The organism is Alloalcanivorax gelatiniphagus, assembly GCF_005938655.1.
In the GTDB taxonomy this organism is placed as follows: domain Bacteria; phylum Pseudomonadota; class Gammaproteobacteria; order Pseudomonadales; family Alcanivoracaceae; genus Alloalcanivorax; species Alloalcanivorax gelatiniphagus.
Window position 1 is genome coordinate 1 of record NZ_VCQT01000016.1, and the last position, 48747, is coordinate 48747.

Genomic DNA, 48747 nt, shown 5'->3' on the forward strand with positions numbered 1-48747 from the left:
GCAGGGATGCCAAAAACGGGAGCGCCCAGGGACGGCTTGAGCGATCCCGGAAGGCACCCACACAGATCCGCGTCCCGGATAGAGACCCCTCGCATCGATTTCCCGCCAAAGTGCGATGAACCAAAAAAAAGGCCACCCGGGGGGAGGTGGCCTTGGGGGTTCCTTCATTGCCTGAAGGAAGGGGGATATGCGTCGCTTAACGCCCTGGGGGAGGCGGTGACCATCCGTGGCCGGCGACGCAGATTTACTGTCTCATGATTTTTCGCCGCCGTGTGTAAAACAGATTTAAATGTGTTCGGGGGCGAAATCAGGCCGCTTGGCTTCACGGTGTTTTCATCATGGCGGCCTGAAACTTGTACAAGAACGACCACTTGTACAGGTACCACGCCATGGATCGCGAGCACCACGCCAAACCTCAGGACGACCGTATTCCGGTGGGCATCAGCGCCTGCCTTCAGGGCCAGGAGGTGCGCCACGACGGTGGCCACAAGCACTCCCGCTACTGCACCGAGGTGCTGTCCCGCTATTTCGATTTCCATTCCCTGTGCCCGGAGATGGGCGCCGGCCTGGGCGCGCCCCGCCAGGCTATGCATCTGGTGGATACCGACCAGGGCGTGCGCCTGAAGGCCACCCGTGGGGAGCAGGATTTCACCGACCTGATGAACGGCTTCGTGGACCGCACCCTGGAGGGGCTGGCCGGGCTGCGCGGTTTCGTGCTGATGGCCAAGTCGCCCAGCTGTGGCATGGCGCGTATCCGCGTGTACCGGGAGGACGGCGAAGTGGGGCGACGGGATGCCAGCGGCCTGTTCGCCGCCGCCCTGATGGCGCGCTATCCGCTGTTGCCGGTGGAGGAGGAGGGCCGCCTCAACGACGACCGTCTGCGTGAGAACTTCGTGGAGCGGGTGTTCGTTTACGACGACTGGCGCCGCCTGCGCGAGGCCGGGCTCACCGCCAAGGGGCTGATCGGTTTTCACAGCCGCCACAAATTCCAGTTGCTGGCCCACAGCGAGGTCACCTACCGGCGCCTGGGCCCGCTGCTGGCGGACCTCAAGAGCCGGCCGCTGGAGGAGATCGCCGACGACTATATCGGCGCCTTCATGCCGGCCATGGCCAGGCAGGTTTCCCCGGGCGCCCACGTCAACGCCATGCTCCACCTGGCCGGGTTCCTGCGCGACCACCTGGACGACGCGGACCGGCACCTGCTGCATGAGCAGATCGACGCCTATCACCGTGGCGACGTGCCCCTGGTGGTGCCCATGACCCTGCTGCGCGGCGCCCAACGCAAGGTGGCGCAGCCCTATCTGGCGCTGCAGGACTACCTGAACCCCTATCCGGACGCCCTCGGCCTCCGCAACCGGGTATGACCCCCATGGCGAGCAACGACTACAGCATCCAGGCGATCAGCGAGCGTACCGGCGTGCTGCCGGTGACCCTGCGCGCCTGGGAGCGGCGCTACGGGCTGATTCGCCCGGCGCGCACCGCCCGTGGCCATCGCCGCTACAGCGATGAGGATCTGGACCGTATCCGCCGGGTGTTGGGCTGGCTGGAGCGGGGCCTGCCGATCAGTCAGGTGCGGGCGGTGCTGGACGGGGAGGGCGGCCCGGTGCTGGCCGGTGATCCCTGGCGGTCCGCCGTGGAGGAGGCCTTGGCGGCCCTGGAGGCGCGCAATCTGCCGCGCCTGGAGCAGTGGTTCCAGCGCCAGGTGGCCGACTACGCGCTGGACAAGGTCCTCACGCACTGCTGCGACCCGTTGCGCGAGCATCTGCGGGCCCGGCCGGACGGCACCGCCGCCCGCTCGTTGCTGGACAGTTTTTTGCGCCAGAAGCTGGGTGGCCGGGCGCTGGCGCTGGCCCCCGGCCGTGCCGACCCGGCCTGGCTGGTGCTGGCGGTGGGTAATCCGCTGCCGGCGCTGAGCCGGGCGGTGCCGCGCGGCGTGCCGGTCTGGTGCCTGGAGGAGGCGCCGGCCTGGGGCGCCCTGGCGCCGTGGCTGGCGGACCCGCGCACCCGCGGGGTGCTGTGGGTGCTCGGCGAACATCCGGGCCGGCGCCGGGCGGAGCAGCTGTGGCCCGCCGACGCCGCCCCCGGCCTGCCGGTCTGGTGCACCGGCCCGGCGCTCACCGACGAATTGATCACCCCGCCCTGGTTGCGGCGGGTGCCCGGTGACCGGGCCGCGCTGTACGCCGCCTGGGACGCCCTGGGCGCCGGGCTCGACCAGAGCGGGCTTCAAGATACCCCTGCAAGAGGAGACGCCGGTGCGACTGGTGTGGTTTCGTAACGACTTGCGCTGTCACGGGCACACGCCCCTGACCCAGGCGCTGGCCGGCGGCGATCCGGTGATCGCCCTGTATCTGTTGTGCCCGCGGCAGTGGGACCAGCACGAGGTGGCGCCGCTGCGCCGCTGGTATGTGCTGGAAAGCCTGCTGGAACTGGGTGACAACCTGGCCGCCAAGGGCATCGATCTGCATGTGCTGGACGCCGGTGACTTCGACGGCGCCGCGGACACCCTGGCCGGCTTCGTGGCCGAGCACGGCGTTCGGGAAATTTTCTGCAACCGGGAGTACCCGCTCAACGAGCTGAACCGGGACCGGGCGGTGGCCCGGCGGCTGGAGCAGGACGGGGTGCGGCTGCACGGTTTCGACGACGGCGTGCTGGTGCCGCCGCGCACCCTGAGCACCGGCAAGGGCACGCCCTATACCGTGTTCACCGCCTACAAGAAACGCTGGGACCAGTGGATGGACGACGCCGACCGGTGCGCGGTGCCGGAGCCCGCCTGGCCGCAGCCGTCCGGCTCCTCGAACCAGGGCCGTTTCCATGGCCGTGACCGGGTGGCGGCGCTGCGCGACGGGTTGGACCTGCCGGAGAGCCTGACCCGGCCCTGGCGGCCCGGGGAAGCCGCCGCCTACCGGCAGCTCTACGACTTCGTGGAGCATCAGTTGGGCGACTACAAACGCTACCGGGACTTTCCCGCCGAGCCGGGCACCAGCGGCCTGTCCACGGCCCTGTCCGCCGGCACCCTGGCGCCCCTGGACGCCTACCTGGCGGCGCGCCGGGCGCTGGCCGACAGCGGCGCCCGGGAAGGCGCCGCCACCTGGATCGGCGAACTGGCCTGGCGCGACTTTTACCGCCAGATCATGCACCGCTTTCCGGCGCTGGCCACCGGCGCGCCGTTCCGACCGGAAACCCGGCTGTTGCAATGGAACGACAACGACGGGCATTTTCAAGCCTGGTGCGAGGGCCGCACCGGTTACCCGCTGGTGGACGCCGCCATGCGGCAACTGGTGCGTACCGGTTGGATGCACAACCGGCTGCGCATGTTGACCGCCATGTTTCTCAGCAAGCATCTGTTTATCGACTGGCACAGGGGCGAACGCTTTTTCATGCAGCATCTTATCGATGGCGATTTCGCCAGCAACAACGGCGGCTGGCAATGGAGTGCCTCCACCGGCACCGATGCCGCCCCATACTTCCGGGTGTTCAGCCCGATCCGCCAGAGCCAGCGTTTCGATCCGGACGGCCGCTTTATCGCCCGCTATGTGCCGGAGCTGGCCGAACTGGACAATGACAGCATCCACGAACCCTGGACCCAGCCGCTGCTGTGCCCGGACTACCCGGCGCCCATCGTCGCCCACAAGGGCGTCAAGGAACACGTTCAGCAAGCGTTCCGCCAGGCCGGTGACGCCTGGCGCCAGCAGGAGGGCGGCCAATGAGCCAGCGTATCGCGGTGATCGGCGCCGGCATCAGTGGTCTGACCGCCGCCTGGTATCTGGGCGAGCGGCACCAGGTCACGGTGTTCGAGGCGGAACCGGAGCCCGGCGGCCACACCTACACCCTGGACGTGCACCGGGACCACGGCGACTATGCGGTGGACATGGGCTTTATTGTCTTCAATGACCGCACCTACCCGAACTTCGAAGCGCTGCTGTCGGAACTGGGCATCGGCCGCCAGCCCACCGCCATGGGCTTCGCGGTGAGCGACGCGGCCAGCGGGGTGGAATACTGCGGCGACGGCCTGGCGGGCTTTTTCGGCCAGCGCCGCAACTGGCTGCGCCCCGGCCACTGGCGTCTGCTCGCCGACATTCTGCGCTTCAACCGGGAAGCGCCGGCACTGCTGGAGCAGAGCCAGGGCGAGCTGCCCCTGGGCGAGTACCTGCGCGCCCGGGGCTACGGCGAAGCGTTCCGGCGCCACTACATCCTGCCCATGGGCGGCGCCATCTGGTCCTGTTCCCTGGCGCAGATGGAGGCGTTTCCGGCCCGTTTTTTCGTGCGCTTCTTTATCAATCACGGCCTGCTGGCCCTGCGCAATCGCCCGCAGTGGTACGTGGTGCCCGGCGGATCGCGCAGCTATGTGACCGCCCTCCGGCAGCGCTGCCAGGCGCAGATCCGCACCGCCACGCCGGTGCGTCAGGTACGCCGCGATGAACAGGGCGTGACCCTGACCCTGGACGGCGCCAGCGAGCGCTTCGACCAGGTGATCCTGGCCTGCCACAGCGACCAGGCCCGGGCTCTGCTGGCCGACCCGGACCCGCGCGAGCGGGACTGCCTGGCGCGGCTGCCGTACCAAAGCAACGACGTGGTGCTGCACACCGACACCCGGCTGCTGCCCCGCCAGCGGCGGGTCTGGTCAAGCTGGAACGCGCTGCTCGGCGAGGCCGGCGACGACCAGCCGGTGCAGGTCACCTACAACATGAACATCCTGCAGGGCCTGGAGGCGCCGGAAACCTTCTGTGTAACGCTCAACGCCGGCGACCGCATCGATCCGCAACGGGTGCTGCACCGGGTGCGTTTCGACCATCCGCTGTTCACCCTGGACGGGCTGGCGGCCCGCGACACCCTGCTGGCGGACAACGGTGCCCGCCGCACCTGGTTCTGCGGGGCCTGGTGCCGCAACGGTTTCCACGAGGACGGGGTGGCCTCGGCGCTGGCGGTGGTCAAGGGTCTGGAGGGCGCGCCGTGATTCCCCGTTTCGCGCTGGCCCGGGGCCATGTCTGGCACCGCCGCTTCACCCCGGTGGACCACCGCTTCCGCTATCCGCTGTGGCTGGTGTGGTGTGACCTGGATGCCACCGATGAACTGGTTCGGCGCCACCCCGGCTGGGGGCGCCGCTGGCGGCCGGTGACCTTCCGGGATCGGGATTTCGTCGATCCGCAGGACCTCCCCCTGGACCACAAAGTGCGCGCCAAGGCCGCCGAGCTGGGCCTGGACTGGAGCGCCGGCCGGGTCTGCATGCTTGGCCAGTGGCGCACCTTCGGCGTGTTGTTCAATCCGCTGGTGCTGTATTTCCATTTCGCCGATGGCGAGGACAAGCCGGATGCGGCGCTGGCGGAGGTGCGTAACACCCCCTGGCGGGAGCGGCATTTCTACCCGCTGCGGTTCCGTCAGGAGAACGGGGATCAGGTGGTCGAACACGACAAAACCTTCCACGTGTCGCCGTTTTTACCCCTGGCGTTGCGCTACCACTGGACCCTTCACGCCCTATTTCCCGCCTTCCGCCTAACGTTGCGGGACCAGGACGGTGAGCAGACGGTGTTCGCCGCCGGCCTGGATCTGGCCATGCTCGAGGCCCGCCCGCCGGCGATGACGGCGGTGATCGCCCGCTTCGGGGCCCAGGGGGTTCGCACCCTGGCGGGGATTTACTGGCAGGCTTGGAAACTCTGGCGCAAGGGCGTGCGGGTGTACGCGCACCCTGGCGCCGGGGACGGGGACGGTGAGAATGGAGACAAAACACATGATGGACGGTGAAAAAGCCCTGGCGACTCAGCGCCCGTCCTGGATGCAGGGTGTGGCGAGAAAGCAGGTGCAGGCGCACCTGGCGAAGCTGCCCCACGGCGGCGTGACGCTGCGCGAGCCGGACGGGGAAGTGGTGGTGATCGGCGACGCGGCATATTTCGGCGCGGAGATCGAAATCCACCACTGGGACACCTACCGGGCAATGATGACCGGCGGCTCCCTGGGCGCGGCGGAAGCCTATATGGCCGGCGCCTGGGACAGCCCGGATTTGCTGGCGGTGATCCGCTATTTCGCCGCCAACGTGGAGGCCATGCAAGCCATGGAAGCCGGCGCCGCGCTGCTGGCCCGGCCGGCCCTGAAGCTGCTGCACACCCTCAATCGCAACTCGCCGGCGGGCTCGCGCCGCAACATCGCCGCCCATTACGACCTGGGCAACGACTTCTTCGCCCTGTTCCTGGACCGCAGCATGATGTACTCCAGCGCGGTCTACCCGGAGGTGGACGCGGACCTGGAAACCGCCTCCGAGTACAAGCTGGAACGGATCTGCCAGCGCCTGGAGCTGGCCCCCGGCCAGCACCTGCTGGAGATCGGCACCGGCTGGGGCGGGCTGGCCCTGTACGCCGCCCGCCACCATGGCGTGCGGGTGACCACCACCACCATTTCCCGGGAACAGGCCCGCTACGCCCGCGAGCAGGTGCGCGCCGCCGGCCTGGAAGACCGTATCGAGGTGCTGGAAAAGGACTACCGCGACCTGGACGGCAAGTACGACCGGGTGGTGTCCGTGGAGATGATCGAGGCGGTGGGGCACCAGTATCTGGACGGCTATTTCCGGGTGCTGGGCGAGCGGCTCAAGCCCGACGGGCTGCTGCTTTTGCAGGCCATCACCGTGCCCGACCAGCGCTACCGTTATGCCCGTGACCGGGTGGATTTCATCAAGCGCTATATTTTCCCGGGCGGCTTCCTGCCGTCGGTGTCGGTGATGTGTCAGGGGCTGCGCGACAACACCGCGCTGATGCCGCTGGCCCTGGACGATATCGGTGAACACTACGGCCGCACCCTGGCGGACTGGCGCGAGCGCTTCCTGCGCGCGCTGCCCCGCATCCGCGAGCTGGGCTTCGACGATCGCTTCTGCCGGATGTGGGATTACTATCTGTGCTACTGCCAGGGGGCCTTCATGGAGCGCGCCATCAGCACCGTGCATCTGCTGGCGGCGGGGCCCGGTTACCGCCCCCGGCAACGGCTGAACTGAGCGGCCTGCGTCGCTTTTGACCATGGCCGGGGTGCGGCCCTGATCAATATGGTATAGTTTGCCGTCCGCGCCCCGGTGGCCACCCCGCCGGCGGTGTCCCAAGACCCAGAACAAAGCCCCCTATCCGGGGCGGTATTGCCGTATGACTGCACAGGCTCAAGAGATCGTGCGCGCCCATCTGGCGGGCACCGGGGATCAGCCCGAACTCACCGACGATCAACGCGCACTGTACCGGCGCCGCATTAAGGAACGGTTACAGCAGCGCGACGCCGTGATGGTGGCGCACTATTACACCGACCCGGAAATCCAGGCCCTGGCCGAGGAAACCGGCGGCTGCGTGGCCGACTCCCTGGAGATGGCCCGCTTCGGCCGCGACCACCCGGCCAGCACGCTGATCGTGGAAGGCGTGCGCTTCATGGGCGAGACCGCCAAGATTCTCAGCCCCGAGAAGCGGGTGTTCATGCCCACCCTGGAAGCCACCTGCTCCCTGGACATCGGCTGCCCGGAGGATGAGTTCGCCGCCTTCTGCGACCAGCACCCGGACCGCACCGTGGTGGTCTACGCCAATACCTCGGCGGCGGTGAAAGCCCGCGCCGACTGGGTGGTGACCTCGTCCATCGCGGTGGAACTGATCGAATACCTGGACCAGCGCGGCGAAAAAATCCTGTGGGCCCCGGACAAACACCTGGGCAGATATGTGCGCGCCAAGACCGGCGCCGACGTGCTGTGCTGGGACGGCGCCTGCATCGTCCATGAGGAATTCAAGGCCCAGGGGCTGCTCGACCTGAAGGCCGCCCACCCGGGCGCGGCGGTGCTGGTGCACCCGGAATCGCCGGCGGCGGTGGTGGAGATCGCCGACGTGGTGGGCTCCACCTCGCAGCTGATCAAGGCCGCCACCGAGATGGCCAACGACCGCTTTATCGTCGCCACCGACAAGGGCATCTTCTACAAGATGCAGCAACTGGCGCCGCACAAGACCTTCGTGGAAGCGCCCACCGGCGGCAGCGGCGCCCAATGCCGCAGCTGCGCCCACTGCCCATGGATGGCCATGAACGGCCTGGAAAACACCCTGGCGGTGCTGGAAGACGACAACGGCTGCGGCCAGGAAATTTTCGTCGACCCGGCCCTGGCGGCAAAAGCCATGAAGCCCCTGGACCGCATGCTCGATTTCGGCGCCAGCCTGAAAAAATAGCCAACCCGACATCGCGGCTGAAGCCGCTCCTACAGTGTCAGTGTGTTGTAGGAGCGGCTTCAGCCGCGATAGCCCCCGCCTAGAACTCCTCCGTCGACAGCCGCTCCATCTCATCCCCTCGGGCGGTCAGCTTGCTGCGCAGGGAGAACTGATCGCCGGCTTCCTTGAGCGCGAACTCCATTTGCCGCAACGCCTGGTCGTCCCGGCCGCGCAGGAACAGCACCTCGGCCCGGGCCCGGTGGGCCCGGGCCTGGTCGCCGGTGTTGCCCCAGGCATCGGCGGCCATGGACCAGACACCCGGGTCGCCGGGGCGGGACAGCACCAGCGGCTCCAGCAGCGGCAACGCCTGCTCCGGTTGCTTGGAGAGCAGATAGGCGCGGGCCATCACCAGGGAGGTGGCGTAGTCTCGCGGATTCACGTCCAGCAGCCGGCGGCCGCGCTCGATCACCGCCGGGTAGCGGCCCTGGTCCAGATCCACTTCCATAAGGCCGAGCTGATACCAGGGCTGGAAACCGTCCTCATCGGCGATCAGGTCGTTGAACGCCTTGCGGGCCGCGTCATAGCGGTCGGCGCGCAGTTCCGTCAGCGCCAGGCCGTAGCGGGCCGCCTGGGCCTCCAGGCCGCTGACCTTCTTGAGGCGCTCCTGAAAATACTGGCGGGCCCGTTCCGGGGTTTCGAAATAGCGGGCCTGGACGCGGGCGCGCACCAGCTCGAAGGGCAGGCTGGGGGCGGTCTCCGGGTGCGGCAGGTTGCGCGCCCGGGCGCGGGAATCCGCCACCCGTTCCTCGGTGAGTGGGTGAGTAAGCAGAAACTCCGGCGGATCGCCGGCGTAGCGCTGCTGTTCCAGCATGCGCTCGAAGAAGCGCGGCATGGCGGAGGGGTCCATGCCGGCGTTGGCCAGGGTCTGCATGCCCACCCGGTCGGCTTCGTATTCGTTCTGCCGGGAGTAGGCCAGCTGCGACTGGATCGAGGCCGCCTGGGTGGCGGCCATGCCGGCCATGCCGGCGTCGGCGGCGCCGGCCACCGCCAGGGCGATACTGGCCAGCATGGCGGCCAGCACCGCCGGGCCACGACGTTTGGAATCCAGATAGCGGCGTGCAAAATGACGCTGGCTGACGTGGGCGATTTCGTGGGCCACCACGCCGGCCACCTCGTCCTCGGATTCGGCATTGAGGAACAGCCCCGCGTTCAGGCCGATCACCCCGCCGGGCACCGCGAAGGCATTGATGGCGCTGCTGTTGATCACCACTATGGCCAGATCCGGTTCGTTCAGATCACTGTAGGAGGCCAGCCGGTAGACCAGGCTTTCCACATACTCCTGAACCAGGGCATCATCCATGATCGGTGTCTGGCCGCGCAGTTGGCGCAGCCAGGCGCGGCCCAGGCGATGTTCCTGGTCCGGGGACATCACCGCCACGGTGGGGTCGCCCAGTTCCGGCAGATCGTTGGCGGACTGCGCCTGGCCCGCCGCCGACAGCAGGCACAGCAGGAAAAGCAGGCTCAGACGGGTGACGGCGATCAAAGTGAACTCCTCTGAACTATATTGATCAGTACCTTATAATGACGGCCCCGGCGCAAGGATCACACCATGGAAACAACATTTTTGGATGCCCGAGGGCTGAACTGCCCGCTGCCGTTGCTGAAGACCCGCCAGGCTCTGCGTGGCCTGCCGGTCGGGTCTCTGCTTGAGGTGGCGGCCAGCGATGCCGGCTCGGCACGGGACATTCCCGCCTACCTTCGACAATCTCCCCATGAGCTGGTTCGCCACGACGACCACCAGGGCGAGTTTCGCTTTGTGATTCGCCGTGGCGAGGAAGACGCCGCGCGACAAGGGGCGCGCTGATGCTGGACGTGCTCAAGGGTTGGTTCAATACCTGGTTCTCCGACGACGAGGCGGTCTACCTGCTGGTGGTGCTGGTGGTGGGCTTCGCCGTGGTGGTGCTGTTCGGCGGCATGCTGGCGCCGGTGCTCACCGCGCTGGTGCTGGCCTACCTGATGCAGGGGCTGGTCACCCAACTCACCCGCCTGGGGCTGCCCACCAGGCTGTCCGTGAATCTGGTGTTCCTGCTGTTTCTGGCGGCGCTGACCATGGTGCTGGTGGTGGTGATGCCGATGGTGTGGCGGCAGACCGTGTTGCTGGTGCGCGACCAGTTGCCCTACATCGTGCACAACGCGGAGACCTGGCTGCGGGCGCTGCCGGACCGCTACCCGGAAATGGTGTCCATGGAGCAGGTCAACACCCTGGTCAACGTGACCCAGCGGGAGATGGCCCAGTTCGGCCAGTCGGTGCTGACCCTGTCGCTGTCGTCGATCCCCAACGTGCTGGATATCCTGGTGTTCCTGGTGCTGGTGCCGGTGCTGGTGTTCTTCTTTCTCAAGGACCGGCAACTGCTGGTGGGCTGGCTGCTGGGCTTTCTGCCGCAGCGTCGGCGCATTCTGTCCCATGTCTGGGACGAGATGGACCAGCAGATCGCCAACTATGTGCGTGGCAAGGCGGTGGAGATCCTGCTGGTGGGGGCCACCACCTTCCTGGCGTTCCTGTTCCTGGGGCTCAATTACACCGTGCTGCTGGCGGTACTGGTGGGCTTCTCGGTGCTGATTCCCTATATCGGCGCCACCATCGTCACCCTGCCGGTGGCGGCGGTGGGCTACCTGCAGTTCGGCTGGAGCGGTGATTTTGCCCTGGTGATGGTGGTGTACGGGGTGATTCAGTTTATCGACGGCAATATTCTGGTGCCGTTGCTGTTCTCCGAGGCGGTCAATCTGCACCCGGTGGCGATCATTACCGCCATTCTGTTCTTCGGTGGCATCTGGGGGCTGTGGGGAGTGTTCTTCGCCATTCCGCTGGCCACGCTGCTCAAGGCGGTGATCAACGCCTGGCCGCGCCGGCCGTTGCCGGCGGAACCGGAGGGGTAGGGGGGATCGCGGCTGAAGCGGTACGCCGCCCGGCCGCTCCTACAGCGTGGTCGTTGTAGGAGCGGCTTTAGCCGCGATAAAAGGCGTCAGAATCGGTACTGACCGCCGTCGATGCCTTGCTGGATTTCCGGGGTAAGCGGCTGGTAGGCGCTTTCGCCGGGCAGCAGCACGTAGACTGGATCGTCCACCTGGTTCAGGTCGTACTTCTCTTCCTTGAGTTTGTTTTTCTGGTGCTTGAAGGTGCCGGTGGTTTCCACGCCGTGGTCGGTGATACGCAGGAACACCGGGATCGCGTAGGGGGGCAGATCCCGTTGCAGGCCGGCGGTGAATGCGGCCCAGTCCACCTCGCCATGGGCCCGGTCCAGGCGCAGTTCCGCCATGCCGGCGCGGCCGTTGGTGCCGGGGATTTCCACCCCGTAAACCACGGACTCCACCACTTCGTCGGCGCCGTCGAGAATCTGCTCCACCTCGGTGGTGGACACGTTCTCGCCCTTCCAGCGGAAGGTGTCACCCAGGCGGTCCACGAACTGGGCATGGCGGAAGCCGATGTCGCGCATCATGTCGCCGGTGTTGAACCAGGCGTCGCCCTTCTTGAACACATCCCGGAAGATCGCCTTCTCGGTTTTTTCCTGGTCGGTGTAGCCGTCGAACGGGGTCTTGTCGGTGATCTCGCCGAGCATCAGGCCGGATTCGCCCTTGCTCACCTTGATCATGTGGCCTTTCTTATCCAGCACCGGCTTGTCCGCTTCCTTGTCGTATTTGACGATGGCGTAGCTGACCGGCGAGAAGCCCACGGTGTTGTCGAAGTTGAACACATTGGTGAACGCCACGTTGCCCTCGGAGGAGGCGTACAGCTCCACCACGCGCTCGATGTCGAAGCGGTTCTTGAACTGCTTCCAGATGCTCGGGCGCAGGCCGTTGCCGACGATCACCCGCACCGGGTTGTTGGCGTCGTCCGGCTTCTCCGGCTGCTCGTGCAGGTAGCGGCACAGCTCGCCCACATAGCCGAAGGCGGTGCAGTTGTGCTTACGCACGTCGTCCCAGAAACGGCTGGCGGAGAACTTGCGGGCCACCGCCAGGCCGCCGTGGCCGGCGATCACCGAGGCCCAGCAGATCACCATGCCGGTGGCATGGTAGAAGGGCAGGGTGCAGTACAACCGGTCGTCCTTGCCGAGACGCACGGCGGAGAAACCGAAGGCGCCGTAGGCTTTTTCCCAGCGGCCGTGTTTGAACACCACCGCCTTGGGCAGGCCGGTGGTGCCGGAGGTGTAGATGTAGAACAGCGGATCGTTCAGGAAGGTCTGGTGGGTGCTGGCCGGATTCTCGCTGGAGCAATCCTTGATCTCGGTGGCCAGGTTGGTGAACCCCTCCGGCGCGGTGCCCGGGTTGGCCAGGGTGTCCTGGTCGGCGAGGAAGAAGAAGTTTTTCTTCAGGTCCAGTTCGTCACGGATTTCCTGGATGGTCTCCACCAGTTCCTCGCCGACGATCACCGCCTTGGGCTCCACCAGGTTGACGCTGTGCACCAGCACCTTGCCTTTCTGGGAAGTATTGAGCAGCGCCGCGCACACGCCCAGCTTGGCGCAGCCCAGCACGGTGGCCAGCAGCTCCGGGCGGTTCTCGATGTCCACCGCCACGGTGTCGCCTTTCTTCAGACCAATGGAGGCCAGGTAATCGGCGATGCGGTTGGCCCAGGCGTTGAACTGCTTGTAGGTGAGCTCCCGGTCCTCGTAGAGAATGGCGATACCATTGGGGTTTTGCTCGGTGGCATGCTCGAAGGCCACGCCCAGCCCCAGCGGGGTGGTGGCGTCGGTGTTCTTGCTCATTTTCGAGCCCTTGATCAGACCGGGCAGATTGCCGATCACTTCGGGCACCTTGGACAGCAGCTTGGGCAACGTAATTACGTCGGCGTTGCTCATGGGGTCTCCATTAATCCGTGTTCTTGGAATGCCCGGATCGTGCCGGGAGCTCGGGTTGGCGGCCACTCGCTTACCGGGGGCCACCGTAACAAAGCCTGTACCTCTTGTGTGAACAGGCTCTGAAAGCGTTGCAAAGGGCGCCCGCTGGGCCGTGAAAGCGGGGATACCTTAACCCCCGCTTCGTATACCAGCAAGCAAACCCGGGCCCTGAACGCGACCCGTGAGTCGCGCCGAAGCCGGGGTTATTGAAGCACATTTTGGCACTATGGTCCCGCCACGGGAGCTTCGCCCACTTGTCATCCGGTGACAATTCCTCCGGTCCCGAGGAGGTTACGGCTGGTCGGGGGTCACGGTGACCAACAGTTGCTGGCGGCGAACCTGGGCACCGGCGGTGGCGTCCACCGCCGCCACCACGCCATCGCAATCCGCCGTCAAAGAGTGCTCCATTTTCATCGCTTCCAGTACCGCGATAACTTGGCCGCGGGTGACCCGATCGCCCGTCGCCACGGCCACCTCGGTGAGCGCGCCGTCCATCGGCGCCTGAATCCGGCCGGACCCGGGGCCGTCCACACCGGCCCCGGCGCGGTGGGTATGGTCCTCGAACCGCACCCGCAGGGTGCCGTCCTGCAGCCACAGCCGGGCGCCGTCCCGCCACCAGCGATAGTGCCGGCGCACGCCGTCCAGGGTGGCCACCAGGCCGCCGTCCGGGTCCACCCGCTCCAGGGTCAGGTCCGGGCCGTCGCGCAGCCCGTCCGGGGTCAGATAGAGGGTGCGTTCCTCGCCGGCGGCGGCCAGCACCAGCGGCTGGGCGCCCAGGCCGCTGGAATGCCAGCCGGCGTAGCCCGGGCCGCCCGGCGCCGAGCGGGACGGGCCCTGCCGGCCCAGCAGCAGCGCCGCCAGCCCCCACAGCGCCGCCGGTGGCGCCAGCGGACTGAGCGCCGGGTCGTCGGCGAAATCACCGCCGATAAAGGCGGTGGTGGCGTCGCCGGCGGCGAAGCTTGGATGGCGCAGAATCGCCGCCAGGAAACGGCGGTTGTCGTCCAGCCCCATCAATTCGGTCTCTTCCACGGCGCGCAGCAGCCGCCGGCGGGCCTCGTCCCGGCTGGCGCCCACCGCGATGATCTTGGCCAGCATCGGGTCGTAGTGGCTGCCCACCCGGGCGCCGTCCACCAGGCCGTGGTCCACCCGCACCCCTTCGCCCCGGCCCGGGCGCCAGCGCCCCACGGTGCCGGTTTGCGGCAGGTAGTTGCGCGCCGGGTCCTCGGCGTACAGGCGCACCTCCATGGCATGGCCGGTGATGGTCACCTGCTCCTGGCTGAGCGGCAGCGGTTCGCCGGCGGCCACCCGCAGCTGCCAGGCCACCAGATCCTGGCCGGTGACCAGCTCGGTGACCGGGTGTTCCACCTGCAGCCGGGTGTTCATTTCCAGAAAGTAGAAGTCACCGTTGTCCGCCAGCAGAAACTCCACCGTGCCGGCGCCCACGTAATCGCAGGCCCGGGCGGCGTTCACCGCCGCCTCGCCCATGCGCGCGCGCAACGCCGGGTCCACCGCCGGGGAGGGCGCTTCCTCCACCACCTTCTGGTGGCGGCGCTGCACCGAGCAGTCCCGCTCGCCCAGATGGATCACATTGCCCTGGCGGTCGCCGAACACCTGGATTTCCACATGGCGGGGATTGACCACCGCCCGCTCCAGGATCAGTTCGTCGTTGCCGAAACTGTTGGTCGCCTCCTGGCGGGCGCTTTTCAGCTGGGCGGCGATGTCGGCGGCGTCGGTGACCACGCGCATGCCGCGTCCGCCGCCGCCGGCGCTGGCCTTGATCATCAGCGGCAGGCCCACCCGCTGCGCTTCGCGGATCAGGGTGTCGTCGTCCTGGGCCTCGCCCTGGTAGCCGGGCACGCAGGGCACGCCGGCTTCCTGCATGGCGATCTTGGACAGGCGCTTGGAGCCCATCAGCCGGATCGCCGCCGGCGGCGGCCCGATAAAGGCGATGCCGGCGCCCTCGCAGGCCTCGGCGAAGTCCGCGTTTTCCGACAGGAAACCGTAGCCGGGATGGACCGCGTCGGCGCCGGTGCGCCGGCAGGCGTCCAGCAACGCGGCCACGTTCAGATAGGATTGGGTGGCCGCCGCCGGGCCGATGCACACCGCCTCATCGGCCAGCGCCACATGGCGGGCGTCGGCGTCCGCCTCGGAGAACACCGCCACCGTGCGGTAGCCCAGGGATTGCGCCGAGGCGATCACCCGGCAGGCGATTTCGCCCCGGTTGGCGATCAGTACTTTCTCAAAGCTCATCGGTGGTTCCTTGTCGTTTGTTCGCGGCCGGGTGGTTGTTGTGGTGGGTTGGGTTTGATCGCGGCTGAAGCCGCTCCTACAGCAGTTCCCATCATGGTAGGAGCGACTTCAGTCGCGATCCTGAGCCCAAGCCGGCGCCCGTTTCTGCACGAAGGCCAGTGTGCCTTCCTGACCTTCATCACCGTTCACCGCGTCGGCGAATTCCCGGGCGGCCCGGTCCAGCAGTTCGTCCATGGGCATCTGGTCCACGTCCAGCACCAGGGCCTTGGTGGCGCGGTTGGCGCCGGGGGCGCAGCGGCGCACCTGGGTGAGTTGCTCGGCCAGCTTGCGGTCCAGTTCCTCGGCGGAGTCCGCCACTTCGTGCACCAGCCCCAGGGCCAGCGCCCGGTGGCCGTCGAAGCGGGCGCCGGTGAGCGCCAGCCGGCGGGCCTGGGTGAGGCCCACCCGGCGCACCACGAACGGCGCGATCTGGGCGGGAATCACACCGAGCCCGGTTTCCGGCAGGGCGAAGCGGGCGTCACCGGCGGCCAGGGCCAGGTCGGACACGCAGGCCAGGCCGAAGCCGCCGCCCATCACCGCCCCTTCCAGCACCGCCACCAGCACCGCCGGCAACCGGTTGGCCCGGGTGATCATTTCCCCGAACCGGCGGTTGAGCCGGAAGAACGCCTCCGGGTCGCCCCCGGCGGCTTTCTGGCGGGCGCCGGCCATGTCCTTGATATCGCCGCCGGCGCAGAAATGCCCCCCGGCGCCACGCAGCACCAGGGCCCGCACCCCGGCGTCCGCCTCCACCAGGTCGAACACCGCCAGCAACTCCTCCACCATGGCCAGACTCATGGCGTTGCGCGCCTCCGGCCGGTTCAGGGTGACGTGCAGAACGCCTTTGTCACGGGTCAGGAGTAGGGTTTTGGTTTCAGGTAGCTTCATGGTCTCTTCCATCGTGCTGGTTCCCCCGTAGGAGCGGCTTTAGCCGCGATCCGCGCCACGGCTTGACCAAATCGCGGCTAAAGCAGCTCCTACGGCGTGTTGTTCCCGGCGGTTACTTCTTTTTACCCGGCAGAATGTTCATGGTCTTGCAGATAATCCCCAGCATCACCTCGTCGGCGCCGCCGCCGATGGAGGCCAGGCGGCCGTCGCGGTACATCTGGCTGGCCGGGTTGTCCCACATGAAACCGTTGCCGCCCCAGTACTGCATGCAGCCGTCGGCCACTTCGCGCAGCAGGCGGCCGGCCTTGAGCTTGGCCATGGACGCCAGGCGCAGCACGTCGCCGCCGTTCACGTAGGTCTCGCAGGCCTGCCACACCAGGGCGCGCAGCAGCTCCACCTCGGTTTGCAGTTCCGCCAGCTTGAAATGCACCGACTGGTTGTCCAGCAACGACATGCCGAACACCTGGCGCCCGCGGGCGTACTCGATGGTGTCGTGGATCAGGTTGTCACAGCCCTTGAGCGCGTTGGCGGCGCCCCACAGCCGTTCCTCCTGGAACTGCATCATCTGCATCATGAAGCCCATGCCTTCCTGGCCGATCAGATTGCTTTGCGGCACGCGCACGTCATCGAAAAACACCTGGGCGGTTTCCGAGCTGCGCATGCCCAATTTATCCAGGGGCTTGTCCACGGTGATGCCGGCGGCGTCCTTGGGCACGATGATCAGCGACTTGTTGATGTGCGGCTTGTCGTCGGAGGTGTTGGCCAGCAGGCAAAAGAAGTCGGCGCTGGGCGAGTTGGTGATCCACATCTTGGTGCCGTTGATCACGTAGTCGTCGCCGTCTTTCTTGGCGCTGGTCTTGATGTTGGCCACATCGGAGCCGGCATGGGGCTCGGACACGGCGATGGACGCCACCATGTCACCGGCGATGGCCGGCGCCAGATAATCCCGCTTGAGCTGGTCGGAACCGAACCGGGCCAGGGCCGGGGTGGCCATGTCGGTCTGCACGCCGATGGACAGCGGCACGCCACCACAGGCGGCGCCGCCGATCTCCTCGGCCACGATCAGGCCGTAGGAATAATCCAGACCCATGCCGCCGTATTCCTCCGGCTTGGTGACGCCCAGCAGCCCCAGGTCGCCCATTTTCTTGAACACCTCATGGATCGGAAAACGACCGGCGTCCTCCCACTCCCGCACATGGGGATTGATGTCCTTCTCGACAAAATTACGCACCGTGCGGCGCAGTTCCTCGTGTTCCTGGGTAAACAGCATGGGATTGCTCCTGGGTTTTCGCGTTCGTTAAAAGCGTTTCGTTTTTGTCTGGGCAGTTGAAAGTTACAAGTTAAAAGTTGAAAGGGCGGCTCCGCTAAAAGGGGCTGACGCTGACGGCTACGAAGCCGCCCTTTTAACTTTCAACTTTCAACTGCTTTTACAGCCTCGCCACGCCAAACGTATTGGCGCGGAGATCCCGTTCCTCCGCCTGCCGGAAAATATCCAACACATACGCCAGTACCTTGCGGGTGTCGCGGGGGTCGATGATGCCGTCGTCCCAGAGGCGCGCGGTGGCGTAGAGGGCGGTGGATTGGGCGTCCAGTTTCTGGGCGGTGCTTTGCTGCAGCATATCGAGCACCTTTTCGTCCGGTTCCAGGCCGTTGGCTTTTTGTTTGGCCTCGGCGACGATGCGCAGCACCATGCCGGCCTGCTGGCCGCCCATCACCGCCACCCGGCTGTTCGGCCAGGAGAAGATGAAGCGCGGGTCCAGGCCACGGCCGCACATGGCGTAGTTGCCGGCGCCGTAGGAGCCGCCCACCAGGATCGACACTTTGGGCACCCGGGCGTTGGCCACCGCCTGGATCATTTTCGAGCCGTGTTTGATAACCCCGTTCTGTTCCGCGTCGGTGCCCACCATGAAGCCGGTGGTGTTGTGCAGGAACAGCAGCGGGCGGTTGGTCTGGTCGCAGAGCTGGATGAACTGGGCGGCCTTGGCGGCGCCCCGGGGGGTGATCGGGCCGTTGTTGCCGAGCACGCCCAGGGTGCGGCCTTTGATGTCGATCCAGCCGCACACGGTGGCCGCGTCCCAGTCGTTCTTGAAATCCAGAAAGTCGGAATCGTCGGCGATGCGGGCGATGATCTCGCGCACGTCATAGGGCTTCTTGGGATCGGCGGGCACCACCCCCAGCAGTTGCTCGGCGTCGTAACGGGGCGGGGCCCAGTCGCCGGCGGCACGGGGGTGATCCTTGAGGCCCAGCTTGTTCATGATGTCGCGGGCGTGGCGGATGCCGTCGGCATCGTTTTCCGCCAGGTATTCGGCGGTGCCGGCCACGCCGGTGTGCATCTCCGCGCCGCCCAGTTCCTCGTCGCTGGCGATCTCGCCGGTGGCGGCCTTGAGCAGCGGCGGGCCGGCCAGAAACATCTTGGCCCGGTCGCGCACCAGCACCACGTAATCGGACAGGCCCGGCTGGTAGGCGCCACCGGCGGTGGCGTTGCCATGCACCACGGTGATCTGCGGTATGCCGGCGGCGGACAGCCGCGCCTGGTTGGCGAAGGTGCGCGCGCCTTCCACGAACACTTCCGAGGCGTAGTTCAGATTGGCGCCGCCGGATTCCACCAGGCTCACCATGGGCAGCCGGTTTTCCAGGGCGATTTTCTGCAGGCGCAGGGTTTTGTGCAGGCCCGACGGCGTCACCGTGCCGCCCTTGATGGCCGAGTTGGAGGCGGTGACCAGGCAGCGCACGCCGCTTACATAGCCGATGCCGGCGATGGTGCCGCCGCCGGCCTCGGTGCCGTCCCGGTCATCGTGCATCTTGTAGCCGGCCAGGTTCATCAGGCTCAGAAACGGGGAGCCGGCGTCCAGCAGCCGGGCCACCCGTTCGTGGGGCAGCAACTGGCCGCGTTTTTCGAACTTTTCCCGTTTGCTTTCGGCAGTGTCCACCACCGCCTGTTCAATGGCGCGGAACTCGTCCACGGCTTCCAGCAGGGCCGCGCGGTTCTGTTGGTAGACCTGGCTGTCGGGATCGAGAACGGAGTCGAGCACGGTCATGGGGTGTCCTTGTGGTTCAGTCTTTCAACACGGCGGGCGTCACGGCCCGGTGGAAGCCGTCGTAGGGCCGCGAGTTGCGATGATCGGGCAGCGGGAACATGGCCACGTTGCCCTGGCTGGCGGCGCCGTCGATGCGCAGGGTGTCGCCGCTGATAAAGGCGGCGCCCTCGCACAGCAAAAAGCAGATCGCCGAGGACACTTCCGCCTCCAGGCCAAGCCGTTTGAGCGGCACCGCGTCGCGCAGGGTCTTGATGGTGCGCTGCATGCTTTCCGGGTAGGTGTCCATGCCCGAGGAGGCGATCCAGCCCGGCGCCACCGCGTTCACGCGCACGCCGCAGCAGGCCCACTCCAGGGCGGCGGTCTTGGTGAAGTTGTCCATGCCGGCGCGGGCGGCGCCGGAATGGGCCATGCCGGGCATGCCGCCCCACATGTCGGCGACGATGTTGACGATGCTGCCGCCGTTTTGATTCATGCCCTGGGTGAACACCTCCCGGGCCATCAGAAAACCGCCGGTCAGGTTGGTGCGGATCACCGTTTCCCAGCCTTTCTGGCTGATCAGCGCCACCGGCGAGGGGAACTGACCGCCGGCGTTGTTGACCAGGCCGTCCACCCGGCCCACCGCCTTATAGATGGCGGCCACGGTGTCACGGACCTTGTCCTCGTCGCGGATGTCGCAGGCAAAGCGCAGGGCTTCCTGGCCGGTGTCCTCCAGAATTTCCCCGGCCACCGTGCGCAGCTTGTCTTCCTTACGGCCGATCAGCACCACCCGGGCGCCCAGCGCCGCCAGTTCATGGGCGGTACAACGGCCGATGCCCGAGCCACCGCCGGTGACGATGATGGTTTTGTCCGCGAACAGGTCGTCGCGGAAAACGGAACGGTAGGGCATTCGGAATATCCTCACTGCAAAAAAATTAATTTGGGCCGGTGGCACGGCCAGCTTGCGGCTTGTAGGAGCGGCTTCAGCCGCGATCCGGCGGTTGGCGGGACCATTAACGCCGGATCGCGGCTGAAGCCGCTCCTACGGGGTGGTTTTTACCTGGTGGGCGATCTCTTCGCTCACCGCGATCGGCATATCCAACAACTGCTGGGCGAACGCCTTGCCCTGGGGGTCGATGCGCAGGCTGGCGATGCCGCCGCCGCCCAGGGCGTGGCGCAGCAGGAAGTTGAAGGCGTCGAAGCCGGGCAGTTCCCAACCGCTCACGGAGCCCCGTTCCGGGTCCAGCACATGCTGCATATAGTCGGCCACCGCCTGCTCGGTGAGCGCCGCGCGCAGGTAGGGCAGGTATTCCGGCCGGCGCGCCATCACGCCGATGTTGGCGTGGTCGCCCTTGTCGCCGGAGCGCGCCCAGGCCAGTTTCACCAGCGGCACGCTGGCCGGCCCGTCGGCGGTGTCGGTGCCGCGGGTGGCGGGCAGGGTGGCCGGGTCCAGCGGTTCGCCCACCGGCACGCCCACCTCCACCGGTTGCCCTTCCAGGTCCACGGTGGCGGTCACGTCCACCTTCGGCACCAGGGTGGAGAACAGGCGAATGCGCGGCACCGGCTTGGGCCGGCCACCCACCAGCCCGGACAGGCCCGGCGCCATGCCGGTGGCGGCCTGGGCGATTTCCCGGGCAAACAGGCCCAGTGCCTTGCGGTCGTCGTGGAGGGCGGCGATTTTCACCACCACCTCGCGGGTGTCGCCGCGCCGGCCGTGGGCGCCGTAGGTGGCCTCGCTGCCGAGAATCTCCACGCTGGTGTCACGGAACGGCGCCAGCCCCAGCTGCTCGAACAGATGGCCGGTTTTGGTGAGGATGGCGTCGGCCACCACCTGCCCCTTGGCGGGGGCGTCCAGGCCGGCCATCAGAAACGACACGGTGATGCGCTGGCCGTCCGGCCAGGTGGCGGACACCTTATAGGTGTCGGTGGGCGGCCGGCCCCGGGCGCCGCTGACCCGCACCCGGTGGTCGCCGTCCTGCTCCAGGGTCACGCCGGTGAAGTCACAGACCACGTCGGGAAGAATGTAGGCACGCGGATCGCCGATTTCATACAGCACCTGCTCGCCCACCGTGGCCCGGGTCACCAGGCCGCCGGTGCCCGGCGGTTTGGTGACCACGAAATGGCCGTCGGGGTAACACTCGGCCACCGGGAACCCCATATTGTGGAAGTCCGGCACCTGCCGCCAATCGGTGAAGTTGCCGCCGGTGCACTGGGCGCCGCACTCGATCACATGGCCGCACAGGGAACCCTGGGCGAGCTTGTCGTAGTCGTCGTCCGCCCATTGGAATTCGTGCATCAGCGGCCCCAGCGCCAGGGCGGAGTCGGCGATGCGGCCGGTCAGCACCAGGTCGGCGCCGGCGTCCAGGGCGGCCTTGATCGGCAGGGCGCCCAGGTAGGCGTTCATGGTCACGGTCATCGGCGGCAGTGGCGCGCCGCCGTCCAGCTCCCGGCAATCGGCGAAATCGCCGCGCCGGCCGTTCAGGTCGTCGCCTTCCACCAGGGCGATTTTCAGATCCACCCCGGCGGCCTCGAACACCTTGCGCAGGGCATCCCGGCAGGCCCGGGGATTGACCCCGCCGGCGTTGCTGATCACCTTGATTTTCTTGTCGCGGATCTCCCTGGCCAGCGGCGCCATCACTTGATCCACGAAATCGTGGGCGTAGCCGGCGGCGGGATCTTTCATGCGCGCCCCGGCCATGATCGACAGCGTCACTTCGGCCAGGTAGTCGAACACCAGGTAGTCGATGTCGCCCTGACGCACCAGTTGGAAGGCGGCACTGTTGGTGTCGCCCCAGAAGCCGGCGGCGCAGCCGATGCGAACAGATTCGGTCATGGAAACGGGTCCTGATTGCCGTGGTTCGAAGGTTTTTGTACACTACCAAGCAAGCGCTTGGTTTGGCAAGGGGCGGCTTCAAGGTTCAAGCTGCAAGCTTCAAGCTACGGGTTGCAAGCTTGAGTCGGGCGGTGCTGGAAGGTGGGCCGTGCGGGTAGTAGCCGGTTGAAAGTTGAAAGTTGAAAGTTAAAAGGGTGGGGGCGGTGGGGCTTGCCGGGCCTGTGGCTTGTAGCTTGCGGCTTGCAGCCGCCCTGGGCGCGGGCAGGGCCTTGCGGCTCGCGGGGGCCTTCCCCGCGTTGCAACTTTGAACTTTGAACTTTCAACTGGCCGTGGCCGACACATTGCCCTCCAGCCAGACACGGCTCGCGGTCGCGGCTTGCAGCCTGCGGCTGGCCGCCTTTTAATGCGCCCCTGAATGAAAGGAGCCCCCACATGCCCGACAATCCGTCCGTCCACGGTATCGACGATTCCCCCCGGGGGCGTTTGCTGAGCGCCGCCGCCCGGTTGTTCCGGGAGAAGGGGTTCGATCGGACCACGGTGCGTGATATCGCCGCCGCGGTGGGGATTCAGAGCGGTTCCATCTTCCACCATTTCAAGACCAAGGAAGACATCCTCTTCGCGGTGATGGAGGAGGTGATCCGCTTCAACACCGAGCGGTTGCGCCAGGCGGTGGCCGGCGCGGACTGCCCCCGGGACCAGTTGCGCAATCTGATCCGCGCGGAGCTTACCGCCACGGTGGGCGATACCCGCGAGGCAATGACGGTGATGGTCCAGGAGTGGCGTTGCCTCGGCGAGGACAATCAGCGCCGCGCCCTGGCCCTGCGCGATGTCTATGAGCGCCTGTGGCTGGATGTGCTGGATCGGCTCCATGCCGAGGGCGCGTTCCGGGCCGATCCGTTCATTATGCGGCGGTTGCTCACCGGCATGATCGGCTGGTCGCCCAACTGGTTCAGCACCAACCGCCGCCTGTCGGTGGACGATCTGGCGGAGATCATCGTCGAACGGGTGGTGGGGGAGTCATGATCGGCAACGGCTTCGCCTGGGGGCGCTACACCATCATGGAGGAGGGCGAGCTGGACCGGGCCACCTGGCAGCTGCGGGTGGACCACTATCTGGTGGCGGGCCCGGACGGTCTGCCCCTGCCGGGCCAGTTCCCCAGCCTGGAGGCCGCCAAGGCCTTTATCGACCAGCGTGAAGAGCGCGCCTGAGGGCCGGCGTCCCGCGCCTGTATACTGCATCCCGGGCCCTGTATCGGCGCCAGGGGCGCCCTGTTCGGGCAATTTATGAACGAACGGTGTCCGTGGGGTAAAAAAGCCGTTGACACCCGGGGCCCAATCCCTAAAATGGCGCCCACTTCGCAACGCGAAGCCCAGAGGGTGGTTAGCTCAGCTGGGAGAGCGTCTGCCTTACAAGCAGAGGGTCGGCGGTTCGATCCCGTCACCACCCACCAGTTTCCCATAGGGCCCAGGCCCGCAGGGAGAGTCGGAGCGGTAGTTCAGTTGGTTAGAATACCGGCCTGTCACGCCGGGGGTCGCGGGTTCGAGTCCCGTCCGCTCCGCCAACTCTTCATGATCTTTTCTCCTTAAGTGGATATTTGCAGTTTGATTTGGCGCCGGCTGTTTCAGCCGGCGCTTTTTGTTTGTGCCGGCTTCACGGCGCCCCTCCCCGCGTAGGCACGGCCCTGGCCGCCCTCTCCGGGAACTCCGCCCCCGAATTACCCTCTAACCCCAAGCGGCCATTGCCAAGGGGCTATTCCCCAAACGGCTATTCCCCAAAAGAACATGGAAACGGCCGTGTTCATGAATTCGTCACGAAAAAGCCGCTAGACTTTTACCGCGTGATGAGTAAATAAAGAAAGAGCGAAAGCAATAACGAAAGAAAGGAGTCCCCACATGGACGAATACCTGGAAGACCAACTGGAAGAAAAACTGTGGCTGGAAAGCCTGGACGAACTGGACGATGACCTGTGCGACGACGGTGTGGAGCTCTAGCTCCGGCCCCCGTCGCCTGCCTGATTTGCCTCTCCCGCCTCTCCATCCCGACACCCACACCCTTCTGACCTGATCCGGCCCGCGCCCGGCGCGTTGGCCTCGCTTTGCGTTTGGTGACCGGCTTCCTTGTTTTGCCGGTATGGCGCTGCCTATGCTGCGGCCATCCGGGGGAACATTGAGCACCTGGCCGGCGGCATCGGGCACTCCACCATGGACACCCTTCGTCCTGCCACCGGCACTGACCGAATGGGGCAGGGAGTGACGCCGCGCGTCACCGCTGGGGAACCGACAACAACGATAGGGAAGGCGTCATGGCGGGCTCGTCCGTAACTTCCGAAGCGATTTTGTTCTTCGATCAGGAAGGCATTGGCAAAAGCATGCTGTTCTCCGATTTCGAGGCCATTCTGGACGGCATGGTGGGGATGCCCGAGTACGCCGGCCAGGAGCGCCGCGGCGCCTACTGCCTGGTCAATGGCCGCCTCAAGGTCAAGGCGATGGTGCTGTTTCTGATCGACTTCGACGAGGACGGCATGGCCGACCACACCTGGAACGTGCCGCTGCGGCACCTGGCCGAGCACGGCGGCCCGGGCCCGGACATGGGCGCCGGCCCGATCCGGCTGGCCTGCCGCAGCCAGTGCCCGGTGGCCTGGCACCAGGACCAGCTCTGGGACCCGTCCATGAAGCCCGGCGCCAACGATTTCGTGGCGGCCCGGGACCTGCTGCGCCGGCGCGGCGCCAAGATGGGCCTGGAAGTGGATGAGGATCTGCCGCCGGCCGGCGAGGTGCCGACCCTGGAAGCGGTGGCCACGGTGAAGCCGCCCCGGGAGGAGGGCGATCCGGAGCGGGTGCGTCTGGCCCGCACCATCAAGGAATTGCGGCTGCGCATCCATACCCTGGAGACCAGCCAGCGGGAGGAGATGGCCCAGCTGCGCTACGCCCGCCAGCAGAAGGAAGAAATCCTCAGCGCCCAGTTGGATAAGGTGCTGATGCAGTTCAAGACCCTCAAGTCCCAGAACGCGGCGCTGCGCGAGCAGAACGGCTCGCTCAAGGCCCAGGTGGAGGCGCTCAACCTCAGCCTGGAGGAACGGGCCGGCCGCGACGCGGAGCAGGGCAGCGAGCTGGAACGGCTCACCGAGCAGTACCGGCTCAGCCTGGAGCAGCGCCTGGAAGAGGAACGGGCGCGGCTGGCCGATGAAATCCACAGCCGCGAGATGGACGTACTCAACCGGGACGACGTGATCAACCAACTTCGCGCGGAGATCTCGGAACTGAAGCGGGACCACCTCAAGGAGGCCCACTCCGGCGCCCGCAAGATGCTGGAAAAGCTGGAGGATCTGGGGCTCAGCTTTATCGCCTTCCACCCCGGCGCCGGCCATCTGTCGGTGGGCGCCGGGCAAATCGCCGACTACATGAACAACCCCCAGGCGTTCGCCGCGCGCAAATGCCTGGTCACCGAGGACCACTACCGGGCCTGGCTGGCGCACTACGAAAACCCGGTGTGTCAGGTGTCGGTGGGGCCGGACCAGAAGCCCTGTGGCAAGCGCGTGATCCGCGTGGATGTGCCCAACCAGTTCAAGCCCGGCGTGTCCGATTGCAACTCCAACCGGTGCCCGCATTGCCGCTCGGATTCCTCCATCGACAATGTTTTGAGATTCCGTTGAGGGGACTCGGGATGCCGGCGAGAGGGGGCCGAGAGTCCGCCGTGAGGGATTGGTAAGTTTTTTGCAGGGTACCGGGTGAAGCGTACCGAAAAAGAATCCGAAACCGAATTTGAAACAGAGGGGAAGGGGTGGTCATGGCCCAATCCATCGACAAACGCCTGCTGCAGACCTTCGTGCCGGTGAATGCCCTGTCCGGGGACCAGCTCGACTGGTTGCTCGACCAGCAGGAAGTACGCCGCTACGAGGCCGGCGACGTCCTGTTCCGCCAGGGGGACCGGGACAACACCACCATTTACCTGCTCAGCGGCCAGGTGGAACTGTTCAGTGAACGGGGCGAACGCAGCGTGGTCAGCGCCGGCGACGGCGCCTCCTGGCACCCGCTCGGCCACTTTCAGCCGCGCCGGGACGACTGCCGGGCGCTCACCGAGGTGAGCGTGGTGCGGTTCGACAGCTTCCGGCTGGACACCATCCTGTCCTGGGACCAGTCCGCCGGCTACGTGATTCTGGACATCAACGCCAACGCCGCCTACCAGCACGACCGGGAATGGATGATCCGGCTGCTCAAGTCCAATCTGTTCCACCGGGTGCCTCCCTCCAACATTCTGGAAATCTTCCGCCGGCTGCACGCCCGCCGCTGCAAGGAAGGCGAGGCCATCGTGTGCCAGGGCGATGAGGCGGACTGCTGCTACATCATCAAGGAAGGCGTGTGCGAGGTGGCCATCGCCCTGGGCGGCCAGAGCGAGGCCACGCCGGTGGCGATGCTGGAAGAGGGCCAATGGTTCGGTGAGGAGGCGCTGCTGTCCGGCAAACCCCGCAACGCCACCGTGACCATGGCCACCGACGGCGTGCTGATGCGCCTGGACCGCCAGGACTTCGACGCCCTGCTGCGCGAACCGGTGGTGCACACCGTCAATGCCCGGGATGCCCGGGCCCGCATCGCCGCCGGCGGCCGCTGGCTGGACGTGCGCACCGGTGACGAATTCGACCAGCAGCACCTGGCGGCGGCCACCAATATGCCGCTCAGCGCCCTGCGTCTGAAGTCCCGGTTGCTGGACCCGGCGCGCCCCTATGTGGCCTATTGCGACACTGGCCGGCGTAGCGCCACGGCGGCATTTTTGTTAAAAAACGCCGGTCTGGACGTGTTCGTACTGGATGGCGGCCTCAACGCCAATACTGATACGCTGCACGAATACCTCACCGAATAGCCGCCCCCGCACCGCCGGGGCCGGCCCTGGCAACGGGCCCCGGAACGTGACGCAAGACAAATTCCGCCTGATCGGGCTGATCGCCCGCTCGGAAAGTGAACAGGCGCTGTACTCCATGCGTCAGCTGATCCATTTCCTGCACGGCCGCGACTGCACCGTGATCCTGGAAAGGAGCATCGCCGACAGTCTGCCGGAAATGGGGCTGCAAGCCGCCAGCGCCGCCCAGATGGGCGACAGCTGTGACCTGGTGATCGTGATCGGCGGCGACGGCAGCCTGCTGGGCGCCGCCCGCGCCCTGGCCCGCTACGACATCCCGGTGCTGGGCATCAACCGTGGCCACCTGGGCTTTCTCACCGACATCCTGCCCTCGGAAATCGAATCCCGGGTGGGCCAGGTGCTGGACGGCGACTACACCACCGAGCGCCGCTTTCTGCTCGACATGGAAGTGCGCCGGGGCAAGACCGTGATGGGCGAGGGCAGCGCCCTCAACGACGTGGTGCTGCTGTCCGGTGACAGCGTGCACATGATCGACTTTGAACTGACCATCGACGGCCACTTCGTCTACGCCCAGCGCTCCGACGGCCTGATCGTCTCCACCCCCACCGGCTCCACCGCCTACGCCCTGTCCGGCGGCGGCCCCATCATGCACCCGCGCCTCAACGCCATGGTGATGGTGCCGCTCAACCCCCACACCCTGACCAGCCGGCCCCTGGTGGTGGACGGCGACAGCGAAATCAAGATCAAGATCACCACCGAAAAGGTGAACCCCCTGGTCAGCTGCGACGGCACCGCCGGCATCCGCCTGAAAGTGGACGACGTCATCGCCATCCGCAAAAAACCCCACCGCCTCCAGCTCATCCACCCCCCGGGCCACGACTTCTACCAGGCCTGCAGATCCAAGCTCGGCTGGAGCACCCGCCCCGGCGACGGGAATTAGGCGGCTGCAAGCCTCAAGCTTCAAGCCGCAGGCAGGCCGTGGAGGGCGGAGGGGCCGTGCCAGCAAGCGCCAGTTGAAAGTTAAAAGTTCAAAGTTAAAACGCGGGTTGGGCGCGTGGGGCGGCGAGGCCGTGCCCACGTTCAGGGTGGCCACAATCTCCAAGCTCCAAGCCACAAGCCACCCCATACCGGCCGCAGGCCGCGGCAGCCCCTCTCAGCCAGGCCCTTTCAACTTTTAACTTTAAACTTTGAACTGGCCCGTTCCCGGCACGGCCTGCCCGCAGCTTGTAGCTTGTAGCTTGCCCCTTGAAGCTTGCCGCCCTTGCATCCTGTATCCTACCCCCCATTCTCTAAGCACAACCTGGACAGGTACCCGCGATGTCTTCCGCTCCATCTTTTGACCAGATGATCGATGCCATGACCATGGAGGTCTGGCACAACATGCGCACCGCCGTGGAGACCGGCCGTTGGCCGGATGGGCGGGCGGTGAGTGATGAGCAGCGTCAGCTGTGTCTGCAGGCGGTGATCGCCTGGGAGGCGCGCAATCTGCCCGAGGAAGAGCGTACCGGTTACGTGCCCAGCCACTGCAAGAGCCAGGACAGCGACCAAGCGGCGGAGCAGCCGGTGTCACTGCGTCCGGCCGGCGGCAAAGGAGAACACTGATGAGAGACGGCAATCCCAATCCGGTCACCCGGCTGAGCGACTATCGGCCGCCGGCGTTCCTGGTGTCCGACACCCGCCTGGACGTGGACCTGCGCGACGGCCACGCCCTGGTCACCGCCGATCTGACCCTGGCCCGCAACCCGGCCCGGGACGACCGGCCCACGGAGCTGGTGCTGGACGGCGAACACCTGGACCTGCGTTCGGTGGTGCTGGACGGCCGCGAACTGGCCCCCGGGGATGACTACCGCCTGGACGGCCCCCGGCTGATCGTGCCGAACGCGCCGCAGGCCTTCACCCTGACCACCGTGGTACGCATCGAGCCGGAGAAGAACACCGCCCTGGAAGGCCTGTACCGCTCCAACGGCATGTACTGCACCCAGTGCGAGGCGGAGGGCTTCCGCCGCATCACTTTCTTCCCGGACCGGCCGGACGTGCTCAGCCGCTTCACCACCACCATCCACGCCGACAAGAGCGCCTACCCGCTGCTGCTTTCCAATGGCAACCCGGTGGACGCCGGCGACGAGGAGGGCGGCCGCCATTTCGCCACCTGGGAAGACCCCTTCCCCAAACCCTGTTACCTGTTCGCCCTGGTGGCCGGCGACCTGGCCTGCCTGTCGGACACCTTCACCACCGCCTCCGGCCGTGAAGTGGCCCTGCGCCTGTACGCCGAGCACCGCGACCTGGACAAGCTCGACCACGCCATGGACTCCCTGAAGCGCTCCATGGCCTGGGACGAAAAGGTGTTCGGCCGCGAGTACGACCTGGACATCTTCCAGATCGTGGCGGTGAGCCATTTCAATATGGGCGCCATGGAGAACAAGGGCCTCAATATCTTCAACACCTCCTGCGTGCTGGCCCATCCGGCCACCACCACCGACGCCGGCTTCGAGCGGGTGGAATCGGTGGTCGCCCACGAATACTTCCACAACTGGAGCGGCAACCGGGTGACCTGCCGGGACTGGTTCCAGCTCAGCCTCAAGGAAGGCTTCACCGTGTTCCGTGACCAGGAATTTTCCTCGGACATGAACTCCCGGGCGGTGGTGCGCGTGGAGAACGTGGACTTCCTGATCAACAACCAGTTTCCCGAGGACCAGGGCCCCATGGCCCACCCGGTGCGGCCCGCCGAATACCAGAAGATCGACAACTTCTACACCCTGACGGTGTACGAGAAGGGCGCCGAGATCGTGCGCATGCAGAGCGAACTGCTGGGCGCCGAGGATTTCCGCCGCGCCACCGATCTGTACTTCGAGCGGTTCGACGGCCAGGCGGTCACCTGCGACGATTTCGTGGCTTGCATGGAGCAGGTCTCCGGCCTGGACCTGAGCCAGTTCAAACGCTGGTATGCTCAGGCCGGCACCCCGGTGCTCACCGTCACCGACGACTACGCGGACGGCGAATACCGCCTGACCCTCGAACAGCACACCCCGGCCACCCCCGGCCAGCCGGATAAGCAGCCGCTGATGATTCCGGTGAAGCTGGCGCTGCTGGACGGGCAGGGCGCCGCCCTGCCGCTGGACCGGGACGGCCGCACCGAGACCGTGTTGATTCTGCGCCAGGCCCGGGAAACCCTGACCTTCCCGGCGCCCGCCCGGCCCACGCCGTCGCTGCTGCGCGGCTTCTCGGCGCCGGTGTCGCTGCGCTATGACTTCGACGAAACCCAGCTCAACACCCTGCTGGCCCACGACAGTGACGGCTTCTGCCGCTGGGACGCCGCCCAGCGCCTGTACTTCGCCGCCCTGGCGCGCATCGTCGACGGCGGCGAAACGCCGGCGCAGCAGATCCAGCGCCTGATGCCGGTGATCGAGCAGGTCATCGCCCGTGCCGACGAGGACCCGGCCCAGGCCGCCCTGCTGCTGACCCTGCCCGCCGAGAACGCGGTGGGCGACCGGCACACGCCGCTGCACCCGCAGCGGGTGCACGCCGCCGTCAGCGGCCTGCGCGCCGCGCTCGGCGAGGCGCTGGCCGACGCCTGGTGGCGCCTGGCCGAGGGCCTGCGCGAAAGCGACTACCAGGGCGACGGCGCCGCCATGGGCCGGCGCCGGCTGCGCCAGGTGGCGCTGGGCTATCTGGCCGCCGCCGCCGGCGCCGGCCAGGTGGACCCGGAGCCCCTGGTGGCCCACCTGGGCGACACCCTGGCGGCGCCCACCTGCATGACCGAGGAACTGGGCGCCCTGCGCGCCCTGGTGCACCACCGGCTGCCCGGCCACCAGGCGGCGCTGGAGGCCTTCGGCGAGCGCTGGCGGGACGAGGCCTTGGTCATGGATCAGTGGTTCGGCATCCAGGCCACGGTCCCGGGCCCGGACACCGTGGCCCGGGCGGAGGCGCTGCTGGCCCACCCGGCCTTCGAATGGACCCTGCCCAACCGGGTGCGGGCGGTGATCGCCACCCTGGTCAACGCCAACCCCTCCGCCTTCCACGCGCCGGATGGCAGCGGTTACCGGCTGTTCACCCGGGCCCTGAAAAAGCTCGACGGCATCAACCCGCAGATCGCCGCCCGGCTGGCCAACGGCGCCGCCCGCCTCAAGCGCCTGGAACCGGGGCTCGCCGCCCAGCTCGGCGACGCCCTGCGCGAACTGCGCCCCGGCGCCTCCGCCAACCTGGCCGAAGTGCTGGACCGCATCCTCGACGCCTGAACCCATCGCGGCTAAAGCCGCTCCTACACCAAGCTCTCATTGTAGGAGCGGCTTCACCCGCGCCCCCCAAAGCCCTGTAGGAGCGGCTTCAGCCGCGATCCCCCAAGCCCCCGTAGGAGCGGCTTTAGCCGCGATACAGGCTTCAGGATGCAGGATACAGCCGCGAGAAAGCCCTTACCGACGGCAGGGGCCGGCACCCGCGCGGAAGCCCCCGCCCCGGTTTCAGCGCGGAGCACACCCCCGCGCGGCCCCGCCCAAACGATCCCCGCGCCTGCACCCTGTATCCTTCATCCTGCATCCAGCCCCTCGCATCACCCGGCCTGTATCGCGGGCGCCGGTGCCCGTATAATCGCCGCGCCGATCGTTCTGGAGCCGCCCCGTGCTGTATCGCCTTGCCCGCCCGCTGCTGTTTTCCCTGTCCGCCGAACAGGCCCATGACCTGACCCTGGACCTGTTGCGCCGGGGCGCCGGCCGGTTGCTGCCCGGCGCGCCGCCGGCGAAGCCGGTGGCGGTGATGGGGCTGTCGTTTCCCAATCCGGTGGGGTTGGCCGCCGGGCTCGACAAGAACGGCGACTGCATCGACGGCCTGGCGGAGCTGGGCTTCGGTTTCCTGGAGGTGGGCACGGTGACCCCCCGGCCCCAGCCGGGCAACCCGAAACCGCGCCTGTTCCGCCTGCCCGAGGCCGACGCCATCATCAACCGCATGGGCTTCAACAACCACGGCGTGGACGCCCTGGTGGCCAATGTGCGCGCCAGCCGCTATCAGGGCGTGCTGGGTATCAATATCGGCAAGAACAAGGACACCCCGGTGGAGCGGGCGGTGGACGATTATCTGCTCTGCCAGGAAAAGGTCCACGCCCTGGCCAGTTACCTGGTGGTCAATGTGTCGTCCCCCAACACCCCGGGCCTGCGCAGCCTGCAGCACGGCGAAGCCCTGGATGGCCTGCTTGGCACCCTGCGCGAGGCGCAGACCCGGCTGGACCAGCAAAACGGCAAACGGGTGCCCCTGGTGATCAAGATCGCCCCGGACAACAGCGAACAGGAGCTGGCCGCCATGGCGGAGGCGTTCGTGCGCCACGGCATCGATGGTGTCTGCGTGGGCAACACCACCCTGGAACGGCCCGGCGTGGAACGCCTGACCCACGGCGGCGAGCAGGGCGGCCTCAGCGGCGCCCCCCTCAAACCCATCGCCGACCGGGCCCTGGAGACCATGGCCCGCGCCCTGGACGGCCGCCTGCCGATCATCGGCGTCGGCGGCATCCAGAGCGACGCCGACGCCCTCGACAAACAACGCCTCGGCGCGGACCTGGTGCAGGTTTATTCGGGTTTGATTTATCGGGGTCCCGGGTTGGTTCGGGAGATTGTTCGGGGTTGGTAAGGGCAGTTCAAAGTTGAAAGTTCAAAGTTGAAAGCGCGGACTTGGCCTGAGGTACTCGCAGGCCGTGCCCGCGCCCATTTCGCGGGCACGGCGTCAACCGTCAGGATGAACCCGGCTCGCGCTTTCAACTTTGAACTTTCAACTTTCAACCGCAATTAAAAAGGGCCCGGGAGGGGCCCTGTGGGGTCGACGCGCGAGGCGCCGGCGCTGATCGTTGATCGGGTTGTCAGGTCAGTTCCTTTTGTTGCCGAAATAGGGTCGCTATGGAGCGTTCAAACCCTGAGAGTGTGTATGCCGGCTACGCCGACCATGCCCTGAATCTGGTCGGTGCGGCCTTCACGCCATCCGCGCATCCAGTTACCGCGAGCCTCCAGTGCGCCGAAAGGGCAGAATTCCCTGGGTCTTCCTCTGAAGCCCGCTTGATAGCCCCGGCTGTAGGCCCGCTCGTCACGGTTGCGTTTTTGTCGCTTCATAGACACTGTCCTCTTTTTCGTCGATCGCAGTGAAAGAACCTGCGCTTGCCGGGACAAAAATCGCCGCCCCGACCGGCACGTTCTCGAAAGCCTCACCTTGAGTATCCGAGAGCCGAGGGCGCCTGTCGAATAACAACTGGCCATAATGAAAGCGCGTGTTAAGCACATGACGCATAATGGACACTTTGATGAAATGGGCTGAAAAATCAGCGCCATCAAGTACTTAAAAGGCAAAATCGATGGATTTCGTGATCACCTGTCTGCCTGGACTCGCTCCGCTGCTCGCCGATGAGCTGGCGGAACTGGGGATGACGGTAACGGATCAGGGCCAGGCCCATGTGGGCATCACCGGTCGCCAGCAGGACGCCCTGCGGGTGTGCCTGTGGTCGCGGCTGGCGGAACGGGTGCTGTTGCCCCTGGCGGAACTGACCGTGGCGCCAGAGGAGGCCCCGGAAAAGCTGGCGGCGGCGGTGGACTGGCGCGCTTTGGTGGCTCCCGGCGGGGCGGTGCATCTGAGCCTGGACCACGCCAAGGGCGTGCGCGGCGACAGCCGGGTCAGTGGCAAGCGCCTGCTGCGGGCGCTGCCGCCGGACATTACCGTGAGCCCCCGGGAGAGCGGCGCCAGCGCGCTGCGGGCGCGGCTGGACAGCGACACCGCGCGGCTGTGGCTGGACCTGGCCGGCACGCCCCTGCACCGGCGCGGTTACCGGCTGGCCGGCGGCCGCGCGCCGCTGCGGGAGAACCTGGCGGCGGCCCTGTTGCGGGCCGGCGGCTGGCACCTGGAGGCGCGCCCGGAACTGCTGATGGACCCGTTCTGCGGCAGCGGCACGGTGCTGGTGGAAGCGGCCTGGATGGCCGCCGGGGTGGCGCCGGGGGCGCTGCGCAAGGACTACGGTTTCCTCAATTGGCGCGGCTGCCGCCAGGCGCTGGCCGAGGAGGCCCTGCGTGAGGCCGCCGCCAGCCTGGAGAACAGGTCGCCGCTGCCGGCCCTGAAAGGTTTCGACGCGGACCCGGACGCCCTCAAATACGCCCGCCATAACGCGGAGCGCGCCGGCGTGGAGGGTGCCATCCACCTGGAACGCCGGGAGCTGGGCGCTCTGCGGGCCCGGGATTTCGCCAGCCGCGAAGGGCTGGTGGTGACCAACCCGCCCTGGGGCGAACGGCTGGACCAGCAGGAACAGGCCGGCTGGCTGTACGCCGGCCTGGGCCGGCTGCTCGGCGAGAAGGCCCCGGCCTGGCGGGCGGTGCTGCTGGGCGCCGAGGTCACCGCCCTGGACCGCTCCGGCATGGACCTGGAAGCGCAATGGAAGGTGCGCAACGGCGCCCTCACCAACTTTATCCGCGTCAGCCGGCCCCGGGCGCCGCTGCCCCTGGACCCGCTGCAGGTGGGCGAGACCCCGGGCTTCGAACTGCCGGAGCCGGCCATGCCGCTGTTCAACCGGCTGCGCAAGAACGGCAAGCACCTGCGCCGCTGGATCGACCGGGAAGATATTCAGGCCTACCGCCTCTATGACCGGGACCTGCCGGAATTCAACGTGGCGGTGGACATCTACGGCGACCAGGTGCTGGTGCAGGAGTTCAAGGCGCCGTCCACGGTGGACCCGGAGAAGGCCGCCCAGCGCCGCCAGTGGGCGGTGAGCGCCACCCGCGCCGCCCTGGGCGTGCACCGGGAGCAGGTGCATCTGCGCACCCGGGAGCGCCAGAAAGGCCGTAACCAGTACCAGAAGCAGGCCACCCAGGGGCGCTTCCGGGTGGTCCGCGAGGGCCAGGCCCGGTTGCTGGTGAACCTGGAAGAGTACCTGGACACCGGCCTGTTCCTTGACCACCGGCCCATGCGCCTGCGCATCGCCGAGGAAAGCGCTGGCAAGCGCTTCCTGAACCTGTTCGCCTACACCGGCGCCGCCACCGTGCAGGCCCTGGTGGGCGGCGCCCGCCGGGCGGTGACCGTGGACACCTCCCGGCGCTACCTGGACTGGGCCGGCTGCAACCTGGCCCTGAACGGCTTCGCCACCGACCGCCATCCCACGGTGCGCGCGGACGCCATGAGCTGGCTGGAGGAATGCCGCGAGCAGTTCGACATCGTGTTCTGCGACCCGCCCACCTTCTCCAATAACAAGGACCGGGACGACTTCGTGGTCCAGGACCAGCACGGCGAGCTGATCCGCCGCATCATGAAACGGCTGGAGCCCGGCGGCGTGCTGTATTTTTCCTGCAACTACCGCCGCTTCGAACTGGAGGAAAGCCTGCGCCGCTGGTACGCGGTGGAGGACCTGACCGCCTGGAGCCTGCCGGAGGACTTCCGGCGCGGCGGTGCCATTCACCACTGCTTCGCGATCCGCCATGCCCAGGACTGACGCCCCGGAACTGACCCTCTACACCACCCTGGGCTGCCACCTGTGCGAACAGGCGGAGGAACTGGTGCGCACGGTGCGGCCGGACGCCCGGCTTCACGCGGTGGACATCGCCGAGGACGATATGCTGATCGCCGAATACGGCGAACGCATCCCGGTGCTGCGCCGGGGCGACCGGGAACTGGGCTGGCCGTTCGGCTTGCTGGACGTGAGCGCGCTGCTCGCCGATCCCTGACCGCCGGGCCGCCGGTGCGGCCGCACCCCCGTTGAGGAGTAAATATGGAGAAAATCACGGTCAAGAAGCTCACCAACCGCCACGTGGACAAGGTGATCCTGCGGTCGGTGGTGATCTCCATCTGCATCGTGCAGGTGGAAATGGACGGCGTGCTCTACCAGGTGGTGGACGAGAAAGGACGGATCGTGCGCTTCAATGGTCCGGAACACGCCAATAACGTGCTCAGCCGCACGACCACCGACAAGGCGGTGCTGCTGCACCAATCCCCTTATGCGGAAATGGCCGGCCAACCGGAAGGCGAGCCGACGCCGCCGCTGGAAGTGGACTTCAACTGGCGCGCCGACCGCGCCTGAAGGATCGCGGACCGCCGTCCAATCGCGACTGAAGTCGCTCCTACAACAACCGCTCCGCTTAGCCGCGATGCCGGCACCGCCCCCCCCCCCGCTGTAGGAGCGGCTTCAGCCGCGATCCGGGCGCCGCCGCCCGCCGGAACGCCCGGGCAACGCCCCACTTCAGCCGCGATGCCGGCACCGCCACCCCTCTGTAGGAGCGGCTTCAGCCGCGACCCGGGCGCCGCCGCCCGGCAGGAACGCCCGAGCAACGCTCCACTTCAGCCGCGATGCCGGCACCACCGCCCCTCTGTAGGAGCGGCTTCAGCCGCGATCCGGACACCGCCGCCCGCCGGAACGCCCGGGCAAAGCTCCGCTTCAGCCGCGATGGCGGCACCGCCACCCCGCCGTAGGAGCGGCTTCAGCCGCGATCCGGACACCGCCGACCCGCCGGAACGCCCGGGCAACGCTCCACTTCCGCGATGCGGCGTTTATCGGTTCAGAAAACGGCGGGTATTGGCCAGGGTACGGGCCGCCAGGTCCGCCTCGTCCTCGCCGCGCAGGGTCGCCAGGCGGCGGCCGATCCAGGGCAGAAAACAGGGCTCGTTGCGGCGTTTCACCGGCGGTGGCTCCGGCAGGTCCCGGGGCAGCAGGTAGGGCGCGTCGGTTTCCACCAGCAGCCGGTCGCCGGGAATGTCCGGCACCAGCTCCGCCAGGCCCCGGCCGCGCCGTTCATCGCACACCCAGCCAGTGATGCCGATGTGGCAGTCCAGATCCAGATAGTCGTACAGCGCCCGCCGTTCATCGGTGAAGCAGTGCACCACGGCGGCGGGGAGCCGGTCGCGCCAGGCCCGCAGGATGGGAAGAAAACGGGCGTGGGCGTCGCGCTGGTGCAGAAAGACCGGCAGCCCCTTTTCCGCCGCCAGGGCCAGCTGGCTCTCGAACGCCTTTTCCTGATCCGGCCGGGGAGAAAAGTCCCGGTTGAAGTCCAGGCCCATTTCACCGGCGGCGGCCACTTCCGGCTGGTCCAGCAGCTCCGCCAACTCGGCGCGGGCGTCGTTATCGAACTGGCGGGCGTTGTGCGGATGCACCCCGGCGGTGGCGAGCAGGCCCCGATCCGGGAAATCGCGGCACAGGGTCAGCGCCTGCCGGGATTCCGCCACACTGGTGCCGGTCAGCAGCATCAGTACCACGCCGGCGTCCCGGGCCCGGTCCAGCACCGCTTCGCCGTCGTCGCGGAACTGCCGGTCGCCCAGATTCACGCCGATGTCCGCCCAGCCGGCGGCGGTTCCGTCCCGGTCGCTCATGAGGCCGGGCGGGGGCTGGGCTGCAAACGCTCTTCAAGGGCCTGGCGCAGGTCTTCCACCCGGCGCCGGTTGGCGCCCAGATCCCAATAGCCCAGCCGCGAGGCGGAGCGCACTTCGATCACCCCGTCCTCGTGCACGTAAAAGGTCACGTCGTCCACGAACCGCAACACGCGGGTGGTGAAGCGGGCTTCCACCCGGGCGGGTCCCACCGCCCGGTGGCTGACCCGGGGCCAGTCTTCCAGCACCGCGTCGAGCAGCGCCAGGCTATCGGCGCGATTGCCGGCGCCGGGCAGCGGCGCCACCCGGTGGCGGTCATCGTCCGCCAGACTGGACACGCAATTCGGTGACGAAGGACAAGGGGCAAGCAAACGGGTGTCCGTCATATTCGGTCTCTCCACTGACCTGACAGTCTTCTCTGAGGAAGGTGATCCTGACAGGGAATGTACCATGGCCGTGCCGTCGCCGCGCCCGTCGTTGCGGCAGCCGGCCAGCAGCAGCACGCCGGGCAGCAACAGGCCCAGCAGAACGGCGGTCAGTGCTTTTCTAGTGTCTGTTCGGGTCACGGATAAGGCCCACGAAAATACCCTCGATCATCAGCTCGTCCGCCGGCACCCGGATCGGCTCATAGGCCTCGTTGGCCGGCAGCAGCGTGGCGTTGGAACGGTTCAGTCTAAGCGTTTTCACCGTGACTTCGTCGTCAATGCGCGCCACCACGATCTCGCCGGAGCGCGCGGTCTGGCTTTTGCGCACCGCGATCAGGTCGCCGTCGAAGATGCCGGCGTCGATCATACTGTCGCCCTGCACCTTGAGCAGGTAGGTGGGTCGCTGGCGGAACAGGCCCTGGGGCACCGGCACGGTGCGCTCCACGTTCTCGATGGCCTCGATGGGCGTGCCGGCGGCCACCTTGCCCACCACCGGCAGTTCGTCCTCGTGTTCCAGCGCCGCCTCCAGCAGCTGGATGCCCCGGGAGCGGTCGCTGTGCAGCCGGATGTAGCCCTTGCGTTCCAGCGCCCGCAGGTGGTCCGAGGCGGCGTTCTTGGACTGGAAGCCCATGCGCTCGGCGATTTCCGCCCGGGTGGGGGCCATGCCGGTTTCCATCTGCGAATCGCGGATGCAGTCCAGCACCTGCTGCTGACGTGCGGTTAGCGTGCTGCTCATAACGTTCTCCTGGAGTGTCTTGGACACTGATAATATGAACAGTATTATATGTCCAGTGTTTTTGGAAGTACCATGAGGAGGATTGAGGGGGAGAAAGGGATCAATGCAACACGCGAACTGGCAGAAAACCGACCCCGGGCGGGTGGAAACACTGCTCGCCGGGGTGCCGTTTTTCAACGAGGTGGGCCGCGACGACCTGGCCCAGAGAGAGCGGCTTCTGGCGCGCACGGAAATCATCGAGGCGGCCTCCGGCGACACCGTGATCCGCGCCGGCGAGGTGGAATCCAGCCTCTACTTTCTGTTGCGCGGGCAACTGGTGGTGCTGGACGACGAAGACCCGGCCAAAGTGCTCTATTACGTGTCGCCGGGGGAGATGTTCGGCACCCTGTCCATGCTGCTGGGGCAGGCCCGCAGCGCCACTATCCAGGTGGCGGACGCGGCCCGGGAAGCGGTGCTGGCCCGGCTGGATTTCAACGATTTCGACGACGATCGCGGCACGCCCTACACCCTGGCCACCCGCCTGGCGTTCTTTCATATGCTGGTGCATCAGATTCGCTGGGCGGTGGAGGTGCGGCGCATGCACCGCCCGGACCCGGCCATGGCCGCGGCCCTGCGCAAGGTGCCGGTGTTCGCTGGCGAACGGGACAGCGAAGCGGAACTGGCCTCCCTCCGCGACCAGGCCCGCGCCCTGGCGGATTTGCTTTATCGGTGGAATCATCCGCCGCCGGGGTCCACGGGGAATGCGCAGCTGACTTGAGGGGGGAGTTACAAGTTGAAAGTTGAAAGTTGAAAGGGCGGGCATTGAGAAGCCTCGCCGCGGCCTCCGGCCGTTGGGGCGCGGGCTGTAACGTGCCGCCGCCGTTACTCGCGGGCACGGCCTTGCTGGCTTCGCGGCTTCTCTCGCGTTGTAACTTTTAACTTTGAACTTTCAACTTCCCAACGGGCCGGCCTTATCGCGGCTGAAGCCGCTCCTACCGGGAATTGGTGGTTGTAGGAGCGGCTTCAGCCGCGATGCCCGGCCGGTTGGGGCGAGCTATTCCTTCTTCTTCCTCTCCATCTTCACCGCCAGCACATCACAATGGGCGCCGGGGACCAGTCCCCGGGCGGTGGAGCCGAGCAGCAGGGCCAGGCCGCTGCGGGTGTGGCTGCCCACCACGATCAGGTCGGCGTCCAGGTCGTCGGCCTTGTCGAGGATGGTTTTCTCGATGGAGCCCAGTTCCACATGCACCCGTTCCTTGGGGATCTGGTACTGGCGGGCGTAGTTGCAGGCGGTTTCCCGGGCCTGCTTGACCAGGCCGCTTTGCAGGTCGGTCACGTCCATGGGCACATCGGCGCCGTAGGCCAGGGCCAGCGGCTCGATCACGTGGATCAGGTGCAGTTCGCCCTCGGTGCCGGCGATGACCCCGGCGGCGCGGGCCAGTACCTCGGCGGATTCGTCGCTGCAGTCGATGGCCACCAGGACCTTGCGATAGGGTGCGGACACGATTTTTCTCCAGTGGCTCGGTGTCGCTACCGAGTATAACTTGCCGGACGCCCGCCGCCAGCCCGCCGTTAAAGGGCCACCGGCGAGGGCGGCAAAGCCTTGCGGGGCGCGGCTTTGGCGGCCTTCGCGGGGGGCGCCGGCGGGCATCGGGGCGGTGCTCACCGGGCGGTCGGCGCTTGACCGGACAATACCGGCGCTGTCTAAATAGGCGCCCGCCGGGGCCCTGAAGGCCGCCCGGCGGTACCTCCGGACACTTGGACCGGCACGGCGATCCCGTGCGGCCCACGGGTTTTACGGAGGTTTCTTTTGGATATCCGCATCATGATCGGGTGAGCAACGAATGGGTAAGTCCCTTGTAATCGTGGAGTCGCCGGCCAAGGCCAAGACCATCAACCGCTATCTGGGCGACGACTTCGTGGTCAAGTCCAGTGTCGGCCATGTGCGCGACCTGCCGGTGAGCGGTGGCGCGAAAAAGACCACGCCCAAGGAGCGTGCCAAGGAGGCCGCCTACACCCGGTCCCTGCCCAAGGAAGAACGGGAAGCCTATAAAAAGAAGAAGTCCCAGGCTCAGCTGATCAATCGCATGGGGGTGGACCCGGAGCACGACTGGAACGCCCACTACGAGATCCTGCCCGGCAAGGAAAAGGTCATCGACGAGCTCAAGCGTCTGGCCGCCAATGCCGACCGCATCTATCTGGCCACTGACTTGGACCGCGAAGGGGAAGCCATTGCCTGGCACCTGCGGGAAGTGATCGGTGGTGACGACCAGCGCTTCGACCGGGTGGTGTTCAACGAGATCACCAAGAAAGCCATCCAGGCCGCGTTCCAGAAACCCGGCAAGCTGGACATGAGCCGCGTGGAAGCCCAGCAGGCGCGCCGTTTCCTGGACCGGGTGGTGGGCTTCATGATCTCGCCGCTGCTGTGGGAAAAGATCGCCCGGGGCCTGTCCGCCGGCCGCGTGCAGTCGGTGGCGGTGGAGCTGGTGGTGGAACGCGAGCGCGAGATCCGCGCCTTTACCCCGGAGGAATTCTGGGAGCTGCACGCGGACACCCACAGCCAGGCCAAAGCCAGCGACGAGATCCGCCTGCAGGTGACCCGCCATAACGGCGAGAACTTCCGCCCCAACAATGGCACGGACGCGGAAAAGCACCGCGCCGCCCTGATGGCCGCCGGCCAGCTGACCATTACCCAGCGCGAGGAACGGCCCACCCGTTCCAAGCCGCCGGCGCCGTTCATCACCTCCACCCTGCAGCAGGCGGCCAGCACCCGCCTGGGCTTCGGCGTGAAGAAAACCATGATGATGGCCCAGCGCCTCTATGAGGCCGGCCACATCACCTATATGCGGACCGACTCCACCAACCTGAGCGCCGACGCGGTCAACGAGTGCCGTGCCTGGATCGACGACCAGCTGGGCGGCAAGTACCTGCCGGAAAAGCCGATCAGCTATTCCAGCCGGGACGGCGCCCAGGAAGCCCACGAGGCGATCCGCCCGTCCGACGTGAAGCGCGAAGCCAGCGGCCTGAAGGACATGGAGCGCGACGCCCAGCGTCTCTACGAACTGATCCGCCGCCAGTTCATCGCCTGCCAGATGCCGCCGGCGCAGTACCTGAGCACCACCATCACCGCTGAGGCGGACGGCTACGAGCTGAAAGCCCGCGGTCGCATTCTCAAATTCGACGGCTGGACCCGTATCCAGCCCCAGGCCTCCCGCAAGGGCCAGGAAGACACCGTGCTGCCGGACCTCAAGCAGGGCGACGTGCTGGCGGTGGACGACATCGACGCCACCCAGCACTTCACCAAGCCGCCGGCGCGCTACACCGAGGCCAGCCTGGTCAAGGAACTGGAAAAACGCGGCATCGGCCGCCCGTCCACCTACGCGGCGATCATTTCCACGATCCAGGACCGGGGCTATGTGCGGCAGGACAACCGCCGCTTCTACGCCGAGAAAATGGGCGACATCGTCACCGACCGTTTGGTGGAGAACTTCCCCCACCTGATGGATTACAACTTCACCGCCGAGATGGAAGAAACCCTGGACGAAGTGGCCGAGGGCAAGCGCCACTGGCGTGACGTGCTCGACGAGTTCTACCGGGATTTCCTGGCCAAGCTGGAAGCCGCCCAGGGCGAGGGCAGCGGCAAGCAGGCCAAGGGAGGCATGCGCGCCAACCTGCCCACGGACACCGACATCGAGTGCCCGAAATGCGGCCGGCCCATGCAGATCCGCACCGGTTCCACCGGCGTGTTCCTCGGTTGCTCGGGCTACAGCCTGCCGCCCAAGGAACGCTGCACCGCCACGCTCAACCTGCTGCCCGGCGAAGAGGCGGTGCGCGCCGACGACGACGAGGAAGCGGAAACCAACGAGCTGCGTCGCAAGAAGCGTTGCCCCAAATGCGGCACCGCCATGGAATCCTACCTGATCGACGAAAAGCGCAAGCTGCACATCTGCGGGAACAACCCGGACTGTGACGGCTACGTGGTGGAGAAGGGCGAGTTCCGCATCAAGGGCTACGACGGTCCGACCCTGGAGTGCGAAAAGTGCGGCAACGAAATGCAGCTGCGCACCGGCCGCTTCGGCAAGTTCTTCAAGTGCACCAACGACGACTGCGGCAACACCCGCAAGCTGCTCAAGAACGGTGAACCGGCGCCGCCCCGGGCCGACCCCATCGACATGCCGCACCTGCAATGCGAGAAAGTGGACGACCACTACCTGCTGCGCGACGGCGCCTCCGGCCTGTTCCTGGCCGCCAGCCAGTTTCCCAAGAACCGGGAAACCCGCGCCCCGCTGGTCGAGGAGATCCAGACCGTCGCCGACAAGCTGGACCCCAAGCACAAGTACCTGGCGGACGCCCCGGCGCAGGACTCCAAGGGTCGCAAGGCGGTACTGCGCTACAGCCGCAAGGCCAAGGAGCAGTACGTGATGACCGAGGAAGACGGCAAGCCCACCGGTTGGTACGCCTTCTACCGCGACGGCCACTGGGACGTGGAAGAGAAGAAAACCGCGCCCAAGAAAAAAGCCGCCGCCAAGAAGAAAAAGGCCCCGGCGAAGAAGAAAGCCGCCAAGAAATAGCTACAAGCGACAGGCTGCAAGCAGCAAGCTAAAAGAGGTGCCGGTGCGATAGCCGGCTTGCAGCTTGTCGCTTGAGGCTTGTACCTGATAACCACCGGAGGTGGTGTCGATGTCCCGAATGGTGCGAGAAAGCGAAATCAGCGGTTTGCGTGAGCGGCTGTTCTTCGCCCGCAGCCTGCTGAAAACCCTGAACCTGGACGAGGATGGCCCGGTGGGGCCGCGTCTGGCGTTGCGGGGCGGGGTGGTGTTCCATCTTTATTCGGTGCTGGTGGGCATCGCCCGACAGGCGGCGCGAAGCTATCAGGTGTCCGGTTACGAAGACCTGATCAGCCTGGCCGCCCTGGAGCAGGCGTTCGCCGCCGCCGGCGTCCAGGCCCCGGAGATGAACCTGCTGGCCCAGGCCCGCGCCAACCGCTCCGACCCGGTGTTCTGGCTGGATCAGGAAATGCGCGCCGCCGTGGGCGCCGCCGGCCTGGCCCGCCGCCCGGCGGCGCCGGAGGAGCGCGACGCCCTGGCGATCCGCGCCGAGGACCCCTACGTGCCCCTGGCCAGCGGCGACCGGCAACGGCTGGAGCAGGCCGCCACCCGGGTGGAGGAGTTGGTCACCCTGTGCAGCGGTTATATGGAGGAGTGGTAGTTCGCCACCCGTTTGATCGCGACTGAAGTCGCTCCTACAGCGTGGGCGTGGTACCTCCATGTAGGAGCGACTTCAGTCGCGATACCCCCCCCCCAGCTTGACGCCCGTATCGGCCAAACGTATGTTTGAAACGTTTGTTCACCGGCGCGAGGCCCCATGTCCCAGTCCGATACCGTTGAGCGCATCCTTGATGCGGCGGAAGTGCTGTTCGCCCAGAAAGGGTTCGCCGAGACCAGCCTGCGCGCCATCACCAGCCGGGCCGGCGTCAATCTGGCGGCGGTGAATTACCACTTCGGTTCCAAGGAAGCCCTGATCCAGGCGGTGTTCGAACGCTACCTGACGCCGTTCTGCCTGGCCCTGGACGCCAAGCTCCAGGAACTGGAAGGGCAGGGCGCCGTGGATCTGGAGAAGCTGTTCGGCGTGGCCTCCAGGCTGGCGCTGGGCTCCCACGGCGACGAACCGCGCCGGGCGATGATCTTCTTCCGCTTGTCCGGGCAGGCCTACAGCCAGCCCCAGGACCATCTGCGCGCCTACCTGCGCGAGCACTACGGCGCCGTGTTCCGCCGCTTTCTGGCGTTGCTGCGCACGGCGGTGCCGGAGGTGCCGCCCATGGAGCTGTTCCTGCGCGTGCATTTCAGCCTGGGCGCGGTGATCTTCACCCTGTCCGGCATGGAGTCCCTGCAGACCATCAGCAAAAAGGACTTCAACACCGACGTCACCGCCGCCCGCATCACCCAGCAGTTGCTGCCGTTCGTGGTTGGTGGCATTCGCGGCTGAAGCGGCTGCCCCTCCATCCTCTGTAGGAGCGACTTCAGTCGCGATCCGGCGCTGAATCGCGGCTGAAGCCGCTCCTACAGGATTCCTTCCCCGTTCCCGCCGTGCGCACGATTGCTGTATCGTTGCGCCATGCACATTATCGTCTCGCTTTCCGATCAGACTCTGACGCTCCAGGACGGCGCCGACCGGCGGGTATTCCAGGTGTCCACCGCCGCCGCCGGCGCCAGCTGCCAGCAGGGCAGCAACGGCACGCCCCTGGGCCGGCATCTGGTCCGCGCCCGCATCGGTGACGGGCTGCCGCCGGGGGCGGTGTTCCGGGGCCGCCGCTTCCTCGGTGAGCGCTACGATCCGGCGCGGGCCGCCGCCGACCCGGGACGGGATTGGATCCTGAGTCGCATTTTGTGGCTTGGCGGCCTGGAACCGAGCCGTAATCAGGGCGCGGACGTGGATAGTTTCCGGCGCTTTATTTATATTCACGGCACGCCGGACAGCGAGCCCATGGGTGAGCCGGCGTCCCACGGTTGCATCCGCATGCGCAACACGGATGTGATCGCACTCTTTGCCCGGGTGCCGGTGGCCACGCCGGTGACCCTCGTCGAATAAAGACCCAACTGCATGCAACGAGACAACGAGACCCAGCCTCTGCTGATGCTGGACCTGGAAGGCCTTACCGTAAGTTCGGAGGAGCGCGAACTGCTGCGCCATCCGGCGGTGGGCGGCCTGATCCTGTTCAGCCGCAATTATCAGGCGCCGGACCAGCTTCAGCAGCTGGTGCGCGCGGTACGCGCCGAGCGGCCGGACATCCTCATCGCCGTGGACCAGGAAGGCGGCCGGGTGCAGCGCTTCAAGACGGAATTCACCCGCCTGCCGCCGATGGCCTCCCTGGGGCGCTATCACGACCGCGACCCGCAAGCGGCTCTGGTGGCGGCGGATCTGCTCGGTGAGTTGATGGCCGACGAACTGCGCGGCTTCGACATCGACATCAGTTTCGCGCCGGTGCTGGATCTGGACCACGGCCAGTCGGCGGTGATCGGCGACCGCAGTTTCCACGCCGACCCGCGCCGCGCGGTGGCGGTGGCCGGCGCCTTCCTGGACGGCATGGCCCGCGCCGGCATGGCCGCCACCGGCAAGCACTTTCCCGGCCACGGCCATGTGGCCGCCGATTCCCATCTGGAACTGCCCGAGGACCCCCGCGACTGGGCGGCGTTGCAGGACGACCTGTGGCCGTTCCGCGCCCTGGCTGGCCGGCTGGACGGCATCATGCCCGCCCATGTGCGCTACCCGGCGGTGGCGCCGGAACCCGCCGGCTTCTCGCCCCACTGGCTGGGCCAGGTGCTGCGCGGCGAGTGCGGCTACCGGGGCGTGATCTTCTCCGACGACCTGGCCATGGCCGGCGCCGCCGGGGCCGGCGACTACACCCAGCGCGCCGCGGCGGCCCTGGAGGCCGGCTGCGACATGGTGCTGGTGTGCAACGACCGGGCCGGCGCCGTGCAGGTGCTGCAATGGCTGGAAGGCCGTGCCTTCCCGGGCCGGGTGCCCGCCGCCGCCCTGCGCGGCCGGCCCCGGGCGCCGATGACCCTGAGCCGCCGGCACCAGGCCGGTGATGTGGCTGACCTGCTGATGAAGGACGTGCAATGAACTGGCAAAACCTCTCCGACTGGCGCCAGTTGCTGGAATGGCCCGGTCCGGACACGGACACCGTGGTCTGGTTGACCCAGGTATTCGTGGTGGTGTTTCTCACCGTGGCCACCAATTTCCTGCTGATGCGGGTGATCGACCTGATCGACCACTTCAGCCGCAAGACCACCACCCTGTGGGACGACGCCCTGCTGGAGGCGGCCCGGGTACCGGTGCGTCTGCTGCTGTGGGTGGTGGGCCTGTCGGTGGCCGCCGAGATGCTGCAGGCGGTGTCGGAAAGCGCCATCTTCGAATACGTGGCGGAAGTCCGGCGGGTGGCGTTCATCGCCATCGTCGCCTTCTTCCTGACCCGGCTGATCAGCAATGTGGAAACCAACCTGGTCAACCCGGACCGGGTCAAAAAGCCCATGGACAAGACCACCGCCAACGCGGTGGGCAAGCTGCTGCGCATCTCGGTGCTGATCACCGCGCTGCTGATCATCCTGCAGGCGCTGGGCTACAGCATCTCCGGGGTGCTCGCCTTCGGCGGCGTGGGTGGCATCGCGGTGGCCTACGCGGCCAAGGATCTGCTCGCCAACTTCTTCGGCGGCATGATGGTGTACCTGGACAAGCCGTTCAAAGTAGGGGAGTGGGTGCGCTCCCCGGACCGCGCCATCGAGGGCACCGTGGAGCACATCGGCTGGAGGCTGACGCGCATCCGCACCTTCGACCAGCGTCCCATCTACGTGCCCAACTCCCTGTTCACCACGGTGGTGCTGGAGAACCCGTCGCGGATGCTCAATCGCCGCATCAATGAGAAAATCGGCATTCGCTACGACGACTGGCGGGTAATGCCGGACATCGTCGCCGCCGTGCGGCGGATGCTGATCGACCACGAGGACATGGAAACCGATTACCGGACCCTGATCGTCAATTTCGATCACTACGGGGATTCCTACATCGAGTTCTTTATCTACACCTTCACCAAGACCACCGACTGGGTGCGTTATCACGAGATCAAGCAGGATGTGCTTATGCGCATCATGCACATCGTGGACGAGCACGGCGCGGAATTCGCGTTCCCCACCCGTACCCTGCACATGCACGCCGAGTCCGCCCCACGCAACTACGCGGAAGACGACCACGGCGACGACCAGCGGGCCGAGCACGACCACGGCGACGACGGCGACCCGCCGCCGCCGCGGCGCCGGCCCGCGTCCCAGGGCGCGCCCCGTAACCGCCGCGACCGCAGCCAGGGCTGGAAAGGCGAACAGGATCAGGAGACAGGCAATGACGACGGCGAATGAGCTGAAGGACGAACTGATGCGGGTGCGCCGTGATGCCCGCGAACTGCATTCCCACGACGACGTGCAGGCGGCCATCGGCCGGGTGGCGGTGCAACTGACCGCCGACTATTCCGAGCGCTTCCCGGTGTTCGTGACGATCATGAACGGCGGCATGGTGTTCGCCGGGCAACTGCTTACCCGGCTGGATTTTCCGCTGGAAGTGGACTACCTGCACGCCAGCCGCTACCTGGGCGACACCAGCGGCGGCGACGTGCAATGGATCGTCACCCCCACCGCCAGCCTGGCCGGCCGTGACGTGGTGATCCTCGACGACATTCTCGACGTGGGCAACACCCTGCTGGCGATCATCGAGGCCTGCAAGGCCCAGGGCGCCGCCACCGTCAGCACCTGCGTGCTGGTGGACAAGGTCCACGACCGCAAGGCGCAACCCGGCCTGAAAGCCGACTACACCGCTCTGGAGGCGGAAGACCATTACCTGTTCGGCATGGGCATGGACTACAAGGGCTACTGGCGCAACGCGCCGGGCATTTTCGCCCTGGACGAGGAAGGCTGAGATGCTGGCGTTTATCGGCGGCACCGGCCTGACCCGCATCGACGGCCTGACCCTGCGCAAGCACCACGCCATCGGCACCCGCTTCGGTGACGCCTCGGCGCCGGTGGTGGAAGGGGAGCTGAACGGCGCCCCGGTGCTGTTTCTGGCCCGCCACGGCGACCCCCATGTGCGGCTGCCGCACCAGGTCAACTACCGGGCCAACATGCTCGCCCTCAAGGAAGCCGGCGCCAGCGAGATCGTGGCGGTGAACGCGGTGGGCGGCATCACCGCCGACACCGGCGCCCTGGTGGTGCCCGAGCAGATCATCGATTACACCTGGGGCCGCGAGGCCACCTTCTTCGACGACCCGGACGAGCCGCTGGTGCATGTGGATTTCAGCTGGCCCTTCGACGCCGCCCTGCGGGGCCGCCTGAAAGCGGCCCTGGCCGCCAGCGACGCCCCCTGGGTGGACGGCGGCTGCTACGCCGCCACCCAGGGCCCGCGCCTGGAAACCGCCGCCGAAATCCGGCGCCTGGAACAGGACGGCAACACCATCGTCGGCATGACCGGCATGCCCGAGGCGGTGCTGGCCCGGGAGCTGGGCCTGCCCTACGCCATGCTGTCGCTGGTGGTGAACCCGGCCGCCGGCAAGGCCGACCGGGAGATTACCATGGCGGAAATCGAAGCGGTGCTGCACGGCGGCATGGACCGGGTACGCAAGGTCCTCGCCACCCTCGCCGCCAGCAGCCCGACCCAATAACCGGCACAACCCGGACGGCCCGAACCGGACGGCCCGAACCGGACGGCCCAAACCGGACGGCCCAAACCGGACGGCCCAAACCGGACGGAACAAACCGGACGGAACAAACCGGACGGAACAAACCGGACGGAACAAACCGGACGGAACAAACCGGACGGAACAAACCGGACGGAACAAACCGGGCGGA

43 protein-coding genes and 2 tRNA genes are annotated in these 48747 nt (G+C 67.0%); 31 read left to right on the forward strand and 14 right to left on the reverse strand.

Annotated elements, in window-relative coordinates:
- The first annotated feature begins 389 nt into the window (after positions 1-389).
- The 7 genes from FGS76_RS03310 (at position 390) to nadA (ending at position 8168) form a co-directional block, all read left to right on the forward strand.
- Positions 390-1364, forward strand: a complete 975-nt coding sequence (locus tag FGS76_RS03310; protein WP_138771209.1) for a YbgA family protein — start codon at positions 390-392, stop codon at positions 1362-1364.
- Between the two features lie 5 nt (positions 1365-1369).
- Positions 1370-2275: a MerR family transcriptional regulator gene (locus tag FGS76_RS19520; RefSeq protein ID WP_240692395.1), complete on the forward strand. Its 906-nt coding sequence runs from the start codon at positions 1370-1372 to the stop codon at positions 2273-2275.
- Positions 2253-3707: a cryptochrome/photolyase family protein gene (locus FGS76_RS03320; RefSeq protein ID WP_138771210.1), complete on the forward strand. Its 1455-nt coding sequence runs from the start codon at positions 2253-2255 to the stop codon at positions 3705-3707. Before FGS76_RS19520 ends, FGS76_RS03320 begins: the two co-directional genes overlap by 23 nt.
- Positions 3704-4954, forward strand: a complete 1251-nt coding sequence (locus FGS76_RS03325) for an NAD(P)/FAD-dependent oxidoreductase (protein WP_138771211.1) — start codon at positions 3704-3706, stop codon at positions 4952-4954. The genes FGS76_RS03320 and FGS76_RS03325 overlap by 4 nt, the downstream gene beginning before the upstream one ends.
- Positions 4951-5739, forward strand: coding sequence for a DUF1365 domain-containing protein (locus FGS76_RS03330; protein ID WP_138771212.1), 789 nt, complete (start codon positions 4951-4953; stop codon positions 5737-5739). Before FGS76_RS03325 ends, FGS76_RS03330 begins: the two co-directional genes overlap by 4 nt.
- Complete coding sequence (locus FGS76_RS03335) at positions 5711-6976, forward strand: SAM-dependent methyltransferase (protein ID WP_240692396.1); 1266 nt, start codon at positions 5711-5713, stop codon at positions 6974-6976. The genes FGS76_RS03330 and FGS76_RS03335 overlap by 29 nt, the downstream gene beginning before the upstream one ends.
- 142 nt (positions 6977-7118) lie before the next feature.
- On the forward strand, positions 7119-8168 hold the full coding sequence (gene nadA / locus FGS76_RS03340) for a quinolinate synthase NadA (protein ID WP_138771213.1): 1050 nt from the start codon (positions 7119-7121) through the stop codon (positions 8166-8168).
- Between the two features lie 79 nt (positions 8169-8247).
- Here nadA and FGS76_RS03345 read toward each other — a convergent pair whose 3' ends face one another.
- Positions 8248-9690: a M48 family metalloprotease gene (locus FGS76_RS03345; protein ID WP_240692397.1), complete on the reverse strand. Its 1443-nt coding sequence runs from the start codon at positions 9688-9690 to the stop codon at positions 8248-8250.
- 66 nt (positions 9691-9756) lie between these two features.
- Here FGS76_RS03345 and FGS76_RS03350 point away from each other — a divergent pair, with 66 nt between their 5' ends.
- Both FGS76_RS03350 and FGS76_RS03355 read left to right on the forward strand, forming a co-directional pair.
- Entirely contained in the window at positions 9757-10011 is a 255-nt protein-coding gene (locus FGS76_RS03350) for a sulfurtransferase TusA family protein (protein ID WP_138771214.1), read from the forward strand.
- On the forward strand, positions 10011-11084 hold the full coding sequence (locus FGS76_RS03355; RefSeq protein WP_138771215.1) for an AI-2E family transporter: 1074 nt from the start codon (positions 10011-10013) through the stop codon (positions 11082-11084). Before FGS76_RS03350 ends, FGS76_RS03355 begins: the two co-directional genes overlap by 1 nt.
- Before the next feature lie 86 nt (positions 11085-11170).
- Here the strand turns inward: FGS76_RS03355 and FGS76_RS03360 are convergent, their stop codons facing one another.
- The 7 genes from FGS76_RS03360 to FGS76_RS03390 form a co-directional block, all read right to left on the reverse strand.
- On the reverse strand, positions 11171-13000 hold the full coding sequence (locus FGS76_RS03360) for a long-chain-acyl-CoA synthetase (RefSeq protein WP_138771216.1): 1830 nt from the start codon (positions 12998-13000) through the stop codon (positions 11171-11173).
- Positions 13001-13330: 330 nt separating this feature from the next.
- The gene (locus tag FGS76_RS03365; protein ID WP_138771217.1) at positions 13331-15289 is read right to left on the reverse strand and encodes an acetyl/propionyl/methylcrotonyl-CoA carboxylase subunit alpha; all 1959 of its coding nucleotides are present in this window, start codon (positions 15287-15289) and stop codon (positions 13331-13333) included.
- Positions 15290-15397: 108 nt separating this feature from the next.
- Complete coding sequence (locus FGS76_RS03370; protein ID WP_138771218.1) at positions 15398-16213, reverse strand: enoyl-CoA hydratase/isomerase family protein; 816 nt, start codon at positions 16211-16213, stop codon at positions 15398-15400.
- A 112-nt stretch (positions 16214-16325) separates the two neighbouring features.
- A complete protein-coding gene (locus FGS76_RS03375; protein WP_138771219.1) occupies positions 16326-17483 on the reverse strand; it encodes an acyl-CoA dehydrogenase family protein in 1158 nt (385 codons plus the stop codon).
- 157 nt (positions 17484-17640) lie between these two features.
- The gene (locus tag FGS76_RS03380) at positions 17641-19251 is read right to left on the reverse strand and encodes an acyl-CoA carboxylase subunit beta (protein ID WP_138771220.1); all 1611 of its coding nucleotides are present in this window, start codon (positions 19249-19251) and stop codon (positions 17641-17643) included.
- Between the two features lie 16 nt (positions 19252-19267).
- Complete coding sequence (locus FGS76_RS03385) at positions 19268-20137, reverse strand: SDR family oxidoreductase (protein WP_138771221.1); 870 nt, start codon at positions 20135-20137, stop codon at positions 19268-19270.
- Between the two features lie 132 nt (positions 20138-20269).
- Positions 20270-22060, reverse strand: coding sequence for an acyclic terpene utilization AtuA family protein (locus FGS76_RS03390; RefSeq protein ID WP_138771222.1), 1791 nt, complete (start codon positions 22058-22060; stop codon positions 20270-20272).
- Between the two features lie 432 nt (positions 22061-22492).
- Between FGS76_RS03390 and FGS76_RS03395 the strand changes: the two genes are divergently transcribed.
- The 10 genes from FGS76_RS03395 (at position 22493) to FGS76_RS03440 (ending at position 32527) form a co-directional block, all read left to right on the forward strand.
- Positions 22493-23083, forward strand: coding sequence for a TetR/AcrR family transcriptional regulator (locus FGS76_RS03395; protein WP_138771223.1), 591 nt, complete (start codon positions 22493-22495; stop codon positions 23081-23083).
- Positions 23080-23268 carry a hypothetical protein gene (locus FGS76_RS03400; RefSeq protein ID WP_138771224.1) on the forward strand — a complete coding sequence of 63 codons (189 nt, stop codon included), beginning with the start codon at positions 23080-23082 and terminating at the stop codon, positions 23266-23268. Before FGS76_RS03395 ends, FGS76_RS03400 begins: the two co-directional genes overlap by 4 nt.
- A gap of 166 nt (positions 23269-23434) precedes the next feature.
- Positions 23435-23510: transfer RNA gene (locus tag FGS76_RS03405), tRNA-Val, on the forward strand.
- Positions 23511-23544: 34 nt separating this feature from the next.
- Positions 23545-23621 (forward strand) — tRNA-Asp (locus FGS76_RS03410).
- A gap of 741 nt (positions 23622-24362) precedes the next feature.
- The gene (locus FGS76_RS03415; protein WP_138771225.1) at positions 24363-25712 is read left to right on the forward strand and encodes a hypothetical protein; all 1350 of its coding nucleotides are present in this window, start codon (positions 24363-24365) and stop codon (positions 25710-25712) included.
- A 134-nt stretch (positions 25713-25846) separates the two neighbouring features.
- Complete coding sequence (locus tag FGS76_RS03420) at positions 25847-26917, forward strand: cyclic nucleotide-binding domain-containing protein (protein ID WP_138771226.1); 1071 nt, start codon at positions 25847-25849, stop codon at positions 26915-26917.
- A gap of 46 nt (positions 26918-26963) precedes the next feature.
- Positions 26964-27854, forward strand: coding sequence for an NAD(+) kinase (locus FGS76_RS03425; RefSeq protein WP_138771227.1), 891 nt, complete (start codon positions 26964-26966; stop codon positions 27852-27854).
- A gap of 377 nt (positions 27855-28231) precedes the next feature.
- Positions 28232-28516, forward strand: a complete 285-nt coding sequence (locus tag FGS76_RS03430) for a DUF1315 family protein (protein ID WP_138771228.1) — start codon at positions 28232-28234, stop codon at positions 28514-28516.
- Positions 28516-31149 carry an aminopeptidase N gene (gene pepN, locus FGS76_RS03435; RefSeq protein ID WP_138771229.1) on the forward strand — a complete coding sequence of 878 codons (2634 nt, stop codon included), beginning with the start codon at positions 28516-28518 and terminating at the stop codon, positions 31147-31149. The genes FGS76_RS03430 and pepN overlap by 1 nt, the downstream gene beginning before the upstream one ends.
- 379 nt (positions 31150-31528) lie before the next feature.
- Positions 31529-32527, forward strand: coding sequence for a quinone-dependent dihydroorotate dehydrogenase (locus tag FGS76_RS03440; RefSeq protein ID WP_205717165.1), 999 nt, complete (start codon positions 31529-31531; stop codon positions 32525-32527).
- A gap of 272 nt (positions 32528-32799) precedes the next feature.
- Here FGS76_RS03440 and rmf read toward each other — a convergent pair whose 3' ends face one another.
- Both rmf and FGS76_RS19415 read right to left on the reverse strand, forming a co-directional pair.
- Complete coding sequence (rmf, locus tag FGS76_RS03445) at positions 32800-33000, reverse strand: ribosome modulation factor (protein ID WP_138771230.1); 201 nt, start codon at positions 32998-33000, stop codon at positions 32800-32802.
- Positions 32975-33175, reverse strand: a complete 201-nt coding sequence (locus FGS76_RS19415; protein ID WP_170214388.1) for a hypothetical protein — start codon at positions 33173-33175, stop codon at positions 32975-32977. The genes rmf and FGS76_RS19415 overlap by 26 nt, the downstream gene beginning before the upstream one ends.
- A gap of 64 nt (positions 33176-33239) precedes the next feature.
- Here FGS76_RS19415 and rlmKL point away from each other — a divergent pair, with 64 nt between their 5' ends.
- The 3 genes from rlmKL to FGS76_RS03460 are packed head-to-tail and all read left to right on the forward strand — an operon-like array spanning position 33240 to position 35939.
- A complete protein-coding gene (gene rlmKL, locus FGS76_RS03450) occupies positions 33240-35354 on the forward strand; it encodes a bifunctional 23S rRNA (guanine(2069)-N(7))-methyltransferase RlmK/23S rRNA (guanine(2445)-N(2))-methyltransferase RlmL (protein WP_138771231.1) in 2115 nt (704 codons plus the stop codon).
- A complete protein-coding gene (locus FGS76_RS03455) occupies positions 35341-35586 on the forward strand; it encodes a glutaredoxin family protein (protein WP_138771232.1) in 246 nt (81 codons plus the stop codon). Before rlmKL ends, FGS76_RS03455 begins: the two co-directional genes overlap by 14 nt.
- Before the next feature lie 44 nt (positions 35587-35630).
- Entirely contained in the window at positions 35631-35939 is a 309-nt protein-coding gene (locus FGS76_RS03460; RefSeq protein WP_138771233.1) for a DUF6482 family protein, read from the forward strand.
- Positions 35940-36406: 467 nt separating this feature from the next.
- Here FGS76_RS03460 and FGS76_RS03465 read toward each other — a convergent pair whose 3' ends face one another.
- The 3 genes from FGS76_RS03465 to lexA all read right to left on the reverse strand — a co-directional run bounded on the left by FGS76_RS03465 (position 36407) and on the right by lexA (position 38380).
- On the reverse strand, positions 36407-37222 hold the full coding sequence (locus FGS76_RS03465) for a TatD family hydrolase (RefSeq protein WP_138771234.1): 816 nt from the start codon (positions 37220-37222) through the stop codon (positions 36407-36409).
- Positions 37219-37605, reverse strand: a complete 387-nt coding sequence (locus FGS76_RS03470) for a DUF1499 domain-containing protein (protein WP_138771235.1) — start codon at positions 37603-37605, stop codon at positions 37219-37221. Before FGS76_RS03470 ends, FGS76_RS03465 begins: the two co-directional genes overlap by 4 nt.
- Before the next feature lie 160 nt (positions 37606-37765).
- Positions 37766-38380, reverse strand: coding sequence for a transcriptional repressor LexA (gene lexA, locus FGS76_RS03475; protein WP_138771236.1), 615 nt, complete (start codon positions 38378-38380; stop codon positions 37766-37768).
- 103 nt (positions 38381-38483) lie between these two features.
- Here lexA and FGS76_RS03480 point away from each other — a divergent pair, with 103 nt between their 5' ends.
- Positions 38484-39137 carry a cyclic nucleotide-binding domain-containing protein gene (locus FGS76_RS03480; protein WP_138771237.1) on the forward strand — a complete coding sequence of 218 codons (654 nt, stop codon included), beginning with the start codon at positions 38484-38486 and terminating at the stop codon, positions 39135-39137.
- Positions 39138-39413: 276 nt separating this feature from the next.
- Here FGS76_RS03480 and FGS76_RS03485 read toward each other — a convergent pair whose 3' ends face one another.
- Positions 39414-39863 (reverse strand): universal stress protein, encoded by a 450-nt coding sequence (locus tag FGS76_RS03485; protein WP_138771238.1) that lies wholly within the window; start codon positions 39861-39863, stop codon positions 39414-39416.
- Between the two features lie 340 nt (positions 39864-40203).
- Here FGS76_RS03485 and topA point away from each other — a divergent pair, with 340 nt between their 5' ends.
- The 8 genes from topA to FGS76_RS03525 all read left to right on the forward strand — a co-directional run bounded on the left by topA (position 40204) and on the right by FGS76_RS03525 (position 48560).
- Positions 40204-42930, forward strand: coding sequence for a type I DNA topoisomerase (gene topA, locus FGS76_RS03490; RefSeq protein ID WP_138771239.1), 2727 nt, complete (start codon positions 40204-40206; stop codon positions 42928-42930).
- 109 nt (positions 42931-43039) lie between these two features.
- Positions 43040-43567, forward strand: coding sequence for a hypothetical protein (locus FGS76_RS03495; protein WP_138771240.1), 528 nt, complete (start codon positions 43040-43042; stop codon positions 43565-43567).
- A 156-nt stretch (positions 43568-43723) separates the two neighbouring features.
- Positions 43724-44344 (forward strand): TetR/AcrR family transcriptional regulator, encoded by a 621-nt coding sequence (locus FGS76_RS03500; RefSeq protein WP_138771241.1) that lies wholly within the window; start codon positions 43724-43726, stop codon positions 44342-44344.
- A 111-nt stretch (positions 44345-44455) separates the two neighbouring features.
- A complete protein-coding gene (locus FGS76_RS03505) occupies positions 44456-44947 on the forward strand; it encodes a L,D-transpeptidase family protein (RefSeq protein ID WP_338081321.1) in 492 nt (163 codons plus the stop codon).
- A 12-nt stretch (positions 44948-44959) separates the two neighbouring features.
- Complete coding sequence (gene nagZ, locus FGS76_RS03510; RefSeq protein ID WP_240692399.1) at positions 44960-45982, forward strand: beta-N-acetylhexosaminidase; 1023 nt, start codon at positions 44960-44962, stop codon at positions 45980-45982.
- Positions 45979-47268 carry a mechanosensitive ion channel family protein gene (locus FGS76_RS03515; RefSeq protein WP_138771243.1) on the forward strand — a complete coding sequence of 430 codons (1290 nt, stop codon included), beginning with the start codon at positions 45979-45981 and terminating at the stop codon, positions 47266-47268. Before nagZ ends, FGS76_RS03515 begins: the two co-directional genes overlap by 4 nt.
- Entirely contained in the window at positions 47252-47821 is a 570-nt protein-coding gene (locus tag FGS76_RS03520; RefSeq protein ID WP_138771244.1) for a hypoxanthine-guanine phosphoribosyltransferase, read from the forward strand. The genes FGS76_RS03515 and FGS76_RS03520 overlap by 17 nt, the downstream gene beginning before the upstream one ends.
- Before the next feature lies 1 nt (position 47822).
- A complete protein-coding gene (locus FGS76_RS03525) occupies positions 47823-48560 on the forward strand; it encodes an S-methyl-5'-thioinosine phosphorylase (protein ID WP_138771245.1) in 738 nt (245 codons plus the stop codon).
- Positions 48561-48747: the final 187 nt, after the last annotated feature.

Excerpts from the sequence above, each read along its gene's own strand:
- topA (WP_138771239.1), top strand. The coding sequence starts at position 40,204 with ATGGGTAAGTCCCTTGTAATCGTGGAGTCGCCGGCCAAGGCCAAGACC.
- FGS76_RS03525 (WP_138771245.1), top strand. The coding sequence starts at position 47,823 with ATGCTGGCGTTTATCGGCGGCACCGGCCTGACCCGCATCGACGGCCTG.
- pepN (WP_138771229.1), top strand. The coding sequence starts at position 28,516 with ATGAGAGACGGCAATCCCAATCCGGTCACCCGGCTGAGCGACTATCGG.
- rmf (WP_138771230.1), bottom strand. The coding sequence starts at position 33,000 with ATGAAGCGACAAAAACGCAACCGTGACGAGCGGGCCTACAGCCGGGGC.
- FGS76_RS03400 (WP_138771224.1), top strand. The coding sequence starts at position 23,080 with ATGATCGGCAACGGCTTCGCCTGGGGGCGCTACACCATCATGGAGGAG.
- FGS76_RS03500 (WP_138771241.1), top strand. The coding sequence starts at position 43,724 with ATGTCCCAGTCCGATACCGTTGAGCGCATCCTTGATGCGGCGGAAGTG.
- FGS76_RS03465 (WP_138771234.1), bottom strand. The coding sequence starts at position 37,222 with ATGAGCGACCGGGACGGAACCGCCGCCGGCTGGGCGGACATCGGCGTG.
- FGS76_RS03390 (WP_138771222.1), bottom strand. The coding sequence starts at position 22,060 with ATGACCGAATCTGTTCGCATCGGCTGCGCCGCCGGCTTCTGGGGCGAC.
- FGS76_RS03420 (WP_138771226.1), top strand. The coding sequence starts at position 25,847 with ATGGCCCAATCCATCGACAAACGCCTGCTGCAGACCTTCGTGCCGGTG.
- FGS76_RS03385 (WP_138771221.1), bottom strand. The coding sequence starts at position 20,137 with ATGCCCTACCGTTCCGTTTTCCGCGACGACCTGTTCGCGGACAAAACC.
- FGS76_RS03365 (WP_138771217.1), bottom strand. The coding sequence starts at position 15,289 with ATGAGCTTTGAGAAAGTACTGATCGCCAACCGGGGCGAAATCGCCTGC.
- lexA (WP_138771236.1), bottom strand. The coding sequence starts at position 38,380 with ATGAGCAGCACGCTAACCGCACGTCAGCAGCAGGTGCTGGACTGCATC.
- nagZ (WP_240692399.1), top strand. The coding sequence starts at position 44,960 with ATGCAACGAGACAACGAGACCCAGCCTCTGCTGATGCTGGACCTGGAA.
- FGS76_RS03480 (WP_138771237.1), top strand. The coding sequence starts at position 38,484 with ATGCAACACGCGAACTGGCAGAAAACCGACCCCGGGCGGGTGGAAACA.
- FGS76_RS03515 (WP_138771243.1), top strand. The coding sequence starts at position 45,979 with ATGAACTGGCAAAACCTCTCCGACTGGCGCCAGTTGCTGGAATGGCCC.
- FGS76_RS03520 (WP_138771244.1), top strand. The coding sequence starts at position 47,252 with ATGACGACGGCGAATGAGCTGAAGGACGAACTGATGCGGGTGCGCCGT.
- FGS76_RS03470 (WP_138771235.1), bottom strand. The coding sequence starts at position 37,605 with ATGACGGACACCCGTTTGCTTGCCCCTTGTCCTTCGTCACCGAATTGC.
- FGS76_RS03325 (WP_138771211.1), top strand. The coding sequence starts at position 3,704 with ATGAGCCAGCGTATCGCGGTGATCGGCGCCGGCATCAGTGGTCTGACC.
- FGS76_RS03350 (WP_138771214.1), top strand. The coding sequence starts at position 9,757 with ATGGAAACAACATTTTTGGATGCCCGAGGGCTGAACTGCCCGCTGCCG.
- FGS76_RS03455 (WP_138771232.1), top strand. The coding sequence starts at position 35,341 with ATGCCCAGGACTGACGCCCCGGAACTGACCCTCTACACCACCCTGGGC.
- FGS76_RS03360 (WP_138771216.1), bottom strand. The coding sequence starts at position 13,000 with ATGAGCAACGCCGACGTAATTACGTTGCCCAAGCTGCTGTCCAAGGTG.
- nadA (WP_138771213.1), top strand. The coding sequence starts at position 7,119 with ATGACTGCACAGGCTCAAGAGATCGTGCGCGCCCATCTGGCGGGCACC.
- FGS76_RS03495 (WP_138771240.1), top strand. The coding sequence starts at position 43,040 with ATGTCCCGAATGGTGCGAGAAAGCGAAATCAGCGGTTTGCGTGAGCGG.
- rlmKL (WP_138771231.1), top strand. The coding sequence starts at position 33,240 with ATGGATTTCGTGATCACCTGTCTGCCTGGACTCGCTCCGCTGCTCGCC.
- FGS76_RS03370 (WP_138771218.1), bottom strand. The coding sequence starts at position 16,213 with ATGAAGCTACCTGAAACCAAAACCCTACTCCTGACCCGTGACAAAGGC.
- FGS76_RS03395 (WP_138771223.1), top strand. The coding sequence starts at position 22,493 with ATGCCCGACAATCCGTCCGTCCACGGTATCGACGATTCCCCCCGGGGG.
- FGS76_RS03380 (WP_138771220.1), bottom strand. The coding sequence starts at position 19,251 with ATGACCGTGCTCGACTCCGTTCTCGATCCCGACAGCCAGGTCTACCAA.
- FGS76_RS03430 (WP_138771228.1), top strand. The coding sequence starts at position 28,232 with ATGTCTTCCGCTCCATCTTTTGACCAGATGATCGATGCCATGACCATG.
- FGS76_RS19415 (WP_170214388.1), bottom strand. The coding sequence starts at position 33,175 with ATGCGTCATGTGCTTAACACGCGCTTTCATTATGGCCAGTTGTTATTC.
- FGS76_RS03310 (WP_138771209.1), top strand. The coding sequence starts at position 390 with ATGGATCGCGAGCACCACGCCAAACCTCAGGACGACCGTATTCCGGTG.
- FGS76_RS03335 (WP_240692396.1), top strand. The coding sequence starts at position 5,711 with ATGGAGACAAAACACATGATGGACGGTGAAAAAGCCCTGGCGACTCAG.
- FGS76_RS19520 (WP_240692395.1), top strand. The coding sequence starts at position 1,370 with ATGGCGAGCAACGACTACAGCATCCAGGCGATCAGCGAGCGTACCGGC.
- FGS76_RS03415 (WP_138771225.1), top strand. The coding sequence starts at position 24,363 with ATGGCGGGCTCGTCCGTAACTTCCGAAGCGATTTTGTTCTTCGATCAG.
- FGS76_RS03460 (WP_138771233.1), top strand. The coding sequence starts at position 35,631 with ATGGAGAAAATCACGGTCAAGAAGCTCACCAACCGCCACGTGGACAAG.
- FGS76_RS03355 (WP_138771215.1), top strand. The coding sequence starts at position 10,011 with ATGCTGGACGTGCTCAAGGGTTGGTTCAATACCTGGTTCTCCGACGAC.
- FGS76_RS03375 (WP_138771219.1), bottom strand. The coding sequence starts at position 17,483 with ATGCTGTTTACCCAGGAACACGAGGAACTGCGCCGCACGGTGCGTAAT.